Here is a 45,554-nt window from a genome sequence, read left to right as displayed (position 1 = left end):
GGGGTTCGCGGTGCGCGCCCGGAAGGTGCCCCGGACGACGAAGAGCGCGAACCCCGCCCACCGCCCCGCTCATCCGGACCATCCGGGGCCCGCCGGACGGCAGGCATGGCCCGGGAACCGCCCGGCTCCTTCCCGTTGCCGCTAGCCACGCCGACCACGCACACGCGCTGCACCCGACAACGCTGCCGTATGGGCCGCCCGCCTTCATCGTCGCCGCCATCCCGCTCACACTCCGGCGGCCGGCCGCCCGGCTGGTGGCCGTGAGTGGGGTACCTGCTCAGCCGTCCGCCCACCCGGACCGCGAGGAACCTGCCGGGCGGCAGGCAAGGCCCGGGAACCGCCCTGCTCGGGCCGTCGCCGCCCATCACGGCAACCACGCACACGCTCTGCGCCCGACAGCGCTGCCCTGAGGGTCGCTGACCTGCGTCGTCGCTGCCCTTGCGACCTCGCGCTCCGATGGTCTTCCGCCCGGCCGGGGCCCTTGAGCGGGGTACCTGCCCAGCCGCCCACCTACCCGCACCGCGAGGAACCTGCCGGGCGGCAGTCGGGGCCCGGGAACCGCCCGGCTGTCGCCGTTGCTGCCATTCACGGTGACCGTGCACACGCGCTGCGCCTGACGGCGCTGCGCTGAGGGCCGCTGACCTCTGTCGTCGCCCATCGCGGTGACCATGCACACGCCCGGAACCCGACAACGCTGCCGCACGGGCCGCCGGCCTCTCCTCGTCGTCGCCCTTGCGGCCTTGCACTCCGGTGGGCTCTCCCCCCTCGGTGGTGGCTGGAACCGGGGGTCCTCTCGGCGGGGGCGTGGGTGCCGACGCCGATGGTCGGGCGGGAGCGTCTAAAGTGGACACGTTGACCTGGTCGGCCGTCTTCGGTGGCGGTCCAGGTCAGCGGCACTGTGCGAGCGAAGTCCGGGTGGGCGGCCGCGGCCGTCCCGGATCCGGCGCTGCCCCGCAACTGTGACGCCCGCCCCCCGGCGGGACGAGCCAGGTCGCCTCGTGCGGTGCCGGCGTCAACTGTCCTCGTGGGAAGGGCAGTCCGCCTCGGCGGGCTCGGTGCTTCCCCTGCCCGAAGAAGGAGACCCGTGCGCATCGCACGCTTCACCGCGGCGGCCGTCCTGCCCGCCGCGCTCGCCCTCGCCGCCTGCGGCGGCCCGGAGTCCGGCGGCTCCGATGAGACCGACGCCTCCTCCGGGGGCGCCTTCCCCGTCACCGTCGCCGACGCGCGCGGGGACGTCACCCTCGACGCCCGGCCCGAGCGCATCGTCTCGCTCTCCCCGACGGCCACCGAGATGCTCTTCGCCGTGGGCGCCGGCGACCAGGTCGTCGCCGCCGACGAGTACTCGGACTACCCGGAGGAGGCCCCCACCACGGACCTGTCCGGGTTCACCCCCAATGTCGAGGCCGTAACCGAGGAGGACCCCGACCTGGTCGTCCTGGCCCGCGACGCCGAGGACTCCGCCGACCAGCTGGAGAAGGTCGGCATCGACGTCCTGGTGCTGGAGGCCGCCACCGGCTTCCAGGACACCTACGACCAGCTGCGCCTGCTCGGCGAGGCCACCGGCCACGCCGAGGAGGGAGACGCCGAGGCCGAGCGCGTCCAGGGCGAGATCGAGGACATCGTCGCCGACACCCGCGAGGCCGTCGGCGACACCGAGCTCAGCGTCTACCACGAGGTGGACGACGCGATGTACTCGGCCACCTCCGACACCTTCATCGGCCAGGTCTACGCCGAGCTGGGCCTGGACAACATCGCCGACGGGGCCGACGGCGCCGCCGAGGCCGGCGGCTACCCGCAGCTGTCCTCCGAGTTCGTCGTCGAGGAGGACCCCGACCTGGTCTTCCTCGCCTACCCCGGCGGCGACGCCGTGGACGACCTGGAGGGCCGCCCCGCCTTCGACACCGTCACCGCCGTGGAGAACGGCGACGTCGTCCAGCTCGACGAGGACATCTCCTCCCGCTGGGGCCCACGCGTGGTCGACCTCGTCCAGAGCGTCTCCGACGCGGTGACCGCCGCCCAGGAGGACTGAGCCGGTGGGACGCGGGCGCACGGCCTGGCCGTGGCTGGCCGGCGCCGCGGCGGCACTGGCCGCCGCGGTGCTGGTCGGCGTCGCCGCGGGCGCGGCCTCCATCACCCCCGGGCAGATCGTCCACGCCCTCGCGGCGCGGGTCCTGCCCGGCGTGGAGTCCCCCCTCAACGACCGCCAGCTGGCCGTGCTCGTCCAGCTCCGGCTCCCGCGCGTGGTGCTGGGCGCCCTGGTCGGCGCCCTCCTTGCCGCGGCGGGCGCCTCCTACCAGGGGGTGTTCCGCAACCCGCTGGCCGACCCCTACCTGCTGGGGGCGGCCGGCGGGGCCGGGCTCGGCGCCACCGTCGTCATCGCCTACGGCGCGGAGTGGTTCGACGCGCCCCGCGCCGTGGTCCCCGCGGCGGCGTTCATCGGCGCCCTGCTGGGCGTGGCCGCCGCCTACGCCCTGGGCCACTCGGCCGGGCGGGGCGGCACCGCCGCCCTGATCCTTGCCGGGGTGGCGGTCTCCTCGTTCCTGTCCGCGGCCCAGACCCTGGTCCAGCAGCTGCGCACGGAGGAGCTCCAGCGGATCTTCTCCTGGGTGCTGGGCGGTCTGGTCCGCAGCGACTGGGACCAGGCCGCCACCGTACTCCCGTACGCGGTGCTGGCCGCGGCCTGCATGCTGGCCTGCGCCCCGCTGCTCGACCTCCTCGCCCTCGGCGAGGAGAAGGCGGTGAGCCTGGGCCTGAACACCGCCGCCGTGCGGCTCGCCGTGATCGCCGCCGCCTCCCTGGCCACCGCGGCCGCGGTGTCGGTCAGCGGCCTGATCGGGTTCGTCGGGATCGTGGTGCCGCACATGGTGCGCCGCCTCGTCGGCACCGGGTACCGGCTGGTCCTGCCCATGTCGCTGCTGTGCGGCGCCGCGTTCCTGGTCCTGGTCGACGTGGTCGCGCGCACCGTGATCGCCCCCGCCGAGCTGCCGCTGGGCGTGGTGACGGCCTTCCTCGGCGCGCCGTTCTTCGTGATGATCCTGCGCGCCACCCGGGACCGGAGCGCGTGACCGCCCGGCGGCGCCCGCCCGGTTCGCCGTCCCCGGCGCCGCGCGCGACCGGAACGGGGCGCGGGCGTGACCGGATCGCGCCCCTGCGTCTGGAAGACTGGACGGCGCCCCCGCCGATCACGACCACCACCGTGCGGCCGGCGCCGGGGAGGCGGCCACCGGAGACGGGCCGCCTCTCGCCCGCGGGTCGGGGGACCTCGCTAGGAGACTGATGGACTACACGATCTTCGCTGTTGCCGTATTCGTCGTCGCCCTGCTCGTGTTCGGCGGCGTCGTGCTCATCCGGCCGCGCCGCCCCGGCGCGGGCAGGCAGGCCCCGCCCGCCGAGGGGTCCGGCGCCACCGCGACCGCCCCGGCCGCCGAAGAGGAGGGCGAGCGCTCGGGCGCCGCCGGGGCCGAGCCGCAGGCGCCGCCCGCGGAGGCGCCCGCGCCCCCGGCCGCGCCGGAAATCGAGACCCCGCCGCCGTCGGCGGGCCGCCTGGTGCGGCTGCGCGCCCGCCTGGCCCGCTCGCAGTCGGCGCTGGGCCAGGGCCTGCTGAACATCCTGGCCTCGGACACCCTCGACGACGACGCCTGGGAGGAGATCGAGGACACCCTCATCACCGCCGACGTCGGCGTGACGTCGGCCTCGCAGATCGTCGAGGGCCTACGCACCAAGGTGAAGGTGCTGGGCACCCGCAGCCCCGACGAGGTGCGCGCGATGCTCCGCGAGGAGCTGCTCGCCCAGATCGGCCCGGACATGGACCGCACCGTGCACACCGGCCCGCACCAGGGGCGGCCCGGCGTCGTCATGGTCGTGGGGGTCAACGGGACCGGCAAGACCACCACCACCGGCAAGCTCGCCCGCGTCCTGGTGGGCGACGGCAAGTCGGTGGTCCTGGGCGCGGCCGACACCTTCCGCGCCGCCGCCGCCGACCAGCTGGAGACCTGGGGCTCGCGGGTCGGCGCGCCGGTGGTCCGCAAGGACGAGGGGGCCGACCCGGCCAGCGTCGCCTTCGACGCCGTCTCCCGCGGCGTCGACGAGGGCGCCGACTCGGTGATCGTCGACACCGCGGGCCGCCTGCACACCAAGACCGGGCTGATGGACGAGCTCGGCAAGGTCAAGCGCGTGGTGGAGAAGAAGTCCCAGGTGGACGACGTGCTCCTGGTGCTGGACGCCACCACAGGGCAGAACGGCCTGCGCCAGGCGCGGGTGTTCGCCGAGGCCGTGGCCGTGTCCGGCATCGTCCTGACCAAGCTGGACGGCACCGCCAAGGGCGGCATCATCATCCAGGTCCAGCGCGAGCTGGGCGTCCCGGTCAAGCTGGTGGGCCTGGGCGAGGGGCCCGACGACCTGGCGCCGTTCGACCCGGAGGAGTTCGTCGACGCCCTCCTGGAGGAGGCGTAGCGGCCCCGGCGCCGCCGTCGCCCAGACACGGGGCCGCCCCGCCCGGGTCCTCCCGGGCGGGGCGGCCCTCTCCGTTCACACCAGGACGTCCCGGCGGCCGAAGACCGCGGCGCCCAGCGCGACGAGCACCGCCGGCGCGGCGACCAGCACCGCCGTGTACCCGGGGTCCACCCCGTTCACCAGCGGATCGGGGTCGAGCGCGTAGTAGAACGCGGACCCGAACCGCATCCACTCCAGGTCCTCGATGGTCAGCGCGAAGGTGTTGCCCAGATAGCCGATCACGGCGAGCGCCGCCCCGCCCGCGATGGCGAGGGACCTCCGCCCCGTCGCCGCGCCGATGGCGAACGCCGCCGTCCCGTAGCAGAGCGCGTTCAGCGCGGTCGCCAGGCACGCCGCCGCCAGGTGCCCCGCGCCGATGTCCAGGTCGAGCACGGGGGACAGCCCCAGCAGGACGAGGAACATCACCGTGCCGAGGACGCCGGTGTAGACGGCCGTCGCGGCGAACCGCTGCAGCAGCAGCGAGGTGCGGCCCACCGGGTAGGCCATGACGAGTTCGAGGGCGCCCTCCTCCTCGTCGCCCGCGACGGCCCGCGCCCCGATCCCCACGGCCGCCACCATCATCAGGATCGGCACCAGCAGCAGCACCGTCCCGTCGATGTAGCCCTCCGGGGTGGTCATGTCCGACCACCCCATGGCCTCGGCGAACCCCGGCATCGCGTCCACGTACTGCTCCATGAGGTCCGTGGTGTCGGCCATCGTCGGCCAGAAGGAGCTGTACATCGCCGTGACCGCCGCCACGGCGACCGACCAGCCGACGAGCCCGCGCCGGTGGTCGCCCAGGAAGCGCCGGAAGACCTCTCCCGCCATCGCTCAGCCCTCCCCGCCCGAAGCGTCCCGCGTCCCGGCGTCCTGCGCCCCGTTGTTGTAGTGGGTGAAGAACAGCTCCTCCAGGTCGGGCTCGACGGCCGACAGCAGCAGCACCGTCCTGCGGGCGGCCAGTTTGACCAGCGCGTCCGGGCTCCCCTCGACCCTGCAGGTGAGCTGGTCGCCGTCGGCCCGCACTTCGCGGACGTTGTCCAGCGCCGAGAACTCGGCCGCGTCCCCGGGGCCCAGCGGTTCGGCGAACCGGATGGAGAACTCGTGCACCGCCCGCGCGCGCAGGGCGTCCATGTCCTCGGTCGCCACGATCCGCCCGTCGCGGATGATCGCCGCCCGGTCGGCGGCGTCGTGCACCTCGCTCAGCACGTGCGACGACATGAACACGGTGGTGCCCGCCTCGCGCGCTTCGCGGACCATCGCCAGGAACTCCTGCTGGAGCAGCGGGTCGAGGCCGCTGGTGGGCTCGTCCAGGATGAGCAGCCGCGGCCGGTGCATGAACGCCTGCACCAGCCCCACCTTCTGCTTGTTCCCCTTGGACAGCCCGCGGACCGGCCGCTTGAGGTCCAGGTCGAGCCGCGCGGCCAGCTCGTCGATGTGCGCGCGGGGGACGCCCCCGCGCAACCGCGCATAGAAGGCGAGCATGTCCCGTGCCGGGCGCCGACTGGTCATGGACAGCTCCCCGGGCAGGTAGCCGACCTCGCGCCGCAGCGCCACCCCGTCGGTGCGCGGGTCGCGCCCCAGGACCGACACCTCCCCGGCGTCGCGCCGGATGTGGTCGAGCAGCACCCGGATCGTGGTCGTCTTCCCGGCGCCGTTCGGCCCGAGGAAGCCGAACACCTCGCCCTCACGCACCCGCAGGTCCACCCCGCCGAGTGCGCGGTGGCGCCCGTAGCTCTTGGTCAGCCCGCTGATCTCGATGGCGGGGGAGGGGCCCACACCCGCCCGGCCGACTGCGGTCATCACGGCTCGCTTTCCGGACCCGCGCCGCGGCCGCCCGTGGGCGCCGCGGTGCGGGCGCGCCTCCAGAGGCGCAAGATATTCAGAAAATATCGAACTTTCCCTATACCTTGCACCGTAGCTGAGCTGGATGAACGCGCGCCATATCCGTTGACGGCCCCTTAACGGCCGCGCCCCCGCCCTCACGCGCCCCCGCCCGGCCGTGACACGCGGATGTAACCGTCCGACCAGATGCTTTACGCGCCCGCAACATCCGCACATCCACCGGGAAACACCCCGGGCCGAAGGTATCGGTCGAGGTGAACGCGCCGGGCCCGACGACGTGCTCGCATCACCGAGGAGTACGTACACATCCCCCATCCCCTGCTTGGAGGCGACCATGGAAGGGCTCGACACGGGCACGACGGCCTGGCTGCTGGTGAGTGCGGCCCTCGTCATGCTCATGACGCCGGGACTGGCCTTCTTCTACGGAGGCATGTCGCGCGCCAAGAGCGTGCTGAACATGATGCTGATGAGCTTCGCCAGCATCGCGATCGTCAGCGTCCTGTGGGTGCTGGTCGGCCACAGCCTCGCCTACGGGGAGGGCTCGGGCCCCCTCACGCCCTTCATCGGCGGGCTCAGCGACGCCGGACTGTCCAGCATGATCGGCGAGGTCGACCCGGAGGGCGGCTACCCGCTCCTGGTCGACGCCGGGTTCCAGATGATGTTCGCGGTCATCACCGTCGCCCTGATCAGCGGCGCCATCGCCGACCGTGCCAAGTTCGGCGCCTGGCTGCTGTTCGTCCCGGTCTGGTCGCTGCTGGTCTACTTCCCCGTCGCGCACTGGGTATGGGGCGGCGGCTGGGTCGGCGACATCACCATCGGCGGCGCCGAGGTGATCGACTTCGCCGGCGGGACCGCCGTGCACATCAACGCCGGCGCCGCCGCGCTCGCCCTCACCATGGTCCTGGGCCGCCGCAAGGGCTTCGGGTCGGAGTCCATGAAGCCGCACAACCTGCCGTTCGTCCTGCTCGGCGCCGCCCTGCTGTGGTTCGGCTGGTTCGGGTTCAACGCCGGATCGGCCTACGCCGCCGACGCCACCGCCGCCCTGGCCCTGGTCAACACCCAGGTGGCCACCGCCGCCGCGACCGGCGCCTGGATGCTGGTGGAGCGGATCCGCTACGGCAAGATCACCGCGCTGGGCTTCGCCTCCGGCGCCATCGCCGGCCTGGTCGCCATCACCCCGGCCGCGGCCGACGTCACCCCGGTCGGCGCGATCGGCGTGGGCGTGCTCGCCGGCGGCATCTGCGCCTACGCCATCAGCTGGAAGTACAAGTTCAAGTACGACGACGCGCTCGACGTGGTCGGCGTGCACATGGTCGGCGGCATCATCGGCTCGCTGTCCATCGGCCTGCTGGCCTCGGCGGCCGCCAACGGCGCCGACGGCCTGCTCTACGGCGGCTCGTTCGGGCTGCTGGCGGTGCAGGCGGTGGCCGTGGTCGGCGTCGCCCTCTACTCCTTCGTCCTCACCTGGGTGATCGCCAAGCTCATCGACCTGGTCATGGGCTTCCGCATCCCGGTCCATGTGGAGACCAACGGGCTCGACCACGAGCTGCACTCCGAGACCGCCTACGCCTTCGACGAGCTCGACGACGAGCTGGAGGGCGCAGAGGCGACGGGTTCCTCCTCGCCGACGCCTCCGGGCGAGGAGGTCGCCTCCCGGTAGCCGGCGCACCCGCCCCCTCAGTGCCGAGGGGGCGGACGGCGGCACCGTGCCGGGAGGCGCGTCAAGGCTGGGCCGACGACGGGGCACGCCCCATCGCCGGCCCAGCGGTGTGTCCGGGTCCGGCCGCCCGCGCGAGGGCGGCGCGGGGACTCTGGGCGAATCCTGGGCCGCGGTTTGCAAGGAGTGATGGCGCGGTTCGGTACTCTGGCACCCACGGACGGGCCGGACGGCCGGCCGCCGGCGGACGGCCGGCGCCGAGACCTCAGGAGAGCGGCCCTCCGGTACGCGCCCGGAGCCGGAATGGGCTCCCGCGCGCTCCCGTGACCGACTGAACGACAGCCCGAAATCTCTGCGTGCGCCCGCCGGCACGAGTCGTGCGACCGGGCCGAGCGCAATGGGCCTGGAGGCAAGATGGCGCCGGTGATGTCCAGCAGACTGCGATCGGGGCGGCCGCTCGGCTACGCCGCGGCGGCGGCCGCGGTCGCGCTCGCCGCGGCCGGGTGCAGCCTGGATCTGAGCGACCTGCGCCCCGGTGGTGGGGAGCAGTCGCAGGAGGAGGCCGCGCCGGTCGAGGCGGCTCCGGTCCTGGAGGGGGCGCTGAAGCGGCTGGAGGCCGCCGACGCGATCGCCGTCCAGGGCAAGGTCGCCGCGGGCGGCGAAGACGAGGGCGTCAACGACGCCGCGCTGACGGTCACCTCCGGGGGGACCGTGCAGGGGACCTACCAGGAGGGCGAGAACGAGGCCGAGGTCCTGGAGGCCGAGGGCCGCGTGTTCCTCAAGGCGCCCGACGAGTTCTGGCTCGACCAGGACATCGCCAACCCCGACTCCGACCAGTACGCCGGGGCGTGGGTGCGCGTCGCCAAGGAGCAGCTCGGCCTCGACCCGGGCGCCCGGCTGGCCCCGGCCGAGCTGGCCGCCACCCTGGAGGGGCTGGGCGCCGCCTCGGAGGAGGCCCAGCTGGAGGACCTCGACGGGACCCCCGCCTACCGCGTGGACCTGGGCGGCGGGGAGAAGAACCGGGTCTGGATCAGCGAGGAGGAGCCCTACACCCTCCTGCGCATGGAGATCGAGGACCTCTCGGCCGGCGGCCAGGGCGGCTCCGAGGGCTCCGAGGACGCGGAAGGGGGCGAGGCGAGCCCCTCCGACGACGCCTCCGCCGCCGACGCGGGCGGCTCCGGCGCGCGCGTGCAGTTCAACCTCAGCGAGCCCGAGGCCGCCGACGTCGAGGGCGTCTACGACACCGCGATCGCCGCGGCCAAGGACGAGCTGACCTCCTCGCGCGATGCCCGCATCGAGCTGAACTGGCAGGGCCAGATCGACCTGCAGTGCCAGACCGGCGGCGCGTGCACCGTGTCCGGCACCGCCGAGGACGTCTCCGACGGCGGCGGCGAGGGCAAGGTCATCGTCCGCATGAACGCCACCTTCAAGAACGACGAGCTGGGCGAGAAGAAGTGCGACAGCACCGAGGTGCTGGCCGCCGGGAGCACGGTGGACATGTCCTGCTCCGTCGACTACGCGCTGGAGCCCAGCACCGAGCCCAAGGACTACGAGATCAACGCCACGAGCGTGCTCTCCACCCAGGGCCTGAGCAAGAAGTCCGCCGGGAAGGTCGCCGACGCGCTGGAGGAGCAGAAGAAGGCGCTGTCGGAGTCCGGCGGCGGCTCCGGCGGCGAGGACGCCTCCGCCGAGGAGTCCCCCGCCGAGGGCGGCGGCAACTAGCCCGTTTCCTGCGGGCAGGGGCGGGTCCGGCTGGGCCCGCCCCGCCTTGTGGGGGCGGGTAACCTAGGAGACCAATCCCGAGGAGAAGGACGGGTCCAGACTCGTGTTCGAGACGCTTTCCGACCGGCTGACATCGGTCTTCAGCTCGCTGCGCAGCAAGGGCCGGCTGTCCGAGGAGGACATCAACGCGACCGCGCGCGAGATCCGTCTCGCACTTCTGGAGGCGGACGTCGCCCTCCCGGTCGTCCGCGACTTCATCGCGAAGGTCAAGGAGCGCGCGCGGGGCGAGGAGGTCTCCCGGGCGCTGAACCCGGCGCAGCAGGTCATCAAGATCGTCAACGAGGAGCTCATCGAGGTCCTCGGCGGCGAGACCCGGGAGATCCGGTTCGCCAAGAACCCGCCGACCGTCATCATGCTCGCCGGCCTCCAGGGCGCCGGCAAGACCACCCTGGCGGGCAAGCTCGGCCAGTGGCTGGCCGGGCAGCGCAACACGCCGCTGCTGGTCGCCGCCGACCTGCAGCGGCCCAACGCCGTCACCCAGCTCCAGGTGGTCGGCGAGCGCGCGAAGGTCCCGGTGTTCGCCCCCGAGCCCGGCAACGGCGTGGGCGACCCGGTCGAGGTCGCGCGCCGCTCCCTGGAGGAGGCCGAGCGCAACAACCACAACGTGGTCATCATCGACACCGCCGGCCGCCTGGGCGTCGACGAGGAGATGATGCGCCAGGCCGCCGACATCCGCGACGCGGTCTCCCCGGACGAGGTCCTGTTCGTCGTCGACGCGATGATCGGCCAGGACGCGGTGGCCACCGCCCAGGCGTTCCTGGACGGCGTCGGCTACGACGCGGTGGCGCTGACCAAGCTCGACGGCGACGCCCGCGGCGGTGCCGCGCTGTCGATCCGGCACATCACCGGCCGGCCGATCATGTTCGCCTCCACCGGTGAGAAGCTCGACGACTTCGACCTCTTCCACCCCGAGCGGATGGCCTCGCGCATCCTCGACATGGGCGACGTGCTCACCCTGATCGAGAAGGCGCAGCGCACCTTCGAGGAAGAAGAAGTCAACAGGATGGCCAAGACGCTGGCCTCCGACGACGACTTCACCCTCGACGACTTCCTCGAGCAGATGGGGATGGTCCGCAAGCTCGGCCCCATCGGGAACCTGCTCGGCATGATGCCGGGCATGGGCCAGATGAAGGACCAGCTGGCGAGCGTCGACGACAAGGACCTGGACCGGATCACCGCGATCATCCGGTCGATGACCCCGGCCGAGCGGGACAACCCCAAGATCATCAACGGCTCCCGGCGGCTGCGCATCGCCAACGGCTCGGGCACCGAGGTGGGCGAGGTCAGCGGGCTGGTCACCCGGTTCTTCGAGGCGCAGAAGATGATGCGCCAGATGAAGAACGGCAACATGCCCGGGATGCCGGGGATGCCCGGCATGGGCGGCGGCAACAGGAAGAAGGCCAAGGCCCAGGCCAAGAAGGCGAAGAAGGGCAAGCAGCGCAGCGGCAACCCGATGAAGGCGAAGCAGCAGGAGGCCGAGAAGGCCGCCGAGCGGCAGCGCCGCCGGGAGGAGGGCCCCGCGCCGCAGCAGATGCCCGACCTGCCGCCCGGGCTGGGCGGCGGGCAGCTGCCCCCCGCGCTCGGCGGCGGGAAGATGCCCGACCTGTCGGATTTCGACTTCGGCAAGAAGAAGTAGGGGCGCACGGCGCGGCGGCCCCCGCGTGCGTCCGCGCGACCCGCCCGGGCCGCGCGGACGCACGCGGGGGTGCTCACGCTCTGGCATAATCGATCGTGCGACTCACGGTGCCCGGGTCGGCCCTCTACTTGCCCGGCGCCCACGTCCGGCCCGATCGGCCCCCGCAACCCCACGCGGCGGCGTCCGAACGGGCACTCGCTCACGCAATTCAGGAGAACCACTCCGTGGCTGTCAAGATCAAGCTCAAGCGTATGGGGAAGATCCGTACGCCCCAGTACCGCATCATCGTCGCCGACGCCCGCGCCAAGCGCGACGGCCAGGCGATCGAGGAGATCGGCAAGTACCACCCGAAGGAGCACCCCAGCTTCATCGAGGTGAACTCGGAGCGGGCGCAGTACTGGCTGTCGCAGGGGGCCCAGCCGACCGACCCGGTCAAGACCCTCCTGAAGAAGACCGGTGACTGGCAGGAGTTCAAGGGCCTGCCCAAGCCCCAGAAGCCGATCCAGGTCGCCGAGCCGCGCGACAAGGAGGCCGAGGAGGCCGCCTTCCAGGCCGTCCTGAAGGAGCTCGTGCTCCCGGACAACGAGGACAAGGGCGGCAAGGGCAGGGCCAAGAAGAAGGCCGAGAAGGCCGACGAGGCGACCGACGAGACCCCCAAGCCCGAGGGCGAGGCCTGACGTGCTGGAAGAGGCGCTTGAGCACCTGGTCAAGGGCATCGTGGTGAACGCCGACGATGTCCAGGTGAGAGCCAAGAGGCTCCGCAAGGGCAAGGTGCTCGAAGTTCGGGTGCATCCCGACGACCTCGGCAAGGTCATCGGCCGCAACGGCCGGACCGCCAAGGCCCTGCGGACCGTGGTCGGTTCGCTGGCCGGCGGCAAGTACGTCCGCGTGGACCTGCTGGACCTGCACGAGGTGCGCTGAACCGTGCGCCGGGGGCGCCGATCCGCGACGGGTCGGCGCCCCCGGTGTCGTGTCCGGGGGGCCGGGGCCCACACCGGACGGGGAAGGGAACGAGGAAGACCGCGATGCGTCTGGTTGTCGGCCGGATCGGCCGCGCCCACGGGATCCGTGGCGACGTGGCCGTCGACGTGCGCACGGACGAGCCGCAGGCGCGCTTCGCGCCCGGCTCGCGCCTGCTCACCGACCCCGAGTCGGCGGGGCCGCTCGTGGTGGCCTCGTCCCGCACCCACTCGGGGCGCCTGCTCGTGCGCTTCGAGGGGGTGGCCGACCGCACCGCCGCCGAAGGGCTGCGCGGCACCGTGCTGCAGGTGGAGTCGGCGGACCTGGGGCCGATCGAGGACCCCGACGAGTTCCGCGACCACGAGCTGATCGGGCTGCGCGCCCGCACCGTGGGCGGCGGCGAGGTCGGCGTGGTCGCCGACGTGCTGCACCACGCCCAGGACCTGCTGGTGATCGACACCGGCGGGGGCCGGGAGGCGCTGGTGCCCTTCGTCCGCGCGATCGTGCCCGAGGTGGACACCGCCGCGGGCACGCTCACCCTGGACCCCCCGCCCGGGCTGCTCGACCCGGACGCCGCCGAGGAGGCCGCCGCCCCGCGCGAGGCCGCCGAAGGGGAGGGGTGAGCGCCGGTGCGCATCGACATCGTCACCATCTTCCCCGACTACTTCGCGCCGCTGGAGCTGTCGCTCATCGGCAAGGCGCGGGAGGCGGGGATCCTCGACATCCGCCTGCACGACCTGCGGTCCTGGACCCACGACCGGCACAACACCGTCGACGACACGCCCTACGGGGGCGGGCCGGGGATGGTCATGAAGCCCGAGCCGTGGGGCGAGGCGCTGGACGCGGTCGCCGCCGCCGGGCCGGAAGGCCGGGAGGGGGCCGTCCCCCGGCTGATCGTGCCCACCCCCAGCGGGGCGCCGTTCACCCAGGCCCGCGCCGACCGGCTGGCCGCCGAGCCGTGGCTGGTCTTCGCCTGCGGGCGCTACGAGGGCATCGACGGCCGGGTCCTGGAGGAGGCGGCCGCGCGGATGCCCGTCGAGGAGCTGAGCATCGGCGACTACGTCCTGGCGGGCGGGGAGTCGGCCACCCTGGTCATGGTCGAGACGGTGTCGCGGCTGCTGCCGGGGGTGCTCGGCAACCGCGACTCGGTCGACCAGGACTCCTTCGCCCCGGGAGAGATGGAGCACCTGCTGGAGGGGCCCGTCTACACCAAGCCCGCGGTGTGGCGGGGGCGCGAGGTGCCGCCCGTGCTGCTGTCCGGTGACCACGGCGCGGTCGACCGGTGGCGCCGCGACCAGGCCCTCCGCAAGACGGCGAGGATGCGGCCGGAGCTGCTCGGGGAGGGCGACCCCTCCCGCTTCGACCGCCGCGACCAGGAGGTCCTCGCCGAGGCCCGGTTACAGGCCGGGCCCGAATCTATGGCAGACTAAGACGAGTTGCCCCTGCCGTAGACGTTCGTCCGCATGCTGTCGGCCGACGCCTAGGCGGCGGAATCGCCTCCGCCCACACGGGCACACATCGACACCGGCAGCAGAATCCGCCCGCGCGAACCGCAATGGCCGTCGCCGCGGCGCGCAACCGATGAGGAATCGCTGAGATGCACACCGCTATCCAGGAGCTCGAGAAGGCCCAGCTGCGCTCCGACATCCCCGACTTCCGCCCGGGCGACACGCTCAACGTCCACGTGCGCGTGACCGAGGGGAACCGGTCCCGTATCCAGGTCTTCAAGGGTGCGGTGATCCGACGGCAGGGCGCCGGCAACCGCGAGACCTTCACGGTCCGCAAGGTCAGCTACGGGGTCGGCGTGGAGCGCACCTTCCCGGTGCACACCCCGGCCATCGAGAAGATCGAGGTCGCCGCCCGCGGTCGCGTCCGCCGCGCCAAGCTGTACTACCTGCGGGACCTGCGGGGCAAGGCCGCCCGCATCCCCGAGCGCCGCGAGCCCGCCGCCAAGTAGGCTCCGGCCGGCCGCGCGCTTTCGGGCGCGCACTTTTATCGGCGCGCGACGCGCCGCTCGGATAGGCTTCGTTCCCGATGAGCAACGAGGAATCCGGCACGCACACCACTGGCTCCCCTGCGGACGACCGCGGGGGAGCCAGACGTGTGTCCGGCCCCGGTGGGCCCGCCGACCCCGGGTCGGCCGCCGAGGGCGCGGAGGGTGCCGGACCGGACGCCGGACGGCCCAGGGGGAGTGCGGAGGACGCGATGGGCGCCAAGAAAGAGGAGACGGGCGAGAAGAAGGGCTCCTTCTGGAAGGAGCTTCCCCTCCTGATCGTCATCGCGCTGGTCCTGGCCTTCGTCATCAAGACCTGGGTGGTGCAGCCGTTCTACATCCCCTCCGGGTCCATGGAGGACACCCTCCAGATCAACGACCGGGTGCTGGTCAACAAGCTCGTCTACCAGGTGCGCGACATCGAGCGCGGGGACATCGTGGTGTTCAACGGCACCGGGACCTGGGACGAGCCGGGGGTGGAGGCCCCCGAGTCCGGGAACGCGGTGAACCGGCTGTTCACCTGGGTGGGCCAGCAGCTCGGCGTGCAGCCCACCGGCAAGGACTACATCAAGCGCGTGATCGGCGTCGGCGGCGACACGGTGGAGTGCTGCGACGCCGAGGGGCGCGTCCTGGTCAACGGCGAGCCGCTGGACGAGCCGTACCTGTACCCGGGCAGCCAGGACACGCACACCGAGTTCGGGCCGGTCGAGGTGCCCGAGGGGCGGCTCTGGCTGATGGGCGACCACCGGCAGATCTCCTACGACTCCCGCCTGCACCAGAACGACCCGGGGGAGGGCACGATCGCCGAGGACGAGGTCGTCGGCCGGGCGTTCGTCCTGATGTGGCCGGTGGACCGGATGCGGACGCTGCCGATCCCGGAGACGTTCGACTCCCTGAACGAGGGCGGCGGTGGCGGCGAGGCCGCGGGCTCCCCGGACGGCGGCGGGGCGGCCGGGCCGGTGGCGGCCGCGGCGGTCCCGGCGGCGCCGCTGCTGCTGGGGGCGGCGGCCGCGGTGCCGGTGCGCCGGGCGGGCCGGAGCCTGTGGCGGCGGCGCCCGGGGTCCGGGAAGTCACACGCCGGGGATTCCGGCGAATGACAGCGCGCGGTTGACATATGGCGCATGATGGATCTGTAGCGGAAGACATCCGCTTTCGAGCATGGCAGGACCAAGAGGCGCCGAACGGGGCGAAGGGGGCCGGGCCGGCGGACCTGGGGTGCACGACGAAAGCGAGCGCGAGATGAGTTCTGAGGACCTGGAGAAGTACGAGGCCGAGATGGAGCTGCAGCTCTATCGGGAGTACCGCGACGTCGTCGGCCTGTTCTCGTACGTGGTCGAGACCGAGCGGCGGTTCTACCTGACGAACCACGTCGACCTGCAGCCGCGCAGCACCGAGAACGGTGAGATGTACTTCGAGGTCACGATGGAGGACGCCTGGGTGTGGGACATGTACCGCCCGGCGAGGTTCGTCCGCAACGTGCGCGTGGTGACGTTCAAGGACGTGAACGTCGAGGAGATCACCAAGTCCGACCTCGAGGTCCCCTCAGGCCGCCCCGGCCAGGAGTAGCAGGACCCCTCGGGAGATGACGCCCGCGGAGGGCGGGGCCGCACGGCCCCGCCCTCCGTCGTATGCGGGGGCGGCCGAAGCGGGGGCCGCGGCCCTCGGCGACCCGGGGCGGGCACACTGGGGTGAGCGCCCGGAGGCGGTCGGCAGCGGGAGGACCGCCCCGGGCTCCGCGGGCGCGGAGATGGAAGCAGCAAATGGTCGTGATCCTGGTCCTCCCAGGACATCGTGCTCCGCACAGGCGGAGATGGACGACGATCCCGTCGTGGGCTCCCCCGCTCCGCACACGCGGAGATACCTGTCGCGTTCCGCCGCCTTGTCCACAGCCCGTCGATCCGTCCGCCACGGTGCCTCGCCGGCCCTCACCATCGGGCTCGGAGGTGAGGGCCCATGGCATCGGCCACGGCCGGATCGGGGTGGACCAAGGCCGCACTCGGGCGGTACGGCGAGGACCTGGCCGCCGCGCACCTGCGGCGGACCGGGCTGCGCATCCTCGCGCGGAACTGGCGCTGCCCGGACGGTGAGATCGACATCGTCGCCCGCTGGGGCGGCACGCTCATCGTCGTCGAGGTGAAGACCCGCACCGGGCAGCGCTTCGGGACCCCGCTCGAAGCGGTCGGCCCGGCGAAGCTGCGGCGGCTGCGCCGCCTGGCCCGGCGCTACCGCGCGCAGGCCCACAACGCACCGCCGCGCACCCGGGTCGACGTCGTCGGCGTCCTCGTCCGCCGGGACGGGCGCGCCTACCTCCGGCACGACCAGGGGGTGGCGTGAATGGCCCTGGCGCGCACGCTGTCCATGGCCCTGCTCGGCGTCGAGGGGCACCCCGTCGAGGTCGAGGCGCACCTGGGCTCGGGGCAGGCGGCCCTCACCCTCGTCGGCCTGCCCGACACCGCCCTGAGGGAGGCCCGCGACCGCATCCGCGCCGCCGTCGCCAATTCGGGGGAGACCTGGCCGGACTGCCAGATCACCGTCAGCCTGTCCCCGGCGAGCCTGCCCAAGCGCGGGAGCGGGTTCGACCTGGCGATCGCCGCTGCGGTGCTGGGGGCGGACGGGGCCGTGCCCCTGGAGGGCGTCCACGACTGCGTCTTCATGGCGGAGCTGGGCCTGGACGGGCGCACGCGCCCGGTGGAGGGGGTGCTCCCCGCCGTTCTGGCGGCCGTCCGGGGCGGGCATACGACCTTCGCCGTGGCCAGGGAGAACGCTGCCGAGGCGCGGCTGGTGCCGGACGTGGAGGTGATCGCCGTCCGCTCCCTCACCGAGCTGTTCGCCCGGCTGCGCGGCGAGGCGCCGCCGCAGGAGGACCTGTTCGAGGACGAGCCGCCCTGCCCCGAGCGCGATGCGCACCGGGCGCCCCGGCCGGACCTCGCGGACGTGCTGGGGCAGCCGATGGCGCGGCGGGCGGTGGAGATCGCCGCGGCGGGCGGGCACCACCTGATGATGATCGGCCCGCCGGGGACGGGGAAGAGCCTGCTGGCCGAGCGGCTGCCGACGGTGCTGCCGCCGCTGTCGCGGCAGGAGGCGGTGGAGGTGACGGCGGTGCACAGCGTGGCGGGGACGCTGTCGCGCAGGGAGCCGTTGATCACCGTGCCGCCGTACAGCGCTCCGCACCACACCGCCACCCGGGTGGCGATGGTCGGCGGCGGGAGCACGAGCATCAGGCCGGGGTGCGTGTCGCGGGCGCATCGCGGGGTGCTGTTCCTCGACGAGGCCCCGGAGTTCCAGCGGTCGGTGCTGGACTCGCTCCGGCAGCCGCTGGAGTCGGGCGAGGTGACCGTGGACCGCGCGTTGGGGACGGTCACCTTCCCGGCGCGGTTCCAGCTGTGCATGGCGGCCAACCCGTGCCCGTGCGCGCGGCCCGGGCCGGCGTGCACGTGCCCGCCCCCGCAGCGCCGCCGGTACCTGGCGCGGCTGTCGGGACCGCTGCTGGACCGGGTCGACCTCAAGATCGAGCTGCAGCCGGTGACCCGGGGCGAGCTGCTGGCCGACCAGCCGTTCGCGGAGACGTCGGAACAGGTGGCGGAGCGGGTGGCGCGGGCGCGCGAGCGGTCGGCCGAGCGGTTCGAGGGGACGCCGTGGCGGGCCAACGCGCAGGTTCCGGGGGCCGAGCTGCGCCGGCGGTTCCCGGTGCCCGAGGCCGCCCGGTCGATCCTCGCGGCGGCGATGGAGCGCGGTGAGATCAGCGCACGCGGGGTGGACCGGTCGCTGCGGGTGGCGTGGACCCTGGCCGACCTGGCGGGCCGGAGCGCGCCGGAGCCGGAGGACACGGCGATGGCGTTCGCCCTGTGGTCGGGGCGGTACCCGTGAAGCCGATCGTGTGGGGAGGGGGAGCCCACGGGACTTCCGGAACGGAGCGGTGCGGGGAACGGTGCTTCGGAGCCCGGATCGGCGCCCGCCGGAGCCTCGCGCCGGTCGCGCCTGAAGGCTGCTCGCGGTGGCCGGGGCCATCGGGGCGCACCTCGGTGTCGGCGGGAGAGGAGGCGCGGTGAGCGGGCTGTCGGAGGAGGACGGAGGCGGCGCCGAAACCGGCGGGGCGGGGCAGGGGCCGGGGCGCGACGAAGAGGACGCCTTCGCGCGGGCGATGCTCTCCGTCGCGGTGGACCCGGGGCACCCGCTCGTGGGGGCGGTGCTGCGGTCGCGCGGCGCCGTGGAGGCGTGGGACCTCGTGCGGCACGGCGCGATCGCCGACGAGGCCGGGCCGGGTCGGCGCACGCGGCGGCCGGAGGCGTGGGCGGGCCGGGCGCGGGCGGTCGTCGGGGAGCGCCTGATGGAACGGGCGGCCGAGGCGGGGGCCCGGCTGGTCGTTCCGGGCGACCCGGAATGGCCCGGGCGGTTGGACGGGCTCGGTGACGAGCGGCCGTACGCGCTGTGGGTGCGCGGGCGCGGCGACCTGCGCAACGCGTGCCTGCGGGCGGTGGCGGTGGTGGGGTCGCGCTCGGCGAGCGCCTACGGCCTGCACGTCGCCTCGGGACTGGCCCACGACCTGGCGCGGGACTCCTGGTCGGTGGTGTCCGGCGGGGCGTTCGGTGTGGACGCGGCGGCCCACCGCGGGTGCCTCGGGGGCGGGGCGGCGACCGTGGCGGTGCTGGCCTGTGGGCCGGACCGGCTGTACCCGGGCGGGAACGGGCGGCTCTTCGAGGAGGTGGTGGAGCACGGGGTGATCGCCACCGAGCACGGCCCGGGGGTGCGGCCCACACGTCACGGGTTCCTGGTGCGCAACCGGGTCATCGCGGCGCTGGCGCCCGGCACGGTCGTCGTGGAGGCGGGGCTGCGGAGCGGGGCGCTGAACACGGCCCGGCACGCCCAGGAGCTGAGCCGGACGGTGATGGCGGTGCCGGGGCCGGTGACGTCCGCGCTGTCGGCGGGGTGCCACCGGCTGCTGAGGGACTGGAACGCGGTGTGCGTGACGGACGCGGCGGACGTCGCCGAGCAGCTGGGCGCGGTGGGCGAGGAGCTGCGGGAGGGCGGAGGGACGGTGATGGCGGTCGACGGCCTGGACCCGGCGACGCGGACGGTGCTGGAGGCGGTCCCGGCGAAGAAGGGGGTGGGCCCGGCGGAGATCGCGACGGCGGCGGGCGTCGGCATGGACGAGGCCCTGAGGAGGCTGGGGCTGCTGGCGGCGGGCGGTTTCATCGAACGCGCGGCATCAGGGTGGCGCGTCCGCCCGGGGACGGGCATGGCGAAGGACCGGGTCTGAGGCGGAAACACGTGTGGGGCGCGGTCGTGTGCGCGATCATGGCGTCATGGACGGAGAACCGGCAGAGCTGACCGTCGCCGAGGTGCGCGACCACTTCTCGCAGGTGATCGACGGGTCCGCCGTCGAAGGCCGGGTCACCTTCGGGGTGTCTGGGCAGGGCCGTGAACGGATCGCCGGGATCGTCCCGGTCGGGCTCGCGGAGGCATGTGAGGAGATGTTCGACGAGGAGGACGGGCGCATCGCCCGGCATCGGCTGGACGAGGTCCGGGCCGGTACTGCTGAGGTCATGTCCCTGGAAGAGGTTAAGCGGGAGGCTGGACTCTGACTCAGGAGGTGGAGTCTGAAGTCCTCTTTGACGGGCGTGCCTCCAAGGAGCCGGTAGGAGCCGATGAAGCTCGACAGGTCTGCCATCAACAGGGCCGGCTCTGGCGGATCCGCGTTGGTGAATTCCGAGTCGTCTACATGATCGACGACGGCGAACTCGTGGTCGTCGCCCTGCGCGCGGCTCACCGTCGTGAGGTTTACCGGGGGCTCTGAAGGAGCACGGTGCGGCCGAGGCGCTGTCGCGCACCGGGACTCCTGTACCTCCGGCCGTTAGGGTGATCGCATGGCGAAGAACTACAGTGCCTCCCTCCTCGCCGACGGGCCGTTCGTGTTCGTCTCCGGGCAGCTGCCCGAGGCACCCGACGGGAGCGTCGCCGAGGGGGACGCCGTCGAGCAGACGCGACAGGTCTTCCGGAACATCGAGGCCGCCCTCGCCCCGCACGGGGCCGACCTGCGGCACGTCGTCAAGCTCACCTACTACCTCCGCCACATCGCCGACCTCCAGTCCGTCCGGCAGGTGCTGCGCGAGTTCCTCGTCCACGAACCCCGGCCCGCCTCCACGCTCGTGGAGGTCAACGGGCTCGCCGACTCCCGCTGCCTGGTCGAGATCGAGGCCGTGGCCGCCCTGCCCGCCCCCGAGCGCCGGGACGGGGAGGGGTGAGCCCGCACGGGCCCGACGGTCCGGACGACCGCCAGGGCGACGGCCGGGACGCGCTGCTCGACGACTTCGCGCGGCGGCTCCGGTCCGAGCTGGGACGGTCCGAGCACACCGTGCGCGCCTACCTGGGCGACGCCCGCTCCCTGCTCGGCCACCTCGACGCCGTCGGCGCCCCCGTCGACCGCCTCGACCTCGGGCTGCTCCGCGGCTGGCTCTCCCGGCTGAGCGGGGCCGGGGCGAGCCGCGCCACCCTCGCCCGGCGCATCGCCGCCGCCCGTGCCTTCACCGCCCACCTGCACCGTATGGGCCGCCTGGACACCGACCCCGGGCCGCTGCTCGCCACACCGGTGCGCCGGCGCTCCCTGCCCCGGGTGCTCAGCGAGGACCAGGCGGCCGACGCCATCACCGCCCACGCCGAGGACGCCGAGGCCGCCTCCACCCCCGACGGCCTGCGCCGCACGGCGGTGGTGGAGGTGCTCTACGGCGGCGGGCTGCGCGTCGCCGAGCTGTGTGGCCTCGACCTCGACGACATCGACCGCGAGCGGCGCACACTGCGTGTGCTCGGCAAGGGCGGCAAGGAGCGCGCGGTGCCCATCGGCGAGCCCGCCCTCGATGCCGTCGACGCCTGGCTGCAGGCCGGGCGCCCGGCCCTGGTGGGCCCACACTCCGGGCGCGCCCTGTTCCTCGGGGCGCGGGGTGGCCGCCTGGGCACCCGCAGCGCCCGCCGCGACGTGCACGAGCTGCTGCGCGCCGCCGGCGACGGCAGCGACGCCGGGCCGCACGCCCTGCGGCACAGCGCCGCCACCCACCTGCTGAACGGCGGCGCCGACCTGCGCAGCGTCCAGGAGTACCTGGGGCATGCGTCCCTGGACAGCACGCAGGTGTACACCCACGTCTCGATCGAGCGGCTGACCGAGGTCTACCGGCGCTCCCACCCGCGCGCGTGAGCGTGCGCGGCGCCCCGGCGGCGACGCCCGCCCCCGCCGGGGCGAGCGGCAGCGGCAGCAGCCGCACCCGGCCGCGCCCGAGCAGGGAGAGCGGGTCCAGGTAGTCCCGCCCGCGGAGCAGGCCCCAGTGCAGGCACGGCCGCGACCCGCAGTGCGCGGCCCCCTCGGCCAGGGTCCCCAGCACGTCGCCCGCGGCCACCGTGTCCCCGGCCTGCACCGACGCGCGCACCGGCAGGTAGGTGGTGCGCAGCTCCCCGTGGACGACCGTCACCGCGCCCGTCCCCGCGACCTCGCCGGCGAAGCCGATCCGGCCCGGCCCCGCCGCCACCACCTCGTCCCCCTCCTCTGCGGCCAGGTCCACGCCGCGGTGCCCGGGCAGCCAGGGCCGGGGCGGCGGGTCGAAGGGGCGCAGCACCTCGGGGACGCCCTCCAGGGGCCACCGCCAGGGCCCGGTGTCGGCGGAGGCGGGCGGGGGCGGCCCCGCCGCGAGGGCCCAGACCAGGGCGAGCGCCGCCGCGACCCGCACGGCGGGGGAGGGGCGCGGTGAGTGCGGGGCGCGAGCGCGGGTATCGCAGAGCATGGGCTCAGGATCTCCCCGGAGCCCACGCGACACGAGGAGGTCGTCACCCCCTGTGGACAACGGTTCCGATGTGATTCCGGGCGGATGTGCTTGACATCGCGCCGACGAGGTCCTTAAGGGCCGCGGTCGGACTCCGGTCCGGTTAGAATCGTCAACGGCCCACTACGGGTCGAACCACATCACGCACGCCCACGCGCTCTCCGAGGCAGGGGAGGGCCGCGTCCACGGTCCGCGCCGCACGCCGGCGCGGCGGATGCGGCCGGGGCGTCAGGAACAACCAAGGCGGGCCGCGCCCGCCGCACCGAGGAGGAAGTCATGGCCACAGTCGTGACCATCCGTCAGCTGCTCGAGAGCGGGGTCCACTTCGGGCACCAGACCCGGCGCTGGAACCCGAAGATGAAGCGCTTCATCTTCACCGAGCGCAACGGCATCTACATCATCGACCTGCAGAAGTCGCTGGCCTACATCGACCGCGCCTACGAGTTCGTCAAGGAGACGGTCGCCCACGGAGGCACCATCCTCTTCGTCGGCACCAAGAAGCAGGCGCAGGAGGCCATCGACGAGCAGGCCCGCCGCGTCGGCATGCCCTTCGTCAACCAGCGCTGGCTGGGCGGCATGCTGACCAACTTCTCCACCGTGCACAAGCGGCTCCAGCGGCTCAAGGAGCTGGAGGAGATCGACTTCGACGACGTGGCCGCCTCCGGGCTCACCAAGAAGGAGCTCCTCGGCCTGCGCCGCGAGAAGGAGAAGCTGGAGCGCACGCTCGGCGGTATCCGCGACATGTCCCGCGTCCCCAGCGCGGTCTGGATCGTGGACACCAAGAAGGAGCACATCGCGATCAGCGAGGCCCGCAAGCTGAACATCCCGGTCGTCGCGATCCTGGACACCAACTGCGACCCCGACGAGGTCGACTACCCGATCCCGGGCAACGACGACGCCATCCGCAGCGTCAGCCTGCTGACCCGGGTCGTGGCCGACGCCGTCGCCGAGGGCCTGATGGTCCGCTCGGGCGGGTCCGCCGCCGGTGAGCAGAAGGCCGCCGAGGAGCCGCTGGCCGAGTGGGAGCGCGAGCTCCTGGAGGGCAAGGGCGAGGGCGAGGCCGCCCCGGCCGCCGCCGAGGCCCCGGCCGCCGAGGCCGTCGCCGAGACCCCGGCCGAGGCCCCCGCCGCCGAGGAGGCTCCGGCCGCCGAGGCCCCCGCCGAGGAGACCCCGAAGGAGGCCTGAGCCTCCCGGCCCTCCCGCCCCCGCGGCGGGAGGGCCGCCCTTCCTGCCTCTCTCCGCGTCCACGTCGACCCACGTCCTAGGGAACAGAGAATAGCCATGGCGAACTTCACCGCCGCCGACGTCAAGAAGCTGCGCGACATGACCGGCGCCGGCATGATGGACAGCAAGAAGGCCCTGCAGGAGAACGACGGCGACTTCGACAAGGCCGTCGAGTTCCTCCGGATCAAGGGCGCCAAGTCCGTCAGCAAGCGCGCCGACCGCACCGCCGCCAACGGCCTGGTCGCGCTCAAGCAGGACGCCGACACCTCCGCCGTCCTCGTCGAGCTCAACTGCGAGACCGACTTCGTCGCCAAGAACGAGAGCTTCATCAAGCTCGCCGACGAGATCGCCGCCTTCGCCGCCACCGGGGACTTCGCCGACGCCACCGCCCTCGCCGCCGCCGACATGGGCCAGGGCAAGAGCGTCCAGCAGGTCATCGAGGAGAACAGCGCGGTCATCGGCGAGAAGCTGGAGCTGCGCAACTTCGCCAGGTTCGAGGGCGCCTACGTCGCCTCCTACCTGCACAAGTCCGACCCGGACCTGCCCCCGACCATGGGTGTGCTGGTCGAGCTGGACAAGGCCGACGCCGAGGTCGGCAAGGACCTGGCCCAGCAGATCGCGGCCCTGGCCCCGCGCTACGTCTCCAAGGACGAGGTCCCCGCGGACGTCGTCGAGAAGGAGCGCGGCATCGCCGAGGCGACCGCCCGCGAGGAGGGCAAGCCGGAGCAGGCCCTGCCCAAGATCATCGAGGGCCGCGTCAACGGCTTCTTCAAGGAGGCCACCCTCCTCGGGCAGCCGTTCGTCAAGGAGAACAAGAAGACCGTGCAGAAGGTCGTGGACGAGGCCGGCGTCTCCGTCGTGCGCTTCGTCCGCTTCAAGGTCGGCCAGTCCTAAGTCTTTGACATGATGGAGGTGCCGGGGAGTCGTTCCCCGGCACCTTCGGTGGATCAAGGCGGGGACACGGCCCAGGTGACCCCGCGACGCCAACCACTCGGGGGAACCAGAAGGAGGCCGAGCGCCGTGCCGGAGAACGAGGGACACAGCGCCGCGGGCATCGCGGAGATGCACGACGGCGGCTGGCGGCGTGTCGTACTGAAACTGTCCGGCGAGGCCTTCGCCGGCGGGGAGCAGCTCGGCATCGACGCCGGCGTCGTGCAGTACGTCGCCGAGGCCATCGCCCAGGCCGTGGGCGAGGGCATGCAGGTGGCGGTCGTGGTCGGCGGCGGCAACATGATGCGCGGGGCGGAGCTGTCCGCCAGCGGCGTCGAGCGCGGCCGCGCCGACTACATGGGGATGCTCGGCACCGTCATCAACTGCCTCGCGCTGCAGGACTTCCTGGAGCGCCAGGGCGTGGAGACGCGGGTGCAGACCGCCATCCACATGAGCCAGGTCGCCGAGGCCTACATCCCCCGGCGCGCCGTGCGCCACCTGGAGAAGGGCCGGGTCGTCATCTTCGGCGCCGGACTGGGCGCCCCGTTCTTCTCCACCGACACCACGGCCGCCCAGCGCGCGCTGGAGATCGGCGCCCAGGCGGTCCTCAAGGGCACCCAGGTCGACGGGGTGTACGACTCCGACCCGCACCGCAACGCCTCGGCCGTGAAGTTCGACCGGCTCGAGTACAACGAGGTCCTCACCCGCGGGCTGAAGGTCATGGACGCCACCGCCGTGAGCCTGTGCATGGACAACGGCCTGCCGATCGTGGTCTTCGACCTGATGGGGGCGGGCAACATCGTCCGCGCCGTGCGGGGCGAGAAGATCGGCACCATCGTCTGCCCCGCGGACTCCTGAGCCGCCACCGACCCCTCCGACCCCGAACCTTCCCCACGAGCAGCGACACACGGGAGCCGCAATGATCGAAGAGACACTTCTCGAGGCCGAGGAGAAGATGGAGAAGGCCGTCGTGGTCGCGAAGGAGGACTTCGCGTCGGTGCGCACCGGCCGCCCCGGCCCCGCGACCTTCAACAAGATCACCGCCGAGTACTACGGTGCGCAGACGCCCATCAACCAGCTCGCCTCGTTCTCGGTGCCCGAGCCGCGCATGGTGGTCGTCTCGCCGTTCGACAAGAGCTCCCTGTCGGCGATCGAGCGCGCCATCCGCGAGAGCGACCTGGGCGTGAACCCGGCCAACGACGGCAGCATCATCCGCGTGGTCTTCCCGGACCTGTCCGAGGAGCGCCGCAAGGAGTACGTCAAGGTGGTGCGCACCAAGGCCGAGGACGCCAAGGTCTCGATCCGCAACATCCGCCGCCGCGCCAAGGACGCCCTGGACAAGGCGGTCAAGGACGGCGAGATCGGCGAGGACGAGGGCCACCGCGCCCAGGCCGAGCTGGAGGAGACCACCCACAAGTACGCCGCCGAGGTGGACGAGCTGCTCAAGCACAAGGAGTCGGAACTGCTGGAGGTCTAGCCCCGGTTCCGGTCCAGGTCGAGTTCGAGGAAATCACCCCGGTGTCCAACTCTGATTCGGGCTTCGAGCGGGAGAGACGAGGCGAAGGGAGCGGGCCCGAGTCGGGGTCGGGCGGTGCGGCCGCCGACGACGGCGGCGCGCGCTTCCGGTTGACCAAGCCCGGCGGCGAGCCGGTGCGCGCCGGCCGCAACCTCCCGGTGGCCATCGCCAGCGGCGTGGCCCTGGGCGCCCTCGTCCTGCTCTCGCTGTTCCCCTACCCGCAGGCGTTCTCGCTGATCACGGCCGCCGCCACGGTGATCGGGCTGCGCGAGCTGAACCGCGCCGTGGCCTCCGGCGGGGCGCGGCTGGCGCTGCCGCCGCTGGCCGTCGGCGGCGTCGCCATGCAGTTCGGCGCGCACTTCGGCGGGGCGGAATGGCTGGTCGGCACCACGGCGCTGACCGCGATCTGCGCCCTGGCCTGGCGGCTGCGCGGCGGCGCCGACGGGTACGTGCGCGACGCGGCCGCCAACCTCTTCACCCTGTGCTACCTGCCGTTCCTGCTGGGGACCTGGCAGCTGCTGGTGGCCCACCCGGGCGACGGGCGGGACCGGCTGATCGCGTTCATCATCGTCACCATCAGCAGCGACATCGGCGGCTACTTCGCCGGGATCCTGCTGGGGCGGCACAAGATGGCGCCGGTGATCAGCCCCAACAAGACCTGGGAGGGGTTCGGCGGCTCGGTCCTGGCGTGCATGGTGGCCGGGGGGCTGACCGTGTCGCTGATGCTCGATGGGCCCGTGTGGGTGGGCCTGGTCCTGGGCGTGGCGGTGGTGCTGGCCGCGATCGTGGGGGACCTCATCGAGTCCCTGATCAAGCGCGACCTGGGCATCAAGGACATGGGGCGGTTCATGCCGGGCCACGGCGGCCTGATGGACCGGGTCGACTCGCTGCTGATCGCGGGTCCGGTGGCGTGGGTGGTGCTCGGCCTGCTGCTGTGACCTCCCGCGCTCCCGCGGAGGCGGCCCAGGCCCTGTCCGGAGGTCCCCCCACCCGGCATCTCGGACGTTGATCTCGACGATGGTGCTGCCGAAACCGCCGTAATGGCAGCACTTTCGTCGAGATCATCGACGTCCGGACGGGGCCTGGGCGTCCGAGGCCGTCGTCTGCGACCGGAGCCCGGCGATGGAGCGTTCGACCATCCTGTCGAAGCTGCGGTCCACGTCGTCGGGGAGGCCGAACCCCCCTCTGGCCTCGAGGTCGGCGAACCCGTGCAGGGCCGCTCGCAAGGCGCGGATCTCGTCGACCAGGTCCTCCTCCGCGACGCCGAATCCGCGCAGGACGGCCGCCAGCACCTCCGCCGCCCGCCGGAACGCGGCGGCCGCCTCCGTGTCCTCCGGGGGAGGAGCCGTGTTCAGCGCCGCGTACCTGCCGGGCCGGGTGCGCGCGAACTCGCGGTAGGCCGCCGCGACCGACCTCAGGGCGTCCGGGCCCGAGCGCCCCATCGCCGCCGCCCCCAGGGCCTCCCCGAATTCGCGCGCCGCGAGCACGGCGACCTCGCGGCGGAGCCCGTCCAGCCCCGCGACGTGCTTGTACAGGCTGGGGGAGGCCACGCCGAGCCGCTGGGCCACGGCCTTCAGGGACAGGGCGCCGAGTCCTTCGGTGTCGGCCAGGTCCGCGGCCTCCGCCGCGACGGCGGCCGCCGACAGTCCCGCTCTAGGCACGTCCGGCCTCCCGCGCGGTCGCCGCGAGGAAGTCGAGCAGGGCCGGGACCGTCACGTCGGGACGCTGGGCCAGGGGATAGTGGCCCGCCTCGGGGACCATCAGCAGATCGGCCCCGAGCCGGTCGCGCATCCACTCCGCCTCGGCCGCGGGGTCCGGCCAGTCGCGGTCCAGCTCGCCCATGACGACCAGTGCGGGCGCGCGCACGTCGTCCAGCCGGGCGGGCACCGGGCGGAAGGCGTTGGCGAAGACGGCGAGGATGCCCGGGTACCGGTCGCGCGAGCGGAGGGCGGCGCGGATCGCGGCCATGTGGGCGGGGTGGTCCTCGCTCGTGCGCCCGGCGAAGAGCGAGCCCAGGTACCGCTCGGCCATCGCCGGCCCCCAGGGGCGCATCAGCATCGCCTTCAGGGCGAGCCCGGTGGCGCCGCGGACGCCTTCGCCGCGGAGGAAGGCGCCGCTGAGCACGAGGCCGTCCACCAGTTCGGGCCGGGTGGCGGCGACCCATGCGGCGGCGGTCGCGCCCAGCGAGTTGCCGACCACGGTCGCGGGCCCACCGAGCTCCTTGATCAGGGCCGCGGTGTCCTCGGCGGTGTCGACGGTGGTGTGCGAGGCGAACGCGGTGTCGCTGTCGCCGTGCGAGCGCAGGTCCATGGCGGCGACGCGGTACCCGGCCTCCGTGAGCGGCCCGGTCAGGTGCCGATAGGTGGAACGGACGTCCCCCATGCCGGGGACGCACACGACGAGCGGCCCGTCCGCGGGGCCGTGCAGGTCGTAGGCGATCCGTCCGTCGGGGCGCTGCAGGTACCTCATGGCGGCCTCCTGGCTAATGTCGATAGCTGAAAAGCTAATTAAGTTAGCCAGAGGTGTCAAGGGGTGGAGGCCGGTCGACCGCCCTATCGCGAGGGCCGGTGGTTTCCGTCGTCGCCGCCCTCCCCCCGACCCCGGTGTGCTTTCGCCCGACCCGGGGCCGTGAGGCGGGTACCGGCAGTCGCCGCCTCCTCGGACCGTGAGGGGTCCGGTGCCCGGAGGGTGGGGGCGGGGAAGAGCCCGTGCCTGCCGTCGTCGCCCTCTCGGTGGCCACGCACACGCAGGACGGCCGACAGCACTGCGATGAGCGCCGGTCGCCTTCTCCGGAGTGCGGTGGCCGGGCGGTACCTACCGGCCCCTCGCATGGAAGCGCCCCGGAGAGGCGGGTCCCCACTCGCCTCTCCGGGGCTTGCCGGTTCCCGGACCGGCCGTTCGGGGTGGGCTGTCGCCGCCGTGCCTCAGCGGAAGGCGTCGGCGTGGTCGGCCGCCCACTGGCGGTACGTCCGCGGCGGCACGCCGGTGACCTCCTGCGCTGTGTGCCGCTCCTCGGTGTAGGAGGGGTCGGAGAAGGTCCTGTGGGCCTCCAGGATCCCCTCCGCCGCCTCGGCGGGGAGGCCGGCCGCCGTCAACCGGGTGCGGGCCTCGTCCAGGCCCATCCGCTCCGTCTTCAGCGGACGCCCGATCTCCTCGCCCAGGACGTGCACGCGCTCGGTCTCGCTGAGCATCTCCGGCCCGGTCACCGTGTAGGCCCGGCCTCCGTGCCCCTCCGCCGTCAGCGCGCGGATCGCCACGTCGGCCAGGTCGTCCTCGTGCACCACCGCCCGCCGCGCCTCGGGGAACGGCGTGCGCACGACCGACCCGCCGCCGCTCAGCGACTCCGCCCACGCCAGGTCGTTGGCGGCGAACCCGCCCGCGCGCACCGCCGTCCAGGTCAGCCCCGACGCGGCGAGGGCCCGCTCCACCTCCGCGTGCGTCGCGGTGATCGGGTCGCCCTGCTCCTCGGCGTCGGGGTCCACCCCGGCCGACGACAGGTAGGCGACGCGCTCGGCGTGCAGCCGCACCGCCTCCAGGACCGGCACCACCGGCGCCGCCTCCGGGAGCGGCCACACCAGGAACACCCCGTCGACGCCGTGCATGGCCGCCTCCACCGAGGCGGGGTCGGTGAGGTCGCCCCGCACCGGGTCCACCGCCGCCGGAAGGCGCGCCGCCTCCGGCGAGCGGACCAGGGCGCGCACGTCCTCGCCCGCTTCGGCCAGCCTGCGCGCCACCGCGCCGCCGACGGTTCCGGTCGCGCCGGTCACCAGGATCATCGTGGGTACTCCTCATCCGCGTGCCGGGGGCGCCGCCGTCCGGCGGCGCCGTCGGACACCCACGAAACAACCTCAAGCTAACTTGATGTCAAGGGGGCGCCGGCGGGTCTTCGCCGCAGGGTTCGCACCTGCGGCGCGCACAGCGCCAGCACGGTCGCGCCCAAGGACAGCGCCGCGGCCCCGGCCAGCGCGGGCCCGGGTCCGGCGGCCTCGGCGACCGGACCGGCCACCGCCTGCCCGAGCGGCACCGCCAGCAGCGACCCGAGCGCGTCGTAGGAGTACACCCGCGCCAGCCGCTCCTGCGGGATGTTCTCCTGCAGCGACACCTCCCACGCGACGTTGAACTGCTCCATGGCCATCCCCGCCAGGAAGAACAGGGGGAAGAGCAGGACGAGGGACGGGGCCACGCCCAGCGCCAGGATCGGCGCCGCCTCGAGTGCGGTGAGTCCGACGCCGAACAGCAGCGCCCGGCGGGGCTGCCACCGCGCCGCCAGCAGTCCGCCCGCCAACAGGCCGATGCTGTTGACGGTGAGCAGCAGTCCCCACGTGGTCCGCCCGAACGATTCGTCGGCGATGACCGGCCCGATCACCGCCACCATCGACGAGTGCACCATGTTGATCACGAGGAACTGCACGACGACCACCCACACCCAGCTCCGGCGGACGAACTCCGACCATCCGTCTGCCAGGTCCCGCAGCGGGTGCGAGGGCTCAGGGTTCGCCTCGGAGGCGGCGGGCACGCGCACGAACGCGAAGCAGACCCCGGCGAGCGCGAACGCCCCGGCGTCGGCGGCGATCGCGGCGGAGGAGCCGAGCAGGGCGACGAGCACCGTGCCCGCAGACATCCCCACGAGCCGCCCGGTCTCCACGCCGATCCGCATCAGCCCGTTGGCCTGGCGCAGCAGGTGGGCGGGGACCGTCTGCGGCACCAGGGACGCGGCGGCGGGCAGGTTCGCCGCGGCCGCCGCCCCGTTCACCGCCGCCAGGGCCAGGAGGAGCGGCATCGACGCGATTCCGGCCACCAGGGCGAGGGCCAGCAGCCCCTGGGAGAGGGCGGCGACCGCGCACGCGCCGCGCAGCACCACGGCACGCGGCAGCCGGTCGGCCAGCACGCCCCCGGCCAGCAGCAGCACCACGTTGGCCAGCGTGCGGGTGCCGATCACCAGGCCCAGGTGCACCACCGACCCGGTGGCGTCGAGCACGGCGAAGGCCAGGGCGACCTGCGCCAGGCCGTTGCCGAAGTACATGAGCGCCCGGCCCGCGCCCAGGGCGCGGAAGTCACCGGAGCGCAGCGGGGCGAGGACGGACTCCTCGGAGCGGGGCCCGGCGGTCACGGCCGGTCCGCCGCGTCGCCGCCGTCGCCGGCTCCCTCTCCGCCTCCGTCGCCGTCGTCGTCGCCCTCGCCCTCGGTGCGCAGGGCGAAGAAGAGCAGGCTGGCGCTGACGGGGATGGCGCCGGGGGAGCGCGGCGCCCGCGCCGCCCGGTGCAGCTCCTCGCCGAGCTCCGAGGCCCGCTCGACCAGGGCGGCCCACTCCTCGGGGGCGACCCACACCTCGGTGTCGGTGAAGGTGCGCGGCGGCTCGGGGTCGCGCAGCAGGGAGCGGCGCTGCAGCTCCTCGGCGAGGGCGGCGGCGAGCATCCGCAGGTCCTCCGCGCCGCCGTGGGCGGTCGCCGGGCCGCTGGCCGGGTCGTGCCGGTAGCGCAGGGCGCGCCCGCCGCGCACCTGTACCTCCTCGGCGAGGGTGAGCAGGCCCGCCTCGTGGAGGCGGCGCACGTGGTAGCTGACGTTGGCCTGGCTCTCGCCGAGCTCGCGGGCGGCCTCGGCCGCGCTCATCGCGGTGCCGGTGAGCAGGGAGAGCAGCCGCAGCCGCAGCGGGTGCGCGAACGCCCGCAGCGTGACGGGCGAGGGGGCGGGGGGCTCGGGTCCATTGGGCATGCGGCCAGTCTGGCCGCTGGACGGTCAACCGTCAAACAGTTATTTGGGGGTCGCCCGGAGCCGGACACCGGCATCGCCGCCGGGGACGAGGCGGGGGCGGTGCAGGTGCGCACTCATGTTGATCTCGGGGAAGCCGGGCTTATGGTGTCCGTTTCAACCCCGAGTTCCCCGAGATCATCGCGAAGGAGGTCGGCAGGCGGTGCACACCGGGCATGGCGGACTGCCGGCGAGGGGCTCGGCGATGATCTCGGGGAAAACGACGCTACCGGCGCGGTTTTAGGGGCGGTTCTCCCGAGATCAACGAGGCGGGGGCGGTCCGGGGCTCAGTGGTCGCCCAGGATCCAGCTCCGCCCTTCCGCTGCGAGCTTCTCGATGAGGGTGGCGGCGTCGTGCTCCTTGGCGAACAGGTGCTCCGGCCGGGTGATCGGGACGATCCACAGCCACCGCACGGGGTCGCCGTGGAAGGTCAGCCCCGAGGTGTCCGGGGCCGACGGCCCACCGCCCGCCAGCGGCGAGGGGTCGGCCACCAGCAGCACCGCCGACCGGTCCCCGCGCATCTTGCGGTCCTCCTGGCCGTCCAGCCACTTGACGCTGTGCCCTGGCCCGAACCAGGTCACCGCCCGCCACGGGAACGCCCCGATCCACCGGAAGATCCGCGCCGCGACGTGCGCGGGCATCGTCGTGGCCAGCGCCAGTTCCACGCGCGCGTACTCGGAGGTGTCGGCCATGTAGCGGTCCAGCGTCGGCATCCGCTGCCCGCACATGCCCACCGTGCTCAGCACCGTGTACGGGCGCTCCTCCGTCGGCGGCCGCTCGGTCACCCTGAGCAGCGGCGCGTGCCCGTCGGACACGTCCCAGTAGTGCCCCGGCGGCCCCACCGTGCGGCTCAGGTGGTTGAACACCGTCCGCTGCACCGACCGCCAGGCGTTGGGCGCCTCCCGCCAGTTCCAGTAGGCCTCGGCGTGCACCACCCGCGGCCACAGCTGCGCCCGCACCGGGTCCAGCGCCCAGGCGTAGGGGCTGCGCCCGATGGCCTCGCGCGCGTACCCCGGGATGCCGCTGTCGGCCTCGGCCCAGCCGGGCACCACCGCGAGCAGGCTGTCCCCGTCCGGCCCCGACTCCAGCAGCGCCACCCCGTCGCCCTCCTCGAACCACACGGCGCGCAGCGCCCCGGGCGCGAACGGCGCCCTGCCCTGCGGGTGGCGGGTGTAGGCGGCGGGCATCAGCGGCGCCTCGCCCCGGTACAGCCCCGACGACGGGTCGCCGGTCTCCGGGGCCACGTCGTGGTTGGCCAGCCACACCGGCACCCGGATCCGCCCGCGCGCGTCCATCAGGTAGGCGGCGGTGGTACGGGAGTCGCATTCGACGACGATGCGGCGGCTGTGGTAGGGACTGTACTCGTCGAGCAGAACGCGGGCTCCGGCCACCTGAGCTCCCTTCCTCGCCGCCTGCGGCCGCCGGGGCGCCGGAGGCGCGCCGTGCCGCGCCCTTCGCGGCGCCGCATAGTATGAACCTAATGCCCCGACCGCCGATGCCGCACTAGGTGGGGACCAGAGCGTTATCGGTCCTGTAGCAACCCGTTGGCGGGCGGTCGCGCGGCCGCCGTTCCCACCCGTCCCACTGGATGCACATGCCTGCCGAGCTCACTTTCGCCGCACCGCGCCGGGCCAAGCCGCCCCGGCACCTCGCCGACCTCACTCCGCAGGAGCGCAAGGACGCCGTCACCGAGCTCGGCGAGAAGCCGTTCCGCGCCAAGCAGCTGGCCCAGCACTACTTCGGGCGCCTGGAGTCCGACACCTCCGGGATGACCGACCTGCCGGCCGACGCGCGCGAGCGCCTGGGCGAGGCGCTGCTGCCCAAGCTCCTCACCCCGGTCAAGCACATCTCCTGCGACGGCGGCATGACGCGCAAGACCCTGTGGAAGGCCTTCGACGGGGTCCTGTTCGAGTCGGTGCTGATGCGCTACCCCGACCGGGCGACCCTGTGCGTCTCCTCCCAGGCCGGGTGCGGCATGAACTGCCCCTTCTGCGCCACCGGCCAGCAGGGCCTGACCCGCAACCTGTCCACCGGCGAGATCGTCGACCAGGTCGTGTCCTGCGCCCGGGACCTGGAGCGCGGCAACGTCGCCGGCGGCCCCGGCCGCATCTCCAACATCGTCTTCATGGGCATGGGCGAGCCGCTGGCCAACTACAAGCGCGTGCTGGAGGCGGTGCGCCGCATCACCGACCCGGTCCCCGGCGGCCTGGGCATCTCCCAGCGAGGGGTGACGGTCTCCACGGTCGGCCTCGTCCCGGCGATCGACAAGCTCATCTCCGAGCGCATGCAGGTGCGCCTGGCCATCTCGCTGCACGCCCCCGACGACGAGCTGCGCGACGAGCTGGTCCCGGTCAACACCCGCTGGAAGGTGGACGAGGTGCTCGACGCCGCCTGGCGCTACGCCGGCACCACCGGGCGCCGGGTCTCGATCGAGTACGCCCTCATCCGCGACATCAACGACCAGGCCTGGCGCGCCGACCTGCTGGGGCGGCTGCTCAAGGGGCACCTGGCGCACGTCAACCTGATCCCGCTCAACCCGACCCCCGGCTCCAAGTGGACCGCCTCGCGCCCGGAGGACGAGCGCGAGTTCGTGCGCCGCCTGGAGGCCCACGGCGTCCCGGTCACCGTCCGCGACACCCGCGGCCAGGAGATCGACGGCGCCTGCGGCCAGCTCGCCGCGCAGAACTGACCCCCGCCCCCCCCGGAGGCGCCCGTGGAGGTGCTCACGGCGCTGGCGGCGGGGGCCGTGGCGGCCCTGCTTCCGGTGCTCAACATCGAGGTGTACCTGGTCGGTGCCGCCGTGCTGGTGGGCGACACCGGCCTGGTCGCCATGGCGCTGGCCGCCGCGGTCGGGCAGACGGCGGGCAAGCTGGCCCACTACGGCGCGGCGCGCGGGGCCCTCGACATCCCATGGCTCAAGCGCCGCACCGAGCGCCCCAAGCGCGCCTGGGCCGGACGGGTTGAGGGCTGGCGCCGCAAGGCCGAGGACCGCCCCTGGTGGGCCGTGGGCCTGCTGGCCGTGTCGTCACTGGTGAGCGTGCCGCCGCTGATGGTGGTGTGCGTGTTCGCGGGGACGGTGCGCATGCGGGTCGACGTGTTCTGCGCGGTGACCGCCTCCACGCGGTTCGCGCGCTTCCTCGTGGTGGTCTTCGCCCCGGGCGCGCTGACGTGGTTCTACGGGCTGTGGCCGGGCTGAGCGGCGGGGCGCCGACGGGCGGGGGTCAGCGGGTGCCCCAGGCGTAGGTCTGCTTGCGCAGCTTCAGGTAGAGGAAGCTCTCGGTGCCCACCACGTCCGGCACGGCCCGGATCGAGCCGAGGATGTCGAGCAGCCGCTCGTCGTCCTCGGCCACCACCTCCACCAGCAGGTCGAAGGATCCGGCGGTGATGACCACGTACTCGCACCCGTCGAGCCGGGCGACCTCGTCGGCCACCCGGTTCAGGTCGCCGTTGCAGCGCACGCCGATCATCGCCTGGCGGCTGAAGCCCAGCATCATCGGGTCGGTCACCCCGACGACCTGCACCACCCCGGTCTCCAGCAGCCGCTGCACCCGCTGGCGCACGGCCGCCTCGGACAGCCCCACCGCCTTGCCGATCGCGGCGTAGGAGCGGCGGCCGTCCTCCTGGAGCTGTTCGATGATGCGCTTGGCCGTCTCGTCCAGCACCGGCGCCGCGTGGTTGCGCCGGGCCCCCGGCGCGCTGTCCTCGTGCTCGGTCACGTGGTCCTCCGCTGGCGTGAACGTCGGTGGCCGTGCGCGGCCGCACGGGAATCGGTGGGGAGCCGCCCGCCGGGCGACGGAATCCAAAGTAGTGCATGCCGGGCCGCCCTCCGGCCCGCGCACCGCCGGGGAGGGCGGTCCTCAGGGCGTCTCGCCGGGGAGGCGGTCGCGCACCGAGTCCAGCGACAGCAGCGCCACGTGCAGGGACAGGCAGGTCTCCACCGAGTCCAGGTCGGCGCCGAGCACCCGGGCGATGCGGCGCAGCCGCTCATAGAAGGCGGGCCGGGACAGGTGCGCCGACGTGGCGGCCAGCGCCTTGTTGCGCCCCGCCTCCAGGTAGTGCCGCAGCATCTCGGTCAGGTCGCTGCCGTGCCGGGCGTCGTAGGCCAGCAGGGGGCCCAGCTCCCGCTCCACGTAGGTCTGCAGCCGCTCGTCGTCGCGGAACAGGTGGAGCAGTCCGCGCAGGTGCAGGTCGGGCAGGCGGTACAGCGGCCGCCGCTCGGGCCGGTGCAGGGCGACGTCGCCCACCTGCCGGGCCTCCAGGAAGGACCGGCGCACCTCCCGGATGTCGTCGGTGTGCGAGCCTGCCGCCAGCACCGGACCGGTGCCGACGAGTTCCCGCACCCGCTCGGCCAGCCGCTGCAGGCGCGGCTCGGGGTCCTGGCCCTGGGGGAGCGCCAGCAGGATGCCCACGCGCACGTCGTCGAGCGACCCGACCAGGGCGGGCAGCCGCACCTCGCGGCACGCGCGCGCGGTGGCCTCGGCGGTGTCGGACAGGCGGGCCTGCGCGGCGAGGCCGGTCCCGCCTTCGGGGAGCCGCAGCACCAGCCCGCTGAGCGAGCGCCCGTCCAGCGGGACGCCCACGGCCCGCGCGCGCACCAGCGCCTCCTGCGGGTCGGAGTAGGAGCGGTCGACGATGCCCGCGATGATCGTGCGGTGCGTCTGCCGCTCCAGGCTCTCCTGGTGGCGCTCCAGCAGCCGCCCCAGGGCGAGCGTGGTCGCGGCGCGCTCCAGGAGCATGGACTGGCGGGGCGAGGGGGAGGCCCCGCAGATCAGGACCAGGCGCCCCCAGTCCTGCCCGCGCGCGCCGACCATGGTCACCAGCCACCCCATGGTGCTGTCGTGCACGGTGCGCCCGCCGCCGCGGACCGTGCGCGAGCGCCCCTCCCAGGACGCCAGGACGGCCTCGGGCTGCTCCCCGGCGAGCTCGCACAGGAGCACCTGGTGGTTGAGGTTCTCCAGCACCACGGGGCACTCGGACAGGCGCGCGACCTCGCGCAGTACGTGCTCGGGGCGGGCGCCCTCCACGGACAGCCGGGTGAAGACCTCGTGCAGCCGCTCGGACTCGCGCAGCTCGTCCAGCTGCTCGTTGACGACCCGGACGTGCACCGCCTCGGTGATCTCGACGAAGCGGGTCTCGCGGTCGAGCGCGATGACCGGGATGCCGGCCTCGCGGGCGGCCTCCAGCAGCGCGCGCGGCAGCTCCGACTCCGCGCCGTACTTGCGGCCCAGCTCCACGGCGATTCCGCTCACCCCGACCGACGCCAGGTCCTCGACGTAGCGGCGCAGCGCCTCGGGGGAGTCGGGCATCGCGATGCCGGTGGTGAGCACCAGCTCGCCGCCGCGCAGCAGGTGCGCCAGGTCGGTCACCTCGGCGATGTGCACCCAGCGCACGGTGACCCCGAGGAGGTCCTCGCCCACCACCACGCGGGGGCGGGCGCGCTCGACGACGGGGATGCGCAGGACTTCGGCGAGTGTGGGAAGCACATCGGGGAGTCTACGGGGTCGGCCCTGCGGTGTGTAAGTGCGATGACGGCGCGACTTTACAGAGTGACAGGCGCCGCGCCGGAAACGGGCTGACGGACTGTCAGATCCGCGTCCCCGGAACCGACAGTGTGGCGCTGGCCGCACGGCCGGGCGGGGGTGAGACTGAGGTCATGTCGGAACTGCACGAACGCCACCGCGCCGTGATGCCCTCGTGGCTCGCCCTCTACTACGACGACCCCATGGAGATCACCTCCGGCAAGGGGAACCGCGTCACCGACGCCGAGGGGAACACCTACCTCGACTTCTTCGCCGGGATCCTCACCAACATGCTCGGCTACGACGTGGCCGAGGTGCGCGAGGCCGTCGAACGGCAGATCGCCCGCGGGGTGGTGCACACCTCCACCCTGTACCTGATCCGCGGCCAGGTCGAACTGGCCGAGAAGATCGCACGGCTGTCCGGGATCCCCGACGCCAAGGTCTTCTTCACCAACTCCGGCACCGAGGCCAACGAGACCGCGCTGCTCCTGGCCACCTACGCGCGCGGCACCGACCAGGTGCTCGCCATGCGCAACAGCTACCACGGCCGCTCCTTCGGCGCCGTGGCGGTCACCGGCAACACGGCCTGGAAGAACTCCTCGCTGTCCCCGCTCAACGTGCACTACCTGCACGGCACCGACCGCGACCACCCGGCCTTCCGCGGCATGGACGACGCCGCCTACACCGAGGCCTGCGTGGCGGACCTGCGCGAGGTTCTGGCCACCGCCGTGGCCGCAGGGGGCCCCGCCGCGCTGATCGCCGAGCCGGTGCAGGGCGTGGGCGGGTTCAGCATGGCGCCCGACGGGCTGCTCGCCGCCTACAAGGAGGTCCTCGACGAGTACGGGGCGCTGTTCATCTCCGACGAGGTGCAGACGGGGTGGGGCCGCACCGGCTCCTCCTTCTGGGGCATCGGCAACCACGGGGTCGTGCCCGACGCGCTCACCTTCGCCAAGGGGCTCGGCAACGGCTTCGCCGTCGGCGGCGTCGTGGCGCGCGGCGACCTGATGGACGCCCTGCCCGCAAACGGGCTGTCCACCTTCGGCGGCAACCCGGTGTCGATGGCCGCGGCCAACGCCACCCTGGACTACGTCCTCGACCACGACCTACAGGCCAACGCCGATCGGCTGGGCCGCGCCGTGCTGGGCGGCCTGACCGCGCTGTCGGACCTGCCCACCGTGGGCGGGGTGCGCGGCAAGGGGCTGATGTTCGCCGTCGACATGGTCGACCCGGAGACGGGGGCGCCCGCCCCGGCGCTGGCCGCGCGGGTGCTGGAGGAGGCCCGGCGGCGGGGGCTGCTCATCGGCAAGGGCGGCCTGCGCGGCAACGTGCTGCGGATGGCCCCGCCGCTCACCCTCACCGAGGACGAGGCGCACGAGGGCCGGGACGCCCTCGTCGACGCGGTCCGCGCGGTGGACGCCGCCGCCCGCGGCTGACCCGGGCGGGGCCGCGGCCCGCACAGAACCACCTGGCAACGTGGAACCGGAAGGACATCGATGAGCAAGCACGTCACCCACTGGATCGGAGGCCGGCCCGCCGCGGGCGGGGCGCGCCGCAGGGGGGACATCTACAACCCGGCCACCGGAAAGGTCGCGGGCACCGTGGACTTCGCCGGGCGGGCGGAGGTGGACGCGGCCGTCGCCGCCGCCGCGGACGCCTTCCCCGGCTGGCGGGACACCTCGCTGTCCAAGCGGGTCGCGGTGCTCTTCCGCTTCCGCGAGCTGCTCAAGGAGAACGCCGACGAGCTGGCCGGGCTGATCAGCTCCGAGCACGGCAAGGTCGTCTCCGACGCCGCCGGGGAGGTCCAGCGGGGCCTGGAGGTCGTGGAGTTCGCGTGCGGCATCCCGCACCTGCTCAAGGGGGGCTACTCGGAGAACGTGTCCACCGGGGTGGACGCCTACTCCATCCTGCAGCCCCTGGGCGTGGTCGCGGGCATCTCGCCGTTCAACTTCCCGGCCATGGTGCCCATGTGGATGTTCCCGGTGGCCATCGCCTGCGGTAACACCTTCGTCCTCAAGCCCAGCGAGAAGGACCCCTCCGCGTCGGTGCGCATCGCCGAGCTGTGGGCCGAGGCCGGGCTGCCCGACGGGGTGTTCAACGTCGTGCACGGCGACAAGGAGGCCGTCGACGGGCTGCTGGAGCACGACGGCGTCAAGGCGGTGAGCTTCGTCGGCTCCACGCCCATCGCGCAGTACATCTACGAGGGCGCCGCGCGCTCGGGCAAGCGGGTGCAGGCGCTGGGCGGGGCGAAGAACCACATGGTGGTGCTGCCCGACGCCGACCTGGACCTGGCGGCCGACGCGGCGGTCTCGGCGGGTTTCGGGTCGGCGGGGGAGCGGTGCATGGCCATTTCGGCCGTGGTCGCCATCGACACCATCGCCGATGACCTTCTGGAGCGCATCCGCGCGCGCGTCGAGCGGCTGCGGGTGGGGCCGGGCGATGACGACCGCAGCGAGATGGGGCCCCTGGTCACGCGCGCGCACCGGGACAAGGTCGCCTCGTACCTGGAGACGGGCGTGCGCGAGGGGGCGTCGCTGCCCATCGACGGGCGCGTGCACCCGGTCCTGGGCGGGGGCGGGGACGGGTTCTGGCTGGGCCCCTCGCTCCTGGACCACGTCACCCCGGAGATGGCCTGCTACACCGACGAGATCTTCGGGCCGGTGCTCAGCATGCTGCGCGTGCCCTCCTACGAGAGCGCGCTGGAGCTGATCAACGCCAACCCCTATGGCAACGGCACCGCCATCTTCACCAATGACGGCGGTGCGGCCCGGCGCTTCCAGAACGAGGTGGAGGTGGGCATGGTCGGCATCAACGTGCCGATCCCGGTGCCCATGGCCTACTACTCCTTCGGCGGGTGGAAGAAGTCGCTGTTCGGCGACTCGCACGCGCACGGGATGGAGGGCGTGCACTTCTACACCCGCACCAAGGCCGTCACTTCGCGGTGGCTCGACCCCTCGCACGGCGGGGTGAACCTGGGCTTCCCCACCAACGGCTGACGCGGCGCCGCCCCGAGGGCGGCCGCGCGCATCGGCACACGGCTACGGACCGCGTCCCCGCCTCGGCTCAGGGGATGCGGTCCGGCTGTTTTTCAAGGTTCCCCGGCGGAATCGCCCTACCCAAGGTCGGGCGGTCGCTACAGGGAGTATCGTGGGGGAAGGTTCGCCTCACCCGGCGGTGCGCTCGGCGCCGCCGCCGAGGCGGAACCGCGGACCACTCCGGGAGATGCGCTCATTTCCCCTCCTCCCCCCATGGAAAGCGAGCGCGTCGGGTGCTCCGGGGCCGCTCTCCCCCTGGCCCCGGAGCACCCACCTTCTCCGTCCGTCCTGTCGACCCTCTTCCGGCGCGTGCACCCGGCCTTGACGACCCTGGCCCGGTGGGCGCTCGCAGCGTGTTCGGACGGCGTCCCTAGGAGAAGGGGCCCACACCTGCGTGCGGGTGCCCTGTCAGCGGGCCGCGAGTTCGGGTTCCCCCGCGTGCGCGTCGTGCGCCGCGGCGATGCCCGCGCACTCGGCGCAGCCGTAGACCTCGCTGCCGTCGGGCAGGGCGCCCAACGCGTGGCGCGGCCGCGGCCAGCGGACGTGGCAGATGGCGCAGGCGTCCCCCATGCACTGCGCCGTACTCAGCACTTCCGGCTCGAACGTGTAGATGTCGGTTGTGTCGGCAGCGGCCCCCAGTCGGGGCACAATGCTCAGACCGCTCAACGTCCCATCTCCCCCCGTGGTTTAGGACAGTCTGGCGGACCTATAGAGATCGGCTCTTATTGAACCAGAAACGGTCTGCGACCGGAATGGCTCAGGCCGTTTTCTGTGACTCTAAGCCCATGAAGCTTAACTCTTGGTAGTCGAATCGGGAAGACTTGGCCAAGGCTTCCGGGTGAATATTTCCGTTTGTCCGATTTTTACGGGGTGGGATCCGCCTTCCGGGGCACCACCGTGAACCGGCGCAGTCGCAGAGCGGGGTTCTTCTCCCGGACCTCGGCCACCCTCCCGGGGTCGATACGGCCGACCGCTACCCCCGTCTGCTCACCCATTGCGACGATCCGCGTCCCCATCGGGTCGACGATCGCGCTGTTGCCCGCCCCCGTCGGCGCGTTCTGCCCCGCCGCGGCGACGTACAGGGTGTTCTCGATCGCGCGGGCGCGCAGCAGCGTCGTCCAGTGGTCCTCCTTCAGCGGGCCGGGCACCCACTCGGCGGCCAGCAGCAGGGCTTGGGCCCCCGCGTCCGCGATCCGCCGCGTCACCTCCGGGAAGCGCAGGTCGTAGCAGGTCTGCAGGCCGAAGACGACGCCGTCGCAGGTGAAGGTCTCCGGGTCGGTGATCGGGCCGGGCTCGACCACCTCCGACTCGCGGGCGCCGAACGCGTCGTACAGGTGGAGCTTGCGGTAGCGCGCGACGACGGAGCCGTCCGGGCCGAAGGCCGCGAGGGTGTTGGAGAACCGGCCGGGCGCCGACGGCAGGGCCTCGTTCAGGCCGGCCACCACGTGGACGCCGTGCTCGGCGGCGAGCGCGGCGATCCCCGACGGGAAGGGGCCGTCCAACGGCTCGGCGGACTCGACGAACCGGTGGTCGGTGCGCGGCGCGGTGAACATCGCGTACTCGGGCAGCAGCACCACCCGCGCGCCGCGCGCCACGCCCTCGCCGACCATCGCGCGCGCCGTGTCCAGGTTGCGCCGCTTGTCCTCGCCGGGCGCGTACTGCCCGATGGCCACATCCACCATGCCGCCTCCTCAGGAACGGGGGACCCTCCCGCATCCCCTTTCTATCGCGAAGGGCCCACGCCCCCATGGACGGGGGCGTGGGCCCTTCAGGCGGGGAGGGGCCGTCTCGGGCGGCGGCCGCTACAGGCGGGCGAAGGCCTCCTCGATGATGGACAGGCCCTCGTCGAGCAGGTCGTCGCCGATCACCAGCGGGGGCAGCATCCGGATGACGTTGCCGTAGGTCCCGGCGGTCAGCAGTACCAGGCCCTGCTGGTGGCAGTAGGAGACCACCTTGCCCAGCGCCTCGCCGTTGGGCGTCTTGTCGTCCGGCCCCTGGACCAGCTCGATGGCGACCATCGCGCCGCGCCCGCGCACGTCGCCGATGATGCCGTGCCTCTCCGCCAGCGCGCGCAGGCGGGAGAGCATCCGCTCGCCGATCGCCTCGGCGCGCTCCACCAGCCCGTCGGACTCGATGGCCTCGATCGAGGCGAGGGCGGCCGCGCAGGCGGCCGGGTTGCCGCCGTAGGTGCCGCCCAGGCCGCCGCCGTGCACGGCGTCCATCAGGTCGGCCCGCCCGGTCACCGCGGCCAGCGGCAGGCCCCCGGCGATGCCCTTGGCGGTGGTGATCAGGTCCGGCACGACGCCCTCGTGCTCGCAGGCGAACATCCGGCCGGTGCGGGCGAAGCCCGTCTGCACCTCGTCGGCGACGAACACGATGCCGTTGTCGCGGCAGAAGTCGGCCAGCGCCGGGAGGAAGCCCTCGCCCGGGACGATGAACCCGCCTTCACCCTGGATCGGCTCGATCAGCACGGCGGCCACGTTCTCCGCGCCGACCTGCTTGGTGACCTGGTCGATCGCCTGGGCGGCGGCCTCGCGCCCGCACTGCTCCGGGCCGGTGGGCCAGCGGAACGGGTAGGCCATCGGGATCCGGTACACCTCGCCGGCGAACGGGCCGAAGCCGTGCTTGTAGGGCATGTTCTTCGCGGTCAGCGCCATGGTGAGGTTGGTGCGCCCGTGGTAGGCGTGGTCGAACACCACGACGGCCTGGCGGCCGGTCGCACTGCGGGCGATCTTGACCGCGTTCTCCACCGCCTCGGCGCCGCTGTTGAGCAGCACCGAGCGCTTCTCGTGGTCCCCGGGGGTGAGCCGGTTGAGGGCCTCGGCGACCTCCACGTACCCCTCGTAGGGGTTGACCATGAAGCAGGTGTGGGTGAAGCGCGAGAGCTGCTCGCCCGCGCGCTCGGCGACCCGCGGGTCGGCGTTGCCGACGTTCGTGACGGCGATGCCGGAACCGAAGTCGATGAGGGAGTTGCCGTCGATGTCCTCGACGATGCCCCCGCCCGCGCGCTGGACGTAGACCGGAAGGACGCTCCCGACGCCCTGGGCGACCGCCTTCTTCCTGCGCTCCTGGAGCGCCTGGGACTTGGGGCCGGGGATCTCGGTGACGATCCGCCGGGCCTGGGCGACCTCGGTGCTGGCCATGGGTGCCGTCCTCCCTCTCTGCTCGGCGGCGCGCCCCCGCGCGCCGGACGGTGGGGCGCCGGTCGGGGGGACCGGCGCGACGCCCCGACCCTACGGCCGCGCCGTGGGCCCAGCCCTCTCCCATCCGGATAAAATCGCGGCACCCGGTTGGCCATTCTGGAGAGCGTGCTCTCCGGTGAGAGTTCGGAGAGGGGGCGCCGTGCCTCCCACACTGGGCGCCGTCCTGCGCACCCCCCGCCTCGGCCTGCGGCTGCGCGCCGGCGGTCCGGACGCCGAGTCCCGGCCGGTGCGCTGGGTCGCCATCAGCGAGCTCACCGACCCCACCCCCTACCTCGAAGGCGGGGAGCTGGTCCTGACCACCGGCATCCGGTGGCCCGAGGGCGGGGGCGGGGCGGACGCCCTCGCCGCCTACACGCGGCGGCTGGCCGACAGCGGCGCCGCCGGGCTGGGGTTCGGCAGCGGAGTGGCGCACGAGCGGGTGCCCCCGTCGCTGGTGGAGGCGGCCGAGGAGGCGGGGCTCCCGTTGATCGAGGTGCCCCGGCCGACGCCGTTCATCGCGGTGGGCAAGGAGGTCTCCCGCCTGCTCGCCCAGGAGGAGTACGAGGGGCTGACGCGGGCCTTCGCGGCGCAGCGCAGGCTCACCCAGGCGGCGCTGCGCGGAGACCGCGCGGTCGTGGAGCGGCTGGGCGCGGAACTGGCGAAGGGGGCGTCCCCGGCCCGGGCGGTGCCGGGCCGTGCGGGGGGTGGCGAGCCGTCCCGGTGGTGGGTGCTGCTGCTCGACCGGGACGGGCGCGCGCGGCACGCGACCCCCGAGGCCGCCGCAGCGCGCGCGGGGGATCTGGAGGGGGAGGTGGCCCGTCTGCGCGCGGCCCGCCGCCCCTCGGGGGCGTCGGTGTCGTCGGAAGGGGAGAGCGTCTCGCTACAGCCGTTGGGCGTGGGCGGGCGCGTGCGCGGGTTCCTGGCGGTGGGGGCATCGCACGGGCTCGGGGCCGATGAGCGCACGCTGGTGAGCGCCGCGGCGTCGCTGATGTCGTTGGAACTGGAGCACCGCGCCCCTGAGGAGGGGGAGCTGGCCGCCGGGGTGCTGGAGGCGCTGCTCGACGGAGAGCTGGACCTGGCGGGAGGACGGGCCGAGCGGCTGCGCAAGGCGCTGCCCGAGCCGCCGCTGGAGGTCGCCGTGGCCGAGGCGGGGGCGTCGGCGGGGGCCTCGGCGGGGTCCTCGGGCGACGAGGCCGGATCGGCCGTGCCGCACCTGCACACGCCGCGCGGATGCTTGGCGGGGCGGATCGGGGACAGGGCCGTGCTGGTGGGGCCGGTGTCGGCCGCCCCGGGGGAGGCGCTGGCCGAGGCCGTGCGAGGGAGCGTCGGCGTGAGCCGTCCGACGGACCTGGAGGGCCTGCCGGCGGCCCGCGCCGAGGCGGAGCGCGCGCTGGAGGCGGCGGCGGCCGAGGGCAAGGGGATGGTCAGGGCGTCCGAGCTTCCGGGAGGGTTCCTGGGGCTGCTCGGGGGCCGGGCGGGAAGGCGCATGGCGGGCGAGGTGCTGGCGCCGCTGTTGGAGCAGCGGTCGGCCGAGGATTTGGTCGCCTCCCTGCGCGGGTACCTGGCCGCATCGGGGCGGTGGGACGCGGCGGCGGAGCGGTTGGGGATCCACCGCCACACACTGCGGTACCGGATCAACCGCATCCGGAAGCTGCTCCCGGGAGACCTGTCGGACCCGGACTACAGGACCGAGCTGTGGATCGCCTTGAGACTGCTAGAGGACGAGTAGCCAGGGGAGAGGTGAGGCCTCCGGAGCGGGCGATCGAAACCAGGTCGGCGGCCCGTACGGCAGCGCTGTCGGCCGTGCGGCGTGTGCGTGGTCGCCGTGATTGGCGGCGACGGAGTGAGCGGGGTGGTTCCCCGGGCCCTGCTTGCCGCCTTCCCGGCTTCTCTCGCTCCGGGGCGGCTGGACAGGCCCCCCGCTTGAGGGCCCCGGCCGGGCGGCGGGCCGCCGGGGCGTGAGGTGGGGGCGGCGACGACGGAAGTGGGCGGCCCCTGCGGTAGCGCTGTCGGCCGTGCGGCGTGTGCGTGGTCGCCGTGGATGGCGGCGACGGAGTGAGCGGGGTGGTTCCCCGGCCCTGCCTGCCGTCCGTCCGGTCCCTCGCGGTCCAGGTGGGCGGCGCGGTGGGCAGGGTGCGCGGTCGTCCGCGTTCGTGGCGGCCGCCGCCCCCGTGCCCCCTTCCTGGCGATGATCTCGACAGGAGTGCTGTCAAAACCGCCGGAATGACAGCACCTTC

At 73.6% G+C, this 45,554-nt stretch carries 43 protein-coding genes and 1 pseudogene; 30 read left to right on the top strand and 14 right to left on the bottom strand.

Annotated features, from left to right (window positions below; translation table 11 throughout):
- Positions 1–1,084 precede the first annotated feature (1,084 nt).
- From O4J56_RS18425 to ftsY, 3 genes are all read left to right on the top strand, one after another.
- A complete protein-coding gene (locus O4J56_RS18425) occupies positions 1,085–2,029 on the top strand; it encodes an ABC transporter substrate-binding protein (protein WP_270687227.1) in 945 nt (314 codons plus the stop codon).
- Positions 2,030–2,033: 4 nt separating this feature from the next.
- Complete coding sequence (locus tag O4J56_RS18420) at positions 2,034–3,065, top strand: FecCD family ABC transporter permease (protein WP_270687225.1); 1,032 nt, start codon at positions 2,034–2,036, stop codon at positions 3,063–3,065.
- Between the two features lie 211 nt (positions 3,066–3,276).
- Complete coding sequence (gene ftsY / locus O4J56_RS18415) at positions 3,277–4,452, top strand: signal recognition particle-docking protein FtsY (protein WP_270687224.1); 1,176 nt, start codon at positions 3,277–3,279, stop codon at positions 4,450–4,452.
- 75 nt (positions 4,453–4,527) lie between these two features.
- Here the strand turns inward: ftsY and O4J56_RS18410 are convergent, their stop codons facing one another.
- Both O4J56_RS18410 and O4J56_RS18405 read right to left on the bottom strand, forming a co-directional pair.
- Positions 4,528–5,319, bottom strand: coding sequence for an ABC transporter permease subunit (locus O4J56_RS18410; RefSeq protein ID WP_270687222.1), 792 nt, complete (start codon positions 5,317–5,319; stop codon positions 4,528–4,530).
- Between the two features lie 3 nt (positions 5,320–5,322).
- Positions 5,323–6,291 (bottom strand): ABC transporter ATP-binding protein, encoded by a 969-nt coding sequence (locus O4J56_RS18405; protein ID WP_270687220.1) that lies wholly within the window; start codon positions 6,289–6,291, stop codon positions 5,323–5,325.
- Positions 6,292–6,667: 376 nt separating this feature from the next.
- Here O4J56_RS18405 and O4J56_RS18400 point away from each other — a divergent pair, with 376 nt between their 5' ends.
- From O4J56_RS18400 to O4J56_RS18320, 17 genes are all read left to right on the top strand, one after another.
- Complete coding sequence (locus O4J56_RS18400; RefSeq protein ID WP_270687219.1) at positions 6,668–7,993, top strand: ammonium transporter; 1,326 nt, start codon at positions 6,668–6,670, stop codon at positions 7,991–7,993.
- A gap of 423 nt (positions 7,994–8,416) precedes the next feature.
- A complete protein-coding gene (locus O4J56_RS18395) occupies positions 8,417–9,712 on the top strand; it encodes a hypothetical protein (protein ID WP_270687218.1) in 1,296 nt (431 codons plus the stop codon).
- A 103-nt stretch (positions 9,713–9,815) separates the two neighbouring features.
- Complete coding sequence (gene ffh, locus O4J56_RS18390; protein WP_270687217.1) at positions 9,816–11,408, top strand: signal recognition particle protein; 1,593 nt, start codon at positions 9,816–9,818, stop codon at positions 11,406–11,408.
- Positions 11,409–11,632: 224 nt separating this feature from the next.
- Entirely contained in the window at positions 11,633–12,085 is a 453-nt protein-coding gene (rpsP, locus tag O4J56_RS18385) for a 30S ribosomal protein S16 (protein ID WP_270687216.1), read from the top strand.
- Position 12,086: 1 nt separating this feature from the next.
- Positions 12,087–12,329: an RNA-binding protein gene (locus O4J56_RS18380; RefSeq protein WP_270680368.1), complete on the top strand. Its 243-nt coding sequence runs from the start codon at positions 12,087–12,089 to the stop codon at positions 12,327–12,329.
- Positions 12,330–12,433: 104 nt separating this feature from the next.
- Positions 12,434–12,991: a ribosome maturation factor RimM gene (rimM, locus tag O4J56_RS18375; protein ID WP_270687215.1), complete on the top strand. Its 558-nt coding sequence runs from the start codon at positions 12,434–12,436 to the stop codon at positions 12,989–12,991.
- Positions 12,992–12,997: 6 nt separating this feature from the next.
- Positions 12,998–13,798 (top strand): tRNA (guanosine(37)-N1)-methyltransferase TrmD, encoded by an 801-nt coding sequence (trmD, locus tag O4J56_RS18370; protein ID WP_270687214.1) that lies wholly within the window; start codon positions 12,998–13,000, stop codon positions 13,796–13,798.
- A 167-nt stretch (positions 13,799–13,965) separates the two neighbouring features.
- Positions 13,966–14,325 (top strand): 50S ribosomal protein L19, encoded by a 360-nt coding sequence (gene rplS, locus O4J56_RS18365; RefSeq protein WP_270680371.1) that lies wholly within the window; start codon positions 13,966–13,968, stop codon positions 14,323–14,325.
- Positions 14,326–14,471: 146 nt separating this feature from the next.
- Positions 14,472–15,458: a signal peptidase I gene (gene lepB / locus O4J56_RS18360; RefSeq protein ID WP_408639137.1), complete on the top strand. Its 987-nt coding sequence runs from the start codon at positions 14,472–14,474 to the stop codon at positions 15,456–15,458.
- Between the two features lie 142 nt (positions 15,459–15,600).
- Positions 15,601–15,927, top strand: coding sequence for a DUF2469 domain-containing protein (locus tag O4J56_RS18355; RefSeq protein ID WP_017626253.1), 327 nt, complete (start codon positions 15,601–15,603; stop codon positions 15,925–15,927).
- 387 nt (positions 15,928–16,314) lie between these two features.
- On the top strand, positions 16,315–16,695 hold the full coding sequence (locus O4J56_RS18350; protein WP_270687213.1) for a YraN family protein: 381 nt from the start codon (positions 16,315–16,317) through the stop codon (positions 16,693–16,695).
- The gene (locus O4J56_RS18345) at positions 16,696–18,228 is read left to right on the top strand and encodes a YifB family Mg chelatase-like AAA ATPase (protein WP_270687212.1); all 1,533 of its coding nucleotides are present in this window, start codon (positions 16,696–16,698) and stop codon (positions 18,226–18,228) included.
- A 274-nt stretch (positions 18,229–18,502) separates the two neighbouring features.
- Positions 18,503–19,618, top strand: a complete 1,116-nt coding sequence (gene dprA / locus O4J56_RS18340; RefSeq protein ID WP_270687228.1) for a DNA-processing protein DprA — start codon at positions 18,503–18,505, stop codon at positions 19,616–19,618.
- A 46-nt stretch (positions 19,619–19,664) separates the two neighbouring features.
- Complete coding sequence (locus O4J56_RS18335) at positions 19,665–19,943, top strand: antitoxin of toxin-antitoxin stability system (RefSeq protein ID WP_270687210.1); 279 nt, start codon at positions 19,665–19,667, stop codon at positions 19,941–19,943.
- An 8-nt stretch (positions 19,944–19,951) separates the two neighbouring features.
- A complete protein-coding gene (locus tag O4J56_RS18330; RefSeq protein WP_270687208.1) occupies positions 19,952–20,155 on the top strand; it encodes a type II toxin-antitoxin system RelE family toxin in 204 nt (67 codons plus the stop codon).
- 70 nt (positions 20,156–20,225) lie between these two features.
- Positions 20,226–20,603 (top strand): RidA family protein, encoded by a 378-nt coding sequence (locus O4J56_RS18325; protein WP_270687206.1) that lies wholly within the window; start codon positions 20,226–20,228, stop codon positions 20,601–20,603.
- The gene (locus tag O4J56_RS18320; RefSeq protein ID WP_270687205.1) at positions 20,600–21,547 is read left to right on the top strand and encodes a tyrosine recombinase XerC; all 948 of its coding nucleotides are present in this window, start codon (positions 20,600–20,602) and stop codon (positions 21,545–21,547) included. Before O4J56_RS18325 ends, O4J56_RS18320 begins: the two co-directional genes overlap by 4 nt.
- A gap of 103 nt (positions 21,548–21,650) precedes the next feature.
- On the opposite strand, the pseudogene O4J56_RS18315 reads toward O4J56_RS18320, so the two are convergent.
- Positions 21,651–22,127, bottom strand: a pseudogene (locus tag O4J56_RS18315) (murein hydrolase activator EnvC family protein); the annotation flags it as partial.
- 315 nt (positions 22,128–22,442) lie between these two features.
- Here O4J56_RS18315 and rpsB point away from each other — a divergent pair.
- The 5 genes from rpsB to O4J56_RS18290 all read left to right on the top strand — a co-directional run bounded on the left by rpsB (position 22,443) and on the right by O4J56_RS18290 (position 26,774).
- Positions 22,443–23,351, top strand: a complete 909-nt coding sequence (gene rpsB, locus O4J56_RS18310; protein ID WP_270687203.1) for a 30S ribosomal protein S2 — start codon at positions 22,443–22,445, stop codon at positions 23,349–23,351.
- Positions 23,352–23,447: 96 nt separating this feature from the next.
- Positions 23,448–24,284, top strand: a complete 837-nt coding sequence (gene tsf, locus O4J56_RS18305) for a translation elongation factor Ts (RefSeq protein ID WP_270687201.1) — start codon at positions 23,448–23,450, stop codon at positions 24,282–24,284.
- Positions 24,285–24,410: 126 nt separating this feature from the next.
- Complete coding sequence (gene pyrH, locus O4J56_RS18300; RefSeq protein ID WP_270687200.1) at positions 24,411–25,178, top strand: UMP kinase; 768 nt, start codon at positions 24,411–24,413, stop codon at positions 25,176–25,178.
- 61 nt (positions 25,179–25,239) lie between these two features.
- Positions 25,240–25,797 carry a ribosome recycling factor gene (gene frr, locus O4J56_RS18295; RefSeq protein WP_270687199.1) on the top strand — a complete coding sequence of 186 codons (558 nt, stop codon included), beginning with the start codon at positions 25,240–25,242 and terminating at the stop codon, positions 25,795–25,797.
- 41 nt (positions 25,798–25,838) lie between these two features.
- Positions 25,839–26,774 (top strand): phosphatidate cytidylyltransferase, encoded by a 936-nt coding sequence (locus O4J56_RS18290; protein ID WP_270687198.1) that lies wholly within the window; start codon positions 25,839–25,841, stop codon positions 26,772–26,774.
- A 123-nt stretch (positions 26,775–26,897) separates the two neighbouring features.
- Here O4J56_RS18290 and O4J56_RS18285 read toward each other — a convergent pair whose 3' ends face one another.
- The 6 genes from O4J56_RS18285 to O4J56_RS18260 form a co-directional block, all read right to left on the bottom strand.
- Entirely contained in the window at positions 26,898–27,497 is a 600-nt protein-coding gene (locus O4J56_RS18285; RefSeq protein WP_270687197.1) for a TetR-like C-terminal domain-containing protein, read from the bottom strand.
- Complete coding sequence (locus O4J56_RS18280; protein ID WP_270687196.1) at positions 27,490–28,305, bottom strand: alpha/beta fold hydrolase; 816 nt, start codon at positions 28,303–28,305, stop codon at positions 27,490–27,492. Before O4J56_RS18280 ends, O4J56_RS18285 begins: the two co-directional genes overlap by 8 nt.
- Before the next feature lie 455 nt (positions 28,306–28,760).
- Positions 28,761–29,612, bottom strand: a complete 852-nt coding sequence (locus O4J56_RS18275; RefSeq protein WP_270687195.1) for an NAD(P)H-binding protein — start codon at positions 29,610–29,612, stop codon at positions 28,761–28,763.
- 77 nt (positions 29,613–29,689) lie between these two features.
- The gene (locus O4J56_RS18270; protein ID WP_270687194.1) at positions 29,690–30,946 is read right to left on the bottom strand and encodes an MFS transporter; all 1,257 of its coding nucleotides are present in this window, start codon (positions 30,944–30,946) and stop codon (positions 29,690–29,692) included.
- On the bottom strand, positions 30,943–31,548 hold the full coding sequence (locus O4J56_RS18265) for a helix-turn-helix domain-containing protein (protein WP_270687193.1): 606 nt from the start codon (positions 31,546–31,548) through the stop codon (positions 30,943–30,945). Before O4J56_RS18265 ends, O4J56_RS18270 begins: the two co-directional genes overlap by 4 nt.
- Before the next feature lie 323 nt (positions 31,549–31,871).
- On the bottom strand, positions 31,872–32,975 hold the full coding sequence (locus O4J56_RS18260) for a suppressor of fused domain protein (protein ID WP_270687192.1): 1,104 nt from the start codon (positions 32,973–32,975) through the stop codon (positions 31,872–31,874).
- A gap of 203 nt (positions 32,976–33,178) precedes the next feature.
- Between O4J56_RS18260 and rlmN the strand changes: the two genes are divergently transcribed.
- Entirely contained in the window at positions 33,179–34,273 is a 1,095-nt protein-coding gene (rlmN, locus tag O4J56_RS18255; protein WP_270687191.1) for a 23S rRNA (adenine(2503)-C(2))-methyltransferase RlmN, read from the top strand.
- Between the two features lie 24 nt (positions 34,274–34,297).
- Positions 34,298–34,780: a VTT domain-containing protein gene (locus O4J56_RS18250; protein ID WP_270687190.1), complete on the top strand. Its 483-nt coding sequence runs from the start codon at positions 34,298–34,300 to the stop codon at positions 34,778–34,780.
- Between the two features lie 25 nt (positions 34,781–34,805).
- Here O4J56_RS18250 and O4J56_RS18245 read toward each other — a convergent pair whose 3' ends face one another.
- Both O4J56_RS18245 and O4J56_RS18240 read right to left on the bottom strand, forming a co-directional pair.
- On the bottom strand, positions 34,806–35,300 hold the full coding sequence (locus tag O4J56_RS18245; protein ID WP_270687189.1) for an Lrp/AsnC family transcriptional regulator: 495 nt from the start codon (positions 35,298–35,300) through the stop codon (positions 34,806–34,808).
- 141 nt (positions 35,301–35,441) lie between these two features.
- Positions 35,442–37,067, bottom strand: a complete 1,626-nt coding sequence (locus tag O4J56_RS18240) for a PucR family transcriptional regulator (RefSeq protein WP_270687188.1) — start codon at positions 37,065–37,067, stop codon at positions 35,442–35,444.
- Positions 37,068–37,237: 170 nt separating this feature from the next.
- Between O4J56_RS18240 and O4J56_RS18235 the strand changes: the two genes are divergently transcribed.
- The gene (locus tag O4J56_RS18235) at positions 37,238–38,536 is read left to right on the top strand and encodes an aspartate aminotransferase family protein (RefSeq protein ID WP_270687187.1); all 1,299 of its coding nucleotides are present in this window, start codon (positions 37,238–37,240) and stop codon (positions 38,534–38,536) included.
- A 60-nt stretch (positions 38,537–38,596) separates the two neighbouring features.
- Positions 38,597–40,096: a CoA-acylating methylmalonate-semialdehyde dehydrogenase gene (locus O4J56_RS18230; protein ID WP_270687186.1), complete on the top strand. Its 1,500-nt coding sequence runs from the start codon at positions 38,597–38,599 to the stop codon at positions 40,094–40,096.
- Positions 40,097–40,543: 447 nt separating this feature from the next.
- On the opposite strand, the gene O4J56_RS18225 is transcribed toward O4J56_RS18230, so the two are convergent.
- From O4J56_RS18225 to gabT, 3 genes are all read right to left on the bottom strand, one after another.
- Positions 40,544–40,783: a hypothetical protein gene (locus tag O4J56_RS18225; RefSeq protein WP_270687185.1), complete on the bottom strand. Its 240-nt coding sequence runs from the start codon at positions 40,781–40,783 to the stop codon at positions 40,544–40,546.
- 215 nt (positions 40,784–40,998) lie between these two features.
- A complete protein-coding gene (locus O4J56_RS18220; RefSeq protein ID WP_270687184.1) occupies positions 40,999–41,817 on the bottom strand; it encodes a carbon-nitrogen hydrolase family protein in 819 nt (272 codons plus the stop codon).
- A 120-nt stretch (positions 41,818–41,937) separates the two neighbouring features.
- Positions 41,938–43,278, bottom strand: a complete 1,341-nt coding sequence (gene gabT, locus O4J56_RS18215) for a 4-aminobutyrate--2-oxoglutarate transaminase (RefSeq protein ID WP_270687183.1) — start codon at positions 43,276–43,278, stop codon at positions 41,938–41,940.
- 199 nt (positions 43,279–43,477) lie between these two features.
- On the opposite strand from gabT, the gene O4J56_RS18210 reads away from it, so the two are divergent.
- Positions 43,478–45,046 carry a PucR family transcriptional regulator gene (locus O4J56_RS18210; protein ID WP_270687182.1) on the top strand — a complete coding sequence of 523 codons (1,569 nt, stop codon included), beginning with the start codon at positions 43,478–43,480 and terminating at the stop codon, positions 45,044–45,046.
- Positions 45,047–45,554: the final 508 nt, after the last annotated feature.

It is taken from the genome of Nocardiopsis endophytica (assembly GCF_027706725.1).
Classification (GTDB): Bacteria; Actinomycetota; Actinomycetes; order Streptosporangiales; family Streptosporangiaceae; genus Nocardiopsis_A; species Nocardiopsis_A endophytica.
Note: the sequence above shows the minus strand (reverse complement) of the source record. Positions and strands in the feature narration are given on the sequence as shown.

What these genes read in the sequence shown, in the direction of transcription:
- rplS (WP_270680371.1), top strand. Translation starts at nt 13,966, where the DNA reads ATGCACACCGCTATCCAGGAGCTCGAGAAGGCCCAGCTGCGCTCCGAC.
- O4J56_RS18265 (WP_270687193.1), bottom strand. Translation starts at nt 31,548, where the DNA reads ATGCCCAATGGACCCGAGCCCCCCGCCCCCTCGCCCGTCACGCTGCGG.
- O4J56_RS18220 (WP_270687184.1), bottom strand. Translation starts at nt 41,817, where the DNA reads ATGGTGGATGTGGCCATCGGGCAGTACGCGCCCGGCGAGGACAAGCGG.
- rpsB (WP_270687203.1), top strand. Translation starts at nt 22,443, where the DNA reads ATGGCCACAGTCGTGACCATCCGTCAGCTGCTCGAGAGCGGGGTCCAC.
- rlmN (WP_270687191.1), top strand. Translation starts at nt 33,179, where the DNA reads ATGCCTGCCGAGCTCACTTTCGCCGCACCGCGCCGGGCCAAGCCGCCC.
- O4J56_RS18405 (WP_270687220.1), bottom strand. Translation starts at nt 6,291, where the DNA reads ATGACCGCAGTCGGCCGGGCGGGTGTGGGCCCCTCCCCCGCCATCGAG.
- O4J56_RS18325 (WP_270687206.1), top strand. Translation starts at nt 20,226, where the DNA reads ATGGCGAAGAACTACAGTGCCTCCCTCCTCGCCGACGGGCCGTTCGTG.
- O4J56_RS18235 (WP_270687187.1), top strand. Translation starts at nt 37,238, where the DNA reads ATGTCGGAACTGCACGAACGCCACCGCGCCGTGATGCCCTCGTGGCTC.
- O4J56_RS18275 (WP_270687195.1), bottom strand. Translation starts at nt 29,612, where the DNA reads ATGATCCTGGTGACCGGCGCGACCGGAACCGTCGGCGGCGCGGTGGCG.
- gabT (WP_270687183.1), bottom strand. Translation starts at nt 43,278, where the DNA reads ATGGCCAGCACCGAGGTCGCCCAGGCCCGGCGGATCGTCACCGAGATC.
- O4J56_RS18355 (WP_017626253.1), top strand. Translation starts at nt 15,601, where the DNA reads ATGAGTTCTGAGGACCTGGAGAAGTACGAGGCCGAGATGGAGCTGCAG.
- O4J56_RS18410 (WP_270687222.1), bottom strand. Translation starts at nt 5,319, where the DNA reads ATGGCGGGAGAGGTCTTCCGGCGCTTCCTGGGCGACCACCGGCGCGGG.
- frr (WP_270687199.1), top strand. Translation starts at nt 25,240, where the DNA reads ATGATCGAAGAGACACTTCTCGAGGCCGAGGAGAAGATGGAGAAGGCC.
- O4J56_RS18345 (WP_270687212.1), top strand. Translation starts at nt 16,696, where the DNA reads ATGGCCCTGGCGCGCACGCTGTCCATGGCCCTGCTCGGCGTCGAGGGG.
- ftsY (WP_270687224.1), top strand. Translation starts at nt 3,277, where the DNA reads ATGGACTACACGATCTTCGCTGTTGCCGTATTCGTCGTCGCCCTGCTC.
- O4J56_RS18280 (WP_270687196.1), bottom strand. Translation starts at nt 28,305, where the DNA reads ATGAGGTACCTGCAGCGCCCCGACGGACGGATCGCCTACGACCTGCAC.
- O4J56_RS18335 (WP_270687210.1), top strand. Translation starts at nt 19,665, where the DNA reads ATGGACGGAGAACCGGCAGAGCTGACCGTCGCCGAGGTGCGCGACCAC.
- O4J56_RS18395 (WP_270687218.1), top strand. Translation starts at nt 8,417, where the DNA reads ATGTCCAGCAGACTGCGATCGGGGCGGCCGCTCGGCTACGCCGCGGCG.
- O4J56_RS18400 (WP_270687219.1), top strand. Translation starts at nt 6,668, where the DNA reads ATGGAAGGGCTCGACACGGGCACGACGGCCTGGCTGCTGGTGAGTGCG.
- rimM (WP_270687215.1), top strand. Translation starts at nt 12,434, where the DNA reads ATGCGTCTGGTTGTCGGCCGGATCGGCCGCGCCCACGGGATCCGTGGC.
- dprA (WP_270687228.1), top strand. Translation starts at nt 18,503, where the DNA reads ATGCTCTCCGTCGCGGTGGACCCGGGGCACCCGCTCGTGGGGGCGGTG.
- O4J56_RS18230 (WP_270687186.1), top strand. Translation starts at nt 38,597, where the DNA reads ATGAGCAAGCACGTCACCCACTGGATCGGAGGCCGGCCCGCCGCGGGC.
- O4J56_RS18350 (WP_270687213.1), top strand. Translation starts at nt 16,315, where the DNA reads ATGGCATCGGCCACGGCCGGATCGGGGTGGACCAAGGCCGCACTCGGG.
- tsf (WP_270687201.1), top strand. Translation starts at nt 23,448, where the DNA reads ATGGCGAACTTCACCGCCGCCGACGTCAAGAAGCTGCGCGACATGACC.